The following is a 56326-nucleotide window of genomic DNA, read 5'->3' on the forward strand; positions in this document are numbered from 1 at the left end:
GGACCCTCGACAAGTCCCATCGTTGCAGGTCAGCAGCACTCTCCACTTATTTGATCAAGACCCGGACAGGGCCGCTCGCGAAAGCGCGAGGTTAGTAGTTGGTGTGTCAGTAATGTCGACTTTCGCCCGAGGGCGGCACCGGACGGCGCACGCGGCGGGCCGCTGTGAATGCCAGTTGAGGTCATCCACAGAGCACCGAGTCTTCTTGCCCCGGCCAGGCAAGCGTCACACCGACTCGTCGGCAGAGGTCAACCCACCTTCGTTCAGACGGCTCGCGTTCGACCCACAGCACCGCCGACACCTGCGGTGCTCGGGCCGTGAGTTGATCCTGATAATCGAGGATCTGGCCGAGCCCCGTACGCAGTTGGCGAGTCTCATTGGCCGATGTCAACGACTTAACCTCACAGACAGTGACACGCCCATCAGCGCTGAGTAACGCAAGGTCGAAGTCAGGATCGAGAGTGCCGGGCGAGAGCGCGATGTATCCGTGTGCCCGTGCCGCCTCTGCAAGCCGGTTTTGCAGCCGCCGGTGTGCCGACAGATTGCGGCCCACTAGATCGGGGTCTGGCACACTCGGTGCCCCTGACGTTGGTGTCATGCCCTCATCGGGCGCTACATAGGTCTGCCCGATGGCCCCACGCACCGTGCGGATCGTCTCAACCGAGACAGGGGCGGCTGCCGCACGGATGAGGCTGTCCGTTGCCTGGGAAGGGCTGCCACCGCCAGGCATGCGGTCCCGTCCTACATCCCCGCCCTGCACGAGGCCGATGGCTTCGCTGATGGCCTCCCATTGCACATCAGTCAGCTTGTGAGGATTGCGCCCTCCAGGCATGGTGAGGATGGTCGCGCCAGCCATTCGCGGATCAGCGGCGAGCTGACTCTTGAGGACTGGCCGTTCAAGCCACTGATCGACTTCCAGCGGAACGTAATCCTTCTCGCCTGGTTCGTCTGCCCAGTAAGCCGCGTCTGCCGTGCCGTGACTTGCTCCGTCAGTGAAGTGACCGTAAGCGACGATGCCAGCGTTGGTCCCAGATACCCACAGCACGAACTGATCATCAGCAGCCACGTTTCTCTTGTACTGAGAGATGGTCCACGAAGTGAGGGCGTGTCCGTCGTCCCGAAAGCGCGGAAGATCGAAGACGCGAGGGTTACAGGTCAGAAGCCACGTAGCCAAGGCCCCCCCCAGTTCACGGTGCGGTTGCTTAGGTTGCTGTACTGCTGTAAGCGGCGCGCTTCTCTAGCCGCCGGAGGGTGTTGGAGCCTCCCGCTGACCAGTGTTCTGCTGCGGAGGTAGGTACATGCCCTCGGTCAGAGTGGGCAACTCGGCTCCTGCCAACTTCATGATCAATCCCGCTTGAAGCCGTGCCTTCACCTCAGGATCGACGACGTCCGCTAGGAGCCTGATCGCTTGCTCGGTTGATCGCTCGGTTCGCATGTCGTCGCGAAGCGCATCCGTCTGGTCTGACATGTGGCGCAGAGCGATGTCGGCGCGACGATGGAACAACTGACCAATGACCGCGATGACCGCGCCTACCGAACTGGTGACGATTCCAAGGTATAGGTCGCCTGTCGTCTCAGATCGCCAGATCGCAAGTGCGATTCCAAAAAGGAGGATCAGAGTCCCTAGACCAGCGAACCGCTGGCTCGTGTGGAAACTACTTCGCGCTTGTGTGAGACCGTAGGCGTAATAGTCAGTGAGCAACTCGGCAAAGCGGTCATCATCAGCGCGTTGCAGAATGTCGCGGATGTCGGCCAGTTGGCTGCCGTCTTGACCACCCGTGTCACTAGAGGTTGAAGCGCTATGGAACAGCTCGCCGCCTACTCGCCACTCCCGGGCACTCAACTGTTCTCGTAGACGCTCGCGCTCCTCCTTTAGCTCCTGGTCGAAGTCCTTGGGGAACTGCCTTAAGTGCCGAAAAGTTACGACCGCTGCGAGGGCTGTCGCCACCCCGGTGATCACCGTCTGCCAGACGTCAGTTGTCATAACCCACCCCCCTAGCTGAGTGTAGCGATGCTAGTCGATCAGCTACTCAGTCGCCGCAAAGATGGCGCCGTCGGTGTTCTAGCGGACTCCGGTCGGCGGAGTCTCAATGATCGTGTCGATCGCCGTGGGGGTGCGATCAGTGCCCGGAGAAGTGAAGAGTCGGGCGTAGGGCGGTACGCCCTCCTTCACCTCCGTACATGGCCGTGCTGCGTCGCTCTGCGGCGTGGGCATCTACGCTGTGCTCATGACACATTTACGTGCTCTGCCTGGACTTCTCCTCGCTGCAACTCTGCTGGTCGGGTGCGAGTCAGGTACCTCTTCTCCGGAGTCCTCCGAGACGTTCTCCGGTCCGGCGTGGGACGCGTACAAGGACGGCAGGACGTTCGGGGGGAAGCACCAGGCTGAGGGGCTGCCCACCCTGAATGTCGACCCAAGCGAAGGCGTCACCTCGGACACCTACATGGCCAACAGCGATGAAGCGGAGAAGTGGTGCAAGGGCAACCTGCCCGATGAGTTGTGGGTTGAGCACGAAGGACATGAGGAAGCTCTGACAGACGGTTGCGTCGGTGGCGTTTACCCGCTGGCCGATCACCCAGGAGAACTCCTACCGTTCGATGACTAGACCGCCCCTGGCGTGCTGATCACCCGCACGCGTCTGTCGCTGTGACGGCATATCTCAGCCGACCACTCACCCCAGCTCCCATCCCGTACGCCGTCGACCCACACACCGTGGAGCGGGCGTGGTTCCTGGCGTCCAGGTGGAGCGCGCCACTGTACGAACGACCTGGACGCCAGGGGCCGCGTCTGCTCGGCTTTGCCTGGGTCGATGGTGTGCGGGATGGGAGCTCCCTGCGCACGCCACTACGGGCCCGCGGTCGGCGATGGCGCCCTCTCCATCCCGGTGTCGGCCGATCCCCCGCCGGAGGCATTGCCTTGACCGAGGGTCGCTCGATGAGGTGATCGACTCATGACCACCGGTCCTATCCACGTGTGGGCGCGCGTCGGCGCAGCGCGGGCGGAGCGGGCCGGAGGCAGGAGCGGCGCCCGTAGCGGAGCCGGAAAGCGCGCCCGGCGGAGCGGAGCGCAGCCGGGGCTTGATGAAGTAGGGAAAGTTTGGCCGCACAGCCTTGCTGGGCTACTGGCCTATCAGGAAGTCGGCGACACGAAGCAGACGGCGTCGATCTCCTGCCCTGCGCCATAGGTGTGCTTGGCGGTTCCGATGCGTTGCATCCCCATGCGTTCGTAGAGCCGGATGGCTGCCTTGTCCTTGGCCATCACGTCGAGGACGACCCGTAGCCCGTGGTCCTGGGCGTAATCGAACGCAGCTCGGATCAGCCGCTCACCGAGCCCTTCGCTGCGTGCCTCGGGTGCGACGAACAGGCGGGCGCCGACAGCTACGTGGTCTGCGGTGTCGTGGCTCTGCTCGAGCCACATCTTGACGGCGTCCTCGCCCTGAGGCCGGCTGATCATGGCATGCCCGACGATCTTGCCGCCCTTGTCCGCGACCCAAGCTTGAAGGATTCCCGCCGGACTCAGCCATTCCTGTGGGGCGTCGACCCCTTCCACCGGGTATCCGTCGGCGGCGTGAACGGCGACGAGTGCCGCCGCCGCTCCTGGCAGGTCTGCTTCGGTGCGTGGGCGGATGGCCGTGACCTGGCCCACCGTGTCGGGGTGCATGCTGCTCCTCGCCTTGCTTCTACTCGACAGGAACGTTGTAGCTGAGCCCGTTCATGTCGGCTCGCATCACGAACTTGGTCAGCTCGTACGGCTCGCCGTCCTGGTCAAGGCTCGTATGGGCTACCTCGATAACAGGAACTCCGGACGGGAGGCTGAGGTATCGAACCTCTTCAGGGCTGGGCATACGTGCCGTGACCTCATCGTTTATCCGGGTCATCACGTGGCCCTTCTCTTCGAGGACGCCGTGAATGCCGTACTGGTGGGGCACTTCCTCCTGAAGTAGTCCGGTGCCCTGCGCGATGCTCCACGGGATCCATGTCGTGACCCGGTACACGGGATCTTCGTCCGCGTAGAACACGTTCTCCCGGCGCAGCACCGACTTCGTCTTTTCGGGCACCTTGAGCTGCTTGGCGACCTCGGCGTCCGGCTTCACTCGCTCGATGCTGAGCACTTCGAACCGGCCGGTCTTCCCCTGCTTCGCGCACTCGATCAGGAACGGAGAGAGGCCGGTCTCTCGGTACTTCGGCGAGTACCTGTCGCTCCCCAAGCGAATGAGTGCCTGCTTCTCGCGGACAAACACGCCACGCCCCCACTCCGAGGTGACGAGGCCTTCGCGTCCGAGGATCTTGAGCGCTTCGTCCACGGTGTTCCGCGCTACGCCGTACTGCTCGGCAAGCGCGCGCTGGGACGGCAGCTTCTGTCCGGTCGGGTACTGCCCGCCCTGGATCGCGTCGCGCAGTTCGTCGGCAATCCGCTGGCTGGGCGGCTTGCTGCCGCCGCTCTGGTCGGTCATCGGGTCTCCTAGGTGGCCGACGTCAGTCTAGCTCCTGGCTCAAGCCAGTTGGGGTAAAGGGGTTGACGCGACTGGCCTGAGCCAGTTCTACTGGTGCAAGCCACTTCAACTGGCTTGAGCCAGTTGATCCGTGACGTCAAGTCAACTTCGTTCAAGGAGTACGCACGATGCGTCAGATCCCCGTGAACACCTCCGACGCCTCCGTGATGGTGGCGCAGCCCCCGCAGCCCAAGGTCCGTGACCGGCGTACCGGTGAGGTCGCCACGGATGCCGAAACCGGTGCCAGCCTGATGACCTTGGACGTGATGTTCGTCCTGGACGGCAACGCCGAGATCCTGAGCATCACCGTGCCGGAGACCGGTGTCTCCGGTGAGCTGACCATGGGCACCCCGGTGGCGCTGACCGGTCTGATTGCCCGGCCGTGGGAGAACGAGTTCAACGGTCAGAAGCGGCACGGGATCGCCTTCCGCGCGGTCGCGGTCACCTCGCTGGCGGCCAGTGCCTCGAAGCCGGAGGCGGCCTGAGCATGGAGCGGTTAACGTTCGCGCTCGCGCTCGTTGTCGGTCTGGCGCTGCTGTTGAAGTGGTGGCGCCCTGCTTGGTACTGGATGAGCTTCGGTGTCGTCCTCGCCGCGCTGCGGGTCCGCATCCGCTACCACTCGGTGATGGACGCGTGCGGGCTGACCGTTCCGCCCTCACGCTGGCGCCTGGCCCTGGCCCGGGCGACTAACCGGCCGGTGCCGGAGCCTCGCGCCCCGCGCATCTGCCGTATCCGCCCGACCCGTACCGGCCTGGTCCTGCGGCTCAAGCTCCGGGCCGGACAGGATGCCTTCGACTTCGCCGCCGCTACAGACCGGCTGCGTCACTCGTTCGCAATGTACGGCGTGACCTCCCGTGAGCTGCGCGCGGGTGTCGTTGAGCTGCGAATGACCGGCTACGACGTGCTCAAGCGGGTGCAGATGCCCGCCGCCAAGACCGCCACGGGTGCCTTTAGGGTGCCTGTTGCCCTGAGGGAAGACGGCTCGGTCCACTACCGCGACTATCGGGCCGTGCCGCATGCGCTCACGCTCGGTGCGACGGAGTCGGGTAAGTCGGTCTACCAGCGCAATCTGGTGGCCGCACTCGCTCCGCTGGATGTCGCCGTGGTCGGGATCGACTGCAAGCAGGGTGTGGAGCTGTTCCCGCTCGCGCGCCGCTTCTCCGCCCTGGCCGACAACCCCGACACCGCCGCCGAACTCCTCGATGCCCTGGTCGACCATATGGAAGGCGTCTACCGCACCATTCGCACACATCAGGGCATCGTCTCCGCCGTGCGTGATGCGGAAATCGCCGCTGACATCTGGGACCTGCCCGCTGGCCTGCGCCCGACTCCGATTGTCGTCTTGATCGACGAGGTTGCCGAACTCGCGCTCTTCGCGAACAAGGAGCAGGAGAGGCGGCGGGACCGCATCGTCACTGCCCTGGTCCGCCTGGCTCAGCTGGGCCGTGCGGCTGGGATCTATCTGGAGGTGTGTGGGCAGCGCTTCGGCTCCGAGTTGGGTAAGGGCATCACGATGCTGCGCGCTCAGCTCACCGGGCGCACTGCGCACCGGGTCAACGACGAGACGTCGGCGAACATGGCCTTCGGTGACATCGCCCCGGATGCCGTCCTCGCAGCGATTCAGATTCCCTCCGACATGCCCGGTGTGGCCATCGCTGGTGACTCCACGGGCGGTTGGAGTCGCATCCGTGCCCCGCACACCTCGCTGCGGCAGGCCGTGAACATCTGCAACCGGCACGCCGACCGCGCCCCGGACCTGCCCGCCCTGGAACCGTTCCGACCCGCTCACTCGCACCTGGCCACGGTCAAGGACCCGGCTCCCGTCGCTGCCTGATCGCTCGAACTCGACGGCTGGCGTGACCGCTCTCGCGCCGTGTCCCTACCCGAGCCATGCCTGAAAGGAGGCAGAGATCCATGTGTGAGCACTGCGAGGACTTCCACCGCACCGTGATCCTGCTCGGCTCCCTGGCCCTGTACGCCGACACCCTGGGCGCTGACACCACCTTCGTGGACGCCATCGGTCCCAGCCTGGCCGCGTCCCTGCCCGAACCGCCCCCCGGCCTCTTCCCGCCCGGCTACGACCCCAACGCGGGTCCCGACTACCCCGGCGGGTGGTGACCATGGCCACCACCAAGCGCCCGTCCCGCCGGAAGACCGCTCCGGCAGCACCGCCGAAGTGCCCGGACTGCCAGGGCAGCGGCGACATTGCCGAAACCGTCCAGGTCGGCTCCCGCAAGAAGCGCACGACTGAGGACCGGCAGACCGCCGTGTGCCTTACCTGCCTCGGCACCGGCAACGTCCCGACCACCTGACCGCCGGGGCGGGACGGCCGGACACGCTCCCCGCCCGCTCCGCCCTGGCCCAATCTCCGTCAAGGAGGTGACCACCATGTCCCGCTCGATCCGCTTCGACGCCGTGCTCGTGCAAGCTGTGATCGCCGGTGCGCTGTCCTTCTCCCACCTGCATGACCTGGCCGACGCTGCCGGACAGGGCGGTTGGAAGGCGTGGGCCTACCCGATCAGCGTGGACCTGCTCCTCGTCGCTGCGTGGCGACGCCTGCGCTCGCACGGCCCCTCGCGTCCGGTGTGGTGCTGGTTCCTGACTGCCCTTATCGCCTCGCTCGGCGCCAACATCGCCACCGCCGGACTCCTCGACCTTGATCATGTGCCGGCCTGGCTGCGCATCCTGGTCGCTGGCTGGCCCGCCCTCGCCTTCCTGGGCGGCACCCTCCTGGCTCACGGACCGCACACCAGCAATGCCACCGAGCAGGAGGCCCCGGCGACTGTCGACGCTCCGGCGGACTCCGTCCGCGCCGAGGTCGACCGCACGCCAACACCGGCAGCCGAAGCGCCTGCTGCTGTCGATACCGCCTCTGCCCGCCCGGCTGTCGAGCCCGCCCGTGCTCCTGAACCGGCCCCCGCCGGTCCTGCCCCGGCCTCGGCTTCCCTGCCGAGTGTTCCGGCCGCGCTGGTCGACCACGCCCGCAAAGTCGCCGACGCCCACCGTGCCCGAACAGGTTCCCCGATCGACACCGACACCCTGCGCGCCCGCCTCAGCGTCCCCGCACCCCTGGCCGACGCCATCGCAGCCCAGCTCACCTGACCGACAAGGAGAACAGCTCATGCCTGCCCGTGACCTCTTCCACTCCGTGATGCGGATCGGCCCCGTGCAGATCGGCACCCACCGCGACCGGCGGGGCCGCACCAAACACGCCGCGGTGTGCACCTCCGACCGGTGCGGCTGGTCTGCGGACTACTCCAGCCAGTCCGCCGCACAGCTCGCCGCCCGTACCCACCGCTGTCGCATCCCCGACTAACCAAAGGAACCTCCGCCATGGACGTCCCGCTCTGGCTCGCCCTGATCGTCGTCGGATGGCTCGGCGTCAAGCTCTGGCGCCCGCCCTGGTGGCTCGTGGCCGTGCTCCTGATCGGCGGCTATCTCCTCGCCGACAGCATCCTCGCCCCCGCCATCGACACCGCCATCACGAAGTAACCCGCCCCCGGAAGGGAGAACACCGTCATGCTCCGCCCGAAGATCCCCACCAACCCTGCCCCGACCGGTGCAGTGGTCCGCCCGACCGTCGTCGAGCCGACCGCGATCGTCCCCAGCAACCAGACCCCGCCCCCGGCCTCGGTGGCTCCTGCCCCAGCCCGGTCGGCTGTGCAGCTCACCCCCGGTGCGGTCCTCGCCCTGGTTGGCGGCGGCACGGCTGTGGTCCTGGTCGTCGGGGCCGTCCTGGTCTCGATGCTCCTGGCCGTCGCCATCACTGGCGCCTCGGTCGCCGTGTGCGCGGTCGTCCTGCGCTCGCTACTCAACGCGGAGCGCAAGCAGCGCTGACCGGCCCCGGAGCGGCCTCAACCGCCAAGTTTCCGCCGCTCCGGGCGCCTTCCCACCTTCCAGATCCGATGGACCCGAAAGGGAAGACTCATCATGCCCCAGCGCGACTCAGACACCCGCGTCTGCCCGGACTGCGACGGCTTCGCCTCCGTCGCTGTGTCTCTCGGCACCGGTCGGGATGCACACGGTCACCTGCGCATTCTTACCGTGCACTGCCCCGCCTGCCAGGGACTCGGCCTGGTCCCTGCTCGTCGACTCACCTCCATTTCGGCGGGGAGGTGACTTCGTGGGCCAGCTCCGAGCCTTCAGCTTCGGCGGCGGTGTCCAATCCGTTGCCTGCCTCGTCCTTGCCTCTCAGGGACGTATCGAGTTCGACACGTTCATATTCGCCAACGTTGGGGAGGACTCCGAAGACCCCCGCACCCTCGCCTACTTCCGCGAGTACGCCCTTCCCTTCGCGCAGGCTCAGGGGTTGCGGCTGGAAGAGGTGCACCGCGTCCGGCGCGATGGCAGCACCGAAACCCTGTGGGGCCGCCTTAACAAGGACGGCTCACGCTCCCTTCCGATCCCGGTTCGGATGTCCAACGGGGCGCCTGGTACCCGCAGCTGCACCGCTGACTTCAAGATCCGAGTCATCGGCAAACGCCTTAAGGAACTGGGCGCGACGAAAGAGCACCCTGCGACAGTGGGCGTCGGCATCAGCGTGGATGAGATCCAGCGTGCCAACAGCCGTCGCAGCGAGTCCTACGAGCGGATCACGTATCCGCTGCTGGACCTCGGGCTGCGGCGCACCGACTGCTACCGCGTCATCCGTGGGGCCGGTCTGCCCGTCCCGCCCAAGTCGGCGTGCTTCTTCTGCCCCTTCCACCGGCCGGAGACCTGGCGAGAGATGCGCCGCACCGCCCCCGATCTGTTCGCCAAGTCATGCCAGCTGGAGGACACCCTCAACGAGCGACGCGCCCTGCTCGGCAAAGACCCGGTCTACCTGACCCGGTTCGGGAAATCGCTCGCCGAGGCCATCCCGGACGGTTGGGACACGCTCCCGTTCGACGAGTGGGACGAAACCGCTCTGTGCGACTCCGGGCGGTGCTTCACATGACCACCCCCGCTAGCGCTGCGGGCCTCGATGCCGCCACCCTTGCCGACGCGCTGAGGGTGGCTGCCTCGCCTCGCTTCCGCCGCTGGGAAGAGCAAATCCGCCGCACCGGTGGCTGCTCCAACCCCGTCCACATCACCGGATGGACCTTGACCAAGGACAAGACCACCGGTGAGACCCTGCACCGTTACTCCACCGAGCAGGAACCCGGCGGGCGGCTGCGGATCGCCTGCGGTAACCGACGTGCCTCACGCTGCCCCGCCTGCGCCTGGCTGTATGCCGGGGACACCTATCACCTGATCCGGGCCGGGCTTGCCGGGGACGATGCCCGGGCCATTCCTGCCCGCGTCCGCGAGCACCCCCGAGTGTTCGCCACCTTCACCGCCCCCTCGTTCGGCCCGGTCCACAACCGCCCCGACACTGGCCGCTGCCGCTGCGGTACCCACCACGTCCCGGATGACCCTGCCCTGGGCACCGCCCTCGATCCTGAGTCGTACGACTACGTGGGCGCCGTGCTCTTCAACAACCACGCCGGAGAGCTCTGGCACCGCTTCATCAAGCGGCTGCACCGCGAGATCGCTGCCCGCGCGGGCCTGACCCAACGGGTGCTGAAAGAGGTCTGCCGTGTCTCTTACGGCAAGGTTGCGGAGTTCCAGAAACGCGGCGCCGTCCACTTCCATGCCGTGATCCGCCTCGACGGTCCGGATGGTCCGGAAGATCCACCACCTTCCTGGGCCAGTACGGAACTGCTCACCGATGCGATTCGGGCCGCCGTGGTGCACCGGTATGCCACGGTGACGGTGCCTGCCGCGGGGGACCAACCCGAACGCACCTTCCAGTGGGGCCGACAGTTCGATATCCGCCCCGTCCGCGCCTTCGGCGACGGCTCTGCCATTACCGAGCAGGCAGTCGCCTCCTACGTGGCCAAGTACGCCACCAAAGCCGCCGAGACGACGGGGACCCTGGATCGCCCGGTTGGTAACCGTGAGGCCGCCGTCCTCCTCGGCGTCCCCGACCACACCCGGCGCCTGCTCGATGCCTGCTTCGATCTCGACCCGCTCTACCCCGACCGCCGACTCAGGGCCTGGGCGCACATGCTCGGCTTCCGGGGCCACTTCTCGACCAAGTCGCGCCGCTACTCCACCACCCTCAGCGCCTTGCGCGAGGCACGCGCCGACTACCGCGCCCGCCAGGAACACGAGGCACTCGGCCTGGACGACACCGAACCGGACACCGTCCTCGTCCTCGCCTCCTGGCAGTACGCCGGACACGGCCACACCCCCGGCGAGTCGGCCCTCGCCGCTTCCATCGCCCGTGATCTCCAGCTCAACCGCCAAACCGCCCGTGAAGAACTGGCCGCCTTGGGAGGAGCCGACCATGCATGAACGCTTGCGGCGAGTGCCGGGCTCGGACTGCCCGGTCTGCCACGAACTGCATTGTGCCGACGGTGCCGCCTGCCGGGCCGCCTTCGCAGCCGACGAGTGGACGGCCTGCCTTGAGTGCGGCGGCTCCGGGCGTCACTCAACCGAACCGCGCTTCCCGTGCCCCGTCTGCGCTGGATCCACGCTTGTGCCGGCTCGCCCCGTTTCGATCTTGCTCGGCCTGGATCTCAAGGAGGAGAAGTGACCACAGCCGTAGCCACCCCCGCCCCGACGACCGGTGATCCGACGCTCCTGCTCCTCACAGTCGAAGAGGCTGCCCGTCGCCTCGGTATCGGCCGCACCGTGTGCTACCAGCTCATCGGCTCCGGCGAGCTGGAATCCGTGACCGTGGGCAGGCTGCGCAAGGTCCCCGCCGACGCCGTCGCCGAGTACGTCACGCGCCTGCGCCAGTCCCACCGAACCGCCGCCTAAGAAGGGGAATCCAGTGGCAGAGGAGAACGAGAAGCGGCGTAACCGGCAGCCGAACGGCCGATCTTCGATTTACCAGGGCAAGGACGGCCGGTGGCATGGACGGGTAACTGTGGGCATTCGCCCGGACGGTACGCCGGACCGGCGGCATGTCGGACGCAAGACACGGACCGAGGTCGTCAAAGCGGTCAAGGCGCTGGAGAAGGAGCGGGAAGCCGGGACCGTCCGGAAGGTCGGCCAGGCCTGGACAGTCGAGAGCTGGCTGACGCACTGGGTCGAGAAGATCGCCCCACTCGGGGTGAACGAGAACACGATGGTGGGGTACGGCGTCGCGGTCCGGAAGCACCTGATCCCCGGCCTCGGTGCTCACCGCCTGGACAGGCTCCGTCCCGAGCACGTCGAGCACCTCTACGGAAAGATGCGGGCCGCTGGTCGCAAGCCCGCCACGATTCACCAGATCCATCGCACCTTCCGTGTGGCGCTGAATGAGGCCGTGCGGCGCGGAGAGCTCACGCAGAACCCTGTACGTCTGGCCAAGGCCCCCCGGCTCCGGGAGGAGGAGGTGGAGCCGTACACCGTTGAGGAGGTGAGGCGGCTCCTCAAGGCTGCCGAGAGGCAGCGGAACTCGGCGCGCTGGGCGGTGGCCCTTGCCCTCGGCCTGCGTCAGGGGGAGGCCCTGGGACTGAAGTGGTCGGATCTCGACCTGGAGGCGCGGTTCCTCGTGGTCCGCCGCAGTCGGCACCGGCCGCAGTACGCGCACGGCTGTGGCGGAACATGTGAGCGTAAGGCTGGGTACTGCCCCATGCGGACGCGTACGAATCCTGAGACTGCTGACACCAAGTCGCGTGCCGGTCGCCGGGCTGTTGGCCTGCCTCCGCAGCTCGTGGATCTCCTCCGGACTCACCGGAAGCGACAGGACGAAGAACGGGCAGCCGCCGGTGATCGCTGGAAGGATGAGGGCTGGCTGTTCGCCACCGAAAATGGGCGAGGGATTTCCCCCCGAACGGACTACGACGATTGGAAGGAACTCCTTCGGGTCGCCGGGGTCCGAGACGGACGGCTGCACGACGCCCGGCATACTGCGGCGACTGTGCTCCTGATCCTCGGCGTCTCGGAGCGGGCCGTCATGGGTCTCATGGGGTGGTCCACGACCGCGATGGCGGCGCGCTATCAGCACATGGTCGACAGCGTTCGGACCGCCGTGGCGGACCAGGTCGACGGACTCATTTGGAAGCGGACCGATGACAACGGCGATGACGGCTCCGCCGGGGTGCCTGTCCCAGCCAACTGAGACCAAAACTGAGACCACGCATGACGAAGGGGCGGCCCACTCGGGACCGCCCCTTCGTCTACCTGCGGTAGCGGAGGGATTTGAACCCTCGGTGACTTGCGCCACACTCGCTTTCGAGGCGAGCTCCTTCGGCCGCTCGGACACGCTACCGAGGGAGACCTTACAGCACGGGGGGCCGTGGTTTGAAATCCGTTTGCCTGCGCCTTCCCGGCGACCCGGGCGCCGCGCTCCGGGACGGCTCGGGGGTCGCCGGCCGCGAGGGCCGGGGACCGCTCAGCGGGCGCGGAAGAAGTCGGTGAGCAACTGGGCGCACTCGCCCGCGAGCACGCCCTCGATCACCTCGGGGCGGTGGTTGAGACGCCGGTCCCGTACGACGTCCCACAGGGAGCCGGCGGCCCCCGCCTTCTCGTCGCGGGCGCCGTACACCACCCGGTCCACCCGGGACTGCACGAGCGCGCCCGCGCACATCGTGCACGGCTCCAGTGTCACCACGAGCGTGCAGCCGGACAGCCGCCACTCCCCGGCCGCCGCGGCGGCGCGCCGAAGAGCGAGGACCTCCGCGTGCGCGGTCGGATCGCCGGTGGCCTCCCGCTCGTTGTGACCCGCGCCGAGCACGGTCGTGCCGTCGGCGGCCAGCACGACGGCGCCGACGGGGACGTCCCCGCCCCGGGCGGCCTGTTCGGCCTCGCCCAGGGCAAGCCGCATCGCGGCCCGCCAGCGGTCGCGTACCGGGTCCGGGGGCCCGTGGGTCCGCGGCGCGGTCAGCGGACGGTCTCCAGCACTTCCGAGGCACCGAGGGCCTCGGCGATCGCGTTCAGCGCGTCGTCCGCGTCCAGGGCGCGCAGCTCCTTCTCGCCGACCCCGAGGTCGTCGAGGATCTCGGCGTCACCGAGGGGGCCGTGCGTGATGGCGTCGGCGGCACCGCCCTCCTCCTCCCCGTCGTCCTCGGCGGAGGCGGGCTCGCCGTCCTCCGTGCCGTCGAGGTCGAGGGAGTCCAGGTCGGTGCCGTCGTCGCCGGGCTCCCGTCCGAGCAGTTCGTCGGTGAGCAGGATCTCGCCGTACGAACTGCGGGCGGCGGCCGCGGCGTCGGAGACGTAGATGCGAGGGTCGTCCTCGCCGTCCACGCGGACGACGCCGAACCACGCGTCCTCCTGCTCGATCAGGACGAGCACCGTGTCGTCGTCGGCCGAGGCTTCCCGGGCCAGATCGGCCAGGTCGGACAGCGTCTCCACATCATCGAGCTCTGTGTCGCTCGCTTCCCACCCGTCTTCGGTGCGCGCGAGCAGTGCGGCGAAGTACACCGTGACTCTCCCACTGGTCATAGGCGTGCCGGTTGGGGGTCCCCCCGGCGGAGGTTCTGGGTGGGGAGAGCTGGGCTCCGAGCCCCACCCACTCGGAATCGTGGCAGAAACAAGGCGTTCAGGGGACGTCTTCGGCTCCCTGTGTCCGGCAGTTTTGACCGCACGTCCGTCAAGGACTCACCGGCGCACTCGTTGCCGCCACCTGCGGATCGTACGCGGCTTTGCCCGGCGTGCAGCACGCCCACCGCCCGAAACGCCCGCCCGGGGTGTCGCCGCGCCCCCGCGACCGCCCGTCGTCCCTGCCTGCCGAACGTGGGACCGCCTGTCGGAGCAACGTCGAAGTGCCGGGCGCTCGGAGTGTCGGGCCATCGGTGTGCCGGGTCGGAGTGTCGGGTGGCGGCCGGGGGGCCCGGGCGGTCGTCACGGGCGGCAGCCGGGATGCCCGGGCGGTGGCGGCGCGGCAGCCGGAGAGGTGCCTACCAGCGGAACGTGCGCATGCGCATCGCGTGACGCAGCCGGGCGGCCTTGGCGCGGCGGGGCTGGACGCGGTCGCGCAGCGCCCTGGCCTCGGCGAGTTCGCGCAGGAACCGGGCCCGGCGCCGCCGCCGCTCGGCCTCGGCCTCCGGTGTGTCCGGCGTCCGGCGCTCCTCGCGCGGCGCCGCTTCGTCACGGGATTCCCGCTCGGGCATCGGCTCACCACCCCACTTCGTCCTCCCGCATTCCCCCGGCCGGGGGGTTGCATGCCGGGGGAATGTGCCGTGACGTGGGCGGCGGCCGTTCGGACGGGGCCTTGGAGGGAGGCGGGCGGGCGGCCGAGGCGCCCGGTTACTGTTGGCACATGCGTCTCCACGTCGTCGACCACCCCCTGGTCGCCCACAAGCTCACCACGCTGCGCGACCGGCGCACGGATTCCGCGACGTTCCGCCGGCTCGCCGACGAACTCGTCACCCTGCTCGCCTACGAGGCCACGCGGGACGTGCGCACCGAACAGGTCGACGTCCACACGCCTGTCGCGCAGACCACCGGCGTCAAGCTCGCCCGCCCGCGTCCGCTGGTGGTGCCGATCCTGCGCGCCGGCCTCGGCATGCTGGACGGCATGGTGCGGCTGCTGCCCACCGCCGAGGTCGGCTTCCTCGGCATGATCCGCAACGAGGAGACGCTGCAGGCCTCCACGTACGCCACCCGTATGCCGGAGGACCTCTCCGGCCGTCAGGTGTACGTCCTCGACCCGATGCTCGCCACCGGCGGCACGCTGGTCGCCGCGATCCGGGAGCTGATCAAGCGCGGCGCCGACGACGTGACCGCGGTCGTGCTGCTCGCCGCCCCCGAGGGCGTCGAGGTCATGGAGCGGGACCTCGCGGGCACCCCGGTGACGGTCGTGACGGCCTCGGTCGACGAGCGCCTCAACGAGCACGGCTACATCGTCCCGGGCCTCGGCGACGCGGGCGACCGGATGTACGGCGCGGCCGAGTAGCGCTTCGTTCCTGCCGCTGGGCCCCCGGGCTCCCGGGCCGCCGTTCGCCGCAAGGCGTGCGGCGGCCTCGGTCTTTCCACGGGGCGTACGGTCTTTCCCCAGGGCGTACGGCTTTGTCGCCGCGTCCCGCTCAGCAGCCCTTCTTCGCCGCGTCGGCGGCCGGCCGCGGTGCGCTGAGGGCGGCCAGCGCCTTGGTGGCGTCCGGCTGCTTCGCCAGTTCCTTGAAGCCGTCGCCGATGACGAGGTCGACGTCGGCGCCCTTGCGGGTGTCGGCGCGGGTCTCGGCGCCGGTGAGCTGGGTGGCGAGCACCGGCAGCGAGGTGTTCATGGCCGAGGTCGCGCCGAGCAGCAGTCCGGTGCCCTTGACCTTCTTGTCGAACTCCTTGGTGGCGTTGCCCACCTGGCCGATGTGGAAGCCGCGCTTCTTCAGCTCGTCCGCGGTCTGCTTGGCCAGGCCCTTGCGGGCTGTGGCGTTGAGGACGTTGACGGTGATCCGGCCCGGCTTGGGCAGCGCCCGCTCCGCACGGACCGGGGAGGGGCTCGCCTTGGGCTCGGCCGCGGTCGCGCAGCCCGCCCTGACGCCGGCGGCCGACGCTTTTCCGCCACCCCCGGTGAAGACGTCGATGAGCTGCAGCGTGCCCCAGCCGATCACGCCGAGCACGGTGGCGGAGGCGACGGCCAGGAACGCGAGCCTGCCGCGCCGCCGGGGCCGGCGCATCCGCGGATACTTGTTGCCCTTGATCCGGTACTGCCCACCCATGCCGGGGGGAGTCAGCATGCTCATGGGCGCAGCGTAGTGCTCCGGGGCGGTGATTCCTACTAGATGATCATCGGATCCGTCCAGCAGAACCCGAAAGGTCCAAGCCGTCCCCTGACGGATACGGCCGGAAGGCTGTCGGGCCGGCTCCGCGGCTCTCGCGCCGGACTCGTCGGATCCGGGTTCGCCGGTCTCGTGTCGGCCCGCGCGGCTCCCGGATCGGACCGGCGGACCGGATCGGTGGCTCCCGGATCGGACCGGAGGTGCTCAGTCCAGTTCGAGTACGCGCGCGTGCAGCACCTGGCGCTGCTGGAGCGCCGCCCGCACCGCGCGGTGGAGCCCGTCCTCCAGGTACAGGTCGCCCTGCCACTTCACCACGTGCGCGAAGAGGTCGCCGTAGAAGGTCGAGTCCTCGGCGAGCAGGGTCTCCAGGTCGAGCTGCTGCTTGGTGGTGACGAGCTGATCGAGGCGGACCGGGCGCGGCGCGACGTCGGCCCACTGCCGGGTGCTTTCCCGGCCGTGGTCGGGGTACGGCCGGCCGTTTCCGATGCGCTTGAAGATCACACGGAAAGCCTACCGGCCAAGACGTTCCGGGCGCAGCCATGACGACGGAGTGCGACGCGGGAAATGCCGCAGCAAAGCGGGGCGAATCCGGAACGGGGGCCTGAGACGGGCGACGGCGAGACCGCGTCGTCCGCCCGCTCGCCGGGCACCGCCGTGCGCCGCCGGTCTCGCGGGCCTCGCCGGGCCCGGCCGGGCATCCGGACCGGCAGGGAGATGTCGGCTCCCTCCTGGGCACGGCCCGCGGGCGGTGGTCGGCCGGGCGCCCGTGCCGGCGCCCGGCCACGGTTCAGCCGCGCTTCCCCTCCTCCGCCCTGGCCGGCCGCCGGTCGCGTGACGCCGGCCGACCGGGGGCCTTCGGGTGCGTCTTGCTCGTCTCGGGTGTTGCGGACGGCCTCGGCGCGCGGCGCGGCGGGCGTGCGGTGCGGTGCTCACGCCGGGTCATGTCTCCACGGGACGTACGCCGTTCAACGCGGCGCGCCCGAGAATCGCCCGCTCGGCGTACGGCCACGCCCCGGACCGCCCGGCCGGGTCGGGTCCGGGGCGGCCCGCCCCGGACCGCGAGGGGCCGGTTCAGTCGGCGGAGGGCTTCGTGCCCTTCGCCGACTTGGCCGCCGCCTTCGCCTCCTGCTTGTACGCCCGTACCCGCTCCAGCGACTCCGGCCCGGTGATGTCGGCGACGGAACGGAAGGACTCCGCCTCCCCGTACGGCCCCGCGGCCTCCCGCCACCCCTCGGGCCGGACGCCGAGCTGCTTGCCGAGCAGCGCGAGGAAGATCTGCGCCTTCTGCTTGCCGAACCCGGGCAGGTCCTCCAGCCGCCGCAGCAGCTCGCGTCCGTCGCCGGCGTCCCGCCAGATCGCCTCGGGATCGCCGTCGTAGTGCTCCACGATGTACTGGCACAGCTGCTGGATCCGCTTGGCCATCGACCCCGGGTAGCGGTGCACGGCGGGCTTGTCCGACAGGAGCGTGCCGAAGGTCTCCGGCTCGAACGTCACGATCTCGTGCGCGTCCAGGTCGTCGGTGCCCATGCGCCGGGCGATCGTCGCCGGTCCCTTGAACGCCCACTCCATCGGGATCTGCTGGTCCAGCAGCATCCCGATCAGCGCGGCGAGCGGACTGCGCCCGAGGAGCGCGTCGGCCTCGGGATCCTGGGCGAGGTGAAGAGTGACGTCCATGCCCCGATGATCGCCCGCCGGGCGGCGGAACGCAGCATGGCACGCCTCCGCCGGACTCGCCGGGCGACGCCTCGGGCCGCGCGGCGCGGTCCGCCTGCGGCTGTCGTGGTGAGGGGGCCGCGGGTCCGGACGCCGCCGGATGTGTGAAGGTGCGGGGATGGTCCGCGAGGGGGGTGAGTGATGCGCGGCGCGCGTCCGTACGTATCCGGAAGCCGGCAAGTCCCACCACGGAGAGGCGACGTGACCCGACGGCGGAGCGAAGGCCATGACGACGGCGCGTCCCCCGGACGGCCGGGGCGGGGCGACCGGGAGGCGCGCGGCTTGAGAAGGCAGGGGCTGGAAGCGCGGGTCCGGGAGGGGCGGCGACGGCTTCCGGTGGTGGCGCTGCTGGGCGCCGTAGTGGTCCTGCTGCTCCTCGGGGGCGCCGGGCCCGCCGCGGCGCACGCCGCCCTGCGCGGCGCCGACCCGGCCGACGGCTCCGTCCTCAAGTCGCCTCCGCACGCGATCACGCTGACCTTCACCGAGTCCGTCGGCCTGCTCGACGGCTCCTTCCGCCTCCTCGGCCCCGACGGGCGCCGGGTGCGCACGGGCGAGGCCCGGCACGCTCCGGGCCGGTCCGACACCGTCCGGGCGACCGTGCCGCGCAAGCTGGACCAGGGCACCTTCGTCCTCGCCTGGCGGGTGGTGTCGGCGGACAGCCACCCGGTGTCGGGCGCCTACACCTTCTCCGTGGGCCGCCCGTCCCCGGCGGCCGCCACGGTCGGCTCAGGCCCGGCGGAGGACCCCGTCACCGGCAGCCTCTACGACCTCGCCCGCTGGGCCGCCTACGCCGCCGCGGCCCTGGTCATCGGCACGGCGGTCTTCGCCGCGGCCTGCCGTCCGCCGGACCCCGGCCCGCTGCGCAGGCCGCTCGTGGCGGGCTGGTGGGCGCTGCTGGCGTCCACGGTGGTCCTGCTGGTGCTGCGCGCCCCGTACGAGACGGGCGCGGGCCCGGCGGCGGCGTTCGACCCCTCGGCCCTGTCCCGCACCCTGACCAGCCGCCCGGGCGTGGTCCTGCTGGCCCGCCTGGCCCTGCTCCTGCCGGCCGCGGCCTTCCTCGTCCGGCTGTCCCGGCGCGGCAGGGACGGGAGCCCGGCGCGCCCGACCCCGGCGGCGAGCGCGGTGGGCGCTGCCCTGGCCCTCGCCCTGGCCCTGACCTGGGCCGCGGCCGAGCACGCGTCGGCGGGCCTCCAGGTGCCCGTCGCGATGGCCTCCTCGATCCTGCACCTGCTGGCGATGTCGGTCTGGCTGGGCGGCCTGACGGCCCTGCTCATGACGCTCCGCCGGACGCGGCCCGCCGATCCGGAGCCGAACCCGGACCCGGACCCGGCCCCGGGGGAGGGTGAGACGGGCGAGACGTACCGGACGGGTGGTGACACCCCCTCACCGGCGCCGGCGACGGCGGCCGGCACGGCGACGAAGACCGTACCGGCAGCGACGGCGACCACGTCCCGCGGCCCCGAGCCCGCCCGCGTCCCCCACCCCGCCCTGGCCGCCACCGTCGCCCGCTTCTCCCGCATCGCCTTCGCCGCCGTCGGCGTGCTGGTGGCCACCGGCGTCTACCAGTCCTGGCGCGGCCTCGGCTCCTGGACCGCGTTCACGGACACCTCGTACGGGCGGCTCCTGCTGCTGAAGCTCGCGGCCGTGACCCTGCTGCTGACGGCGGCCGGCCAGTCCCGGAACTGGACGGCACGCCTGCTGACGGCGGACGCGGACGTCGCCGCCGACGACGCCTCCGCGACCGCAGGTGCCACCGCGGCCGACGACGCCTCCGCCGCCTCCGCCGGCGCCTCGCCGACCCACGACTCCGTGGCCGACGCCCCGGCGTCCGACACGTACCGTCGCGGCCTGCGTCGCGCGGTTCTGGCCGAAGTCGGCTTGGGGGCGGCGGTGTTGGTGATCAGCACCGTGCTGACCGGAACCGTGCCGGGGCGCGCGGCGGCCGAGGCCTCGCCCGCCGCCGCGGGGCCGAGCGCAAGCGTCACGTGGATCCCGTTCGACCTCGGCACCTCGGGCGCCCGCGGCAAGGTGCAGATCACCCTGCTGCCGGGCCGCGTGGGCGAGAACACGGTCGAGGCCGTGGTCCTCGGTCCCGACGGCGGAGTGTCCACCGTGCCCGAACTCCGGCTCTCCCTCTCCCTCCCGGCCCGGGACATCGGCCCGATCGACGCCGGGCTCACCGACAAGGGCGGCTACTGGGGCACCGACCACCTCACCCTGCCGATCGCCGGCACCTGGACGATGAAGGCGACGGTGCGGGTCTCGGAACTGGACCAGGTGAGCGAGTCCCGGAAGGTCCGGATCTCCGGCTAGCCCCATGGCCGTGCATATGCGTTTCTATTCCGTAACTTCGCATATGCGTCCGCGTTATGCCGGTGTCGTGCGACACAGCCGACAGGACTTACCGGAGAAAGTCATGTGGAATGTCACCCTATGGATGCTGATCGTGTGTGCTTCCGCGTGCACCGCCGGCTCCATTTTCGTACCGCCCTACCAATGTCGAATGTGGCGGATCGATTCAATGGAATTGAATCGGCGGCGGCGTATGGTCGACGTGCTGCAGAGCAACGCCCGCCCGTTCGGCGCCGATCCGATGTCCGACGAGGTCTCCACCGGTGCCGAGTAGGGTGGCTCCGCGCCCCGCGCCGCCGTCCATCTCTTCGGCTGGACGGACGAGACATCCCATCGCACATATACGTCTTGTCGTGGGAATCCGTTCACCCAAATGCCCCGCATCCGGTGGAGTGGGGCGGCGTTAGTCGGGATATGACTAAGGCAACCAGGGAAGGGCAGTACCTGCGTCTGTTCGTGGGACGCGAGCGGGAGGGGACGGCTGCCGGACGTGCGGTCGCCCTGGGCCCTTACACCTACGATCCCGCCCCGGTGCACGAGGCGGGGCCCGCCAACGGCACGCTGAGCAGAGGCGGTTTCCCGGTGGCGCTGCAGGTGACCGAGCCCCTGCTGCGGGATTTCCTGGACGCGATGAGTGCGCTGGAAGCCGATCTCGCCCGCCGATGGGTGGGCCCGGAGGGCAGATTCCCCTTTTCGGTGGTGGAATAACCAAGGTCGCGCGATGTACGACGAACGAATCGACGGTCATCCCGGACGCTCGGCAGATTATCCGGATTATCTTGACGGATATCAGCAGACCGGCACCGGCCGGCACCGCGCTCCGACTCCGCCTCCGACTCCGGATCCGGCGCCGGAGGCGTATTTCTCGACTCCCCTGGTGCCGCCGGACTCGGCCTGGGACCCGGCCGAGGAATTGGCCTTCATGCTCCAGGACGCGATGTTGGAGCAGAATCGGCCGAGAATTCCGACCGCTCGGACTGAGATGCCGGACCCGGTCACTCCGACCGGGTCCGGCACCCCTTTGGAGAATCTCCAGGAAATCACCGCGGAACTGCCTCCGCTGAGAAGGGTGTCCCGCGGGCATCGCAAGGTCCGCAAGCGCAAGTGGCCGCCCGGCCTGCGGGCCGTCAGTCAGTTCATCGCCGCGCTGGCCGCGGTGACCGCCTCCGCGGTGAGTCTCTTCGGTGGAATGGTTGCCTACGACCCCCTCCGCATCGTGGCCGTGTCCCGTATGCAGGCGGGCATCGCGTCCTGGTGGCCGCTGCTCGTCTTCGGCCCCTGGCTGGTGGCGTCGCTGTCCGTCCTGCGCGCCGCCCTGCACCGGCGCCGCGCCGTCCACTCCTGGTGCGCGGTGCTGCTCTTCTCGGCCATCGCGATGTTCCTGTGCGTCGTCCAGGCGCCCAGGACGCTCGTCGACGTCGCGGCGGCCGCGCTGCCGGGCCTGGCGTCCCTGACCTGCTTCCAGCAGCTCGTCCGCCAGATCACCTTGACCCGCCCGCCCCGGCGCGTCGCCCCCCGCCACCGGCAGCGGCGCGCCCCCCAGTCCGAACTCCCCGCGGACGGCCCGACGTCGGCCCCCGCCTCGGGCCGGACAGCTCCCGCCGCGGGCAGGACCAGGCCGGCCACGGCCAGGACCAGTCCCGCCCGCGGCAAGGCCGGTCCCGCCGCGGGCCGGTCGCAGCCGTCCAACGGGAAGGCCAGGGGCCCGGGCACCCGCTGGTGACGACGAAGGCCCCGGGCGGCGAAGCGCTCGGGGCCTCGCCCGTTCATGGAGTGGGATGCGCCGACTCAGGCGCGCGCGGGGAATCCGTACCGCTTCCCTCAGGAATCGAGAAGCGCCGGGCCCCGCTTCCCGCCTAGCGTGTCTGCCGTGGACATCACCGGCGGCGCCACGGGCCGGGCGGACGGAGCGGACGGAGCGGACGGAGACACGATGAGCATGGCCACGAGGACCGACCCGCGGTCGCCCGCGTCGCACGTGGCAGACAGCCACGATCTGATCCGCGTGCACGGCGCCCGCGAGAACAATCTCAAGGACGTCAGCATCGAGATCCCGAAGCGCCGGCTGACGGTGTTCACCGGCGTCTCCGGATCGGGCAAGAGCTCGCTGGTGTTCGACACCATCGCCGCGGAGTCGCAACGGCTGATCAACGAGACGTACAGCGCCTTCGTCCAGGGCTTCATGCCGAACCTGGCGCGGCCCGAGGTCGACGTGCTCGACGGGCTGACGACCGCGATCATCGTCGACCAGCAGCGTATGGGGGGCGACCCCCGTTCCACGGTCGGCACCGCCACCGACGCCAACGCGATGCTGCGCATCCTCTTCAGCCGGCTCGGCACCCCGCACATCGGCCCGCCCAGCGCGTACGCGTTCAACGTGGCCTCGGTCCGGGCGAGCGGGGCGATCACGGTCGAGCGCGGTGCGAAGAAGGCGGTGAAGGCGACCTACTCCCGCACCGGCGGCATGTGCCCGACCTGCGAGGGCCGGGGCTCGGTCTCCGACATCGACCTCACCCAGCTCTACGACGACTCCAAGTCCCTCAGCGAGGGCGCGCTCACGATCCCCGGCTACAGCATGGACGGCTGGTACGGCCGCATCTTCACCGGCTGCGGCTTCTTCGACCCCGACAAGCCGATCCGCGAGTACACGGAGAAGGAGCTGCACGACCTCCTCCACAAGGAACCGACCAAGATCAAGGTCGAGGGCGTCAACCTGACGTACGAAGGGCTGATCCCGAAGATCCAGAAGTCGATGCTGTCCAAGGACGTCGACGCGCTCCAGCCGCACGTGCGCGCGTTCGTGGAGCGGGCGATGACGTTCACCGCCTGCCCCGAGTGCGACGGCACCCGGCTCAGCGCGGGCGCCCGGTCGTCGAAGATCAGGGGGAGCAGCATCGCCGACGCCTGCGCGATGCAGATCAGCGACCTGGCCGAGTGGGTCCGAGGGCTCGACGAACCGTCCGTGGCGCCGCTGCTCGCCAAACTGCGGCACGCTCTCGACTCGTTCGTGGAGATCGGGCTCGGCTACCTCTCGCTCGACCGGCCGTCGGGCACGCTGTCGGGCGGCGAGGCGCAGCGCGTGAAGATGGTCCGCCACCTCGGCTCCTCGCTCACCGACGTCACCTACGTCTTCGACGAGCCCACCACGGGCCTGCACCCCCACGACATCCAGCGGATGAACTCCCTGCTGCTGCGGCTGCGGGACAAGGGCAACACGGTGCTCGTCGTGGAGCACAAGCCGGAGGTCATCGCGATCGCCGACCACGTCGTCGACCTCGGCCCCGGCGCCGGCACGGCGGGCGGCAGCGTCTGCTTCGAGGGCACCGTCGAGGGGCTGCGGGCCGCCGACACCGTCACCGGCCGCCATCTCGACGACCGGGCCGCCCTCAAGGAGACGGTGCGCAAGCCCAGCGGCACGCTGGAGATCCGCGGCGCGACGGCGCACAACCTGCGCGACGTCGACGTCGACATCCCGCTCGGAGTACTGACCGTCGTCACCGGGGTCGCCGGTTCCGGCAAGAGCTCGCTGGTGCACGGGTCGATCCCGGCCGGCGAGGGCGTGGTGGCGGTCGGCCAGGGCGCGATCCGCGGCTCCAGGCGGAGCAACCCGGCGACGTACACCGGGCTGCTCGACCCGATCCGCAAGGCCTTCGCCAAGGCCAACGGCGTGAAGCCGTCCCTGTTCAGCGCCAACTCCGAGGGCGCCTGCCCCACCTGCAACGGCGCCGGCGTCGTCTACACCGACCTGGCGATGATGGCCGGCGTCGCCACCACCTGCGAGGACTGCGAGGGGAAGCGGTTCGAGGCGTCGGTGCTCGACCACCACCTCGGCGGCCGCGACATCAGCGAGGTGCTGGCCATGTCGGTGGCCGAGGCCGAGGAGTTCTTCGGCGCGGGCGAGGCGCACACGCCGGCCGCGCACCGCGTCCTCGTGCGGCTCGCCGACGTCGGACTCGGCTACCTCACCCTCGGCCAGCCGCTCACCACGCTGTCCGGCGGCGAGCGGCAGCGGCTCAAGCTGGCCACGCACATGGCCGAGAAGGGCGGCGTCTACGTCCTCGACGAGCCGACCGCCGGGCTCCACCTCGCCGACGTGGAGCAACTCCTCGGCCTGCTGGACCGCATCGTCGACTCCGGCAAGTCGGTCGTCGTGGTCGAGCACCACCAGGCGGTCATGGCGCACGCCGACTGGATCATCGACCTCGGCCCCGGCGCCGGCCACGACGGCGGCCGCGTCGTCTTCGAGGGCACCCCCGCCGACCTGGTCGCCGCCCGCTCCACCCTCACCGGCGAGCACCTGGCGGCCTACGTCGGCGCCTGACCCGGAAACCCGGCCGGGTCCCGGCCGCTCGGCGGTCGGCGCCCCGGTGGCGCGCGCCGCGCGCCCGGAGCCCCGCCGGGGAGCCGCGGCCGGCGGCGGGACGGGTTCCGGACGAAGCGCCGCGCCCCCCGGGCCGGATGGGCGAGGGGGGCGCGGCGGGCGTTCACCAGTGCGGGGTACGGCCTACAGCGCGCTCCAGTCCAGCGTGGTGCGGGCCAAACGTGCCACGTCCTCCAGCAGGGCCAGCCGGGCCGCACGGACCGCGAGGTCGGGGTCCATCACCAGGACCTCGTCGAAGAAGGCGTTGACGGCGGCGACCAGCGGGGCGGAGACCTCGACCAGCGCGGTGAGGTCGTCCTCGCGACCGCGCAGGGCCTGGCGGACGGCCTCGGCGCTCTCGGCGAGGCGCAGCTCGGCGGGAGCGGTCAGCCGGGTGCGGTCCACCGCCTCGGCGCCGCCTTCCGCACCGTCCCCGGGGAGAATGCGCAGCACGCGCTGGAGCGCGGCGGTGAGCCCCTCGAACGCCTCGGTGCCGACGTGGCGCTCCAGCGCTGCCAGGGTGCGGTCGCCGTGCGCGGGGCGGTCGGCCCACACCAGGACGGCCTGCACGAGCCGGTGCTCGTGCCCCGCCTCGGTGAGCTGCTGCTCGTAGCGGCGGGTGATCAGTTCGGCGGCCTCCGGGAGCCGCTCGGCGGGCACGTCGACGCCCTGGGCGGCGTAGCGCTCGGCCGCCGCACGCAGCCCGTCCGCCACGCGGAGCCCGGCCAGCCCGGGCACGCTCCGCAGGACGTTGAGGAGACCGATGGCGGCCCGGCGCACCCCGTACGGGTCGGAGCTTCCGGTCGGCACGGCGCCGATCACGAACATGCCCGTCACCAGGTCGAACCGGTCGGCGAGCGACAGCACGGCGCCCGCTTCGCCGGCGGGCAGGGCGCCACCGGAGGAGCGCGGCAACTCCATCTCGGCCAGGGCCCGCGCGACCTCCGCGGACTCACCGGCGCGGCGTGCGTACTCCTCGGCCATCACTCCGGCCAGGCTGGAGAACTCGACCACCATCTGCGACGCCAGATCGAACTTGGCGAGCTCACCCGCGCGACGCACCGTGGCGGCGGCGTCCTGCGGGAGCCCCGCACGTTCGGCCAGGTCGCGGGCGAGCGCGGCGATGCGGTCGGCGCGGTCGGCGACCGTGCCGAGCCGGTCCTCGAAGGTCAGCTTGTCGAGTCGGCCGCGGAAGTCCTGCGGGGACACCTTCAGGTCGGTGCGCCAGAAGAAGGCGGCGTCCTCGTAACGGGCCCGCAGCACCCCCTCGTTGCCCGACCGCACCACGTCGTCGTCGCAGGTGCCGTTGGCGAACGTGATGAAGTACGGCATGAGGCGCCCCTCGCCGTCCAGCACCGGCAGATAGCGCTGGTGCTTGCGCATCACGGTGGTCAGAACGCTCGAGGGCAGGTCGAGATAGCCCTCGTCGAAGGACCCCCGCACCGGGTGCGGGTACTCCACGATGTCGGTGATCTCGTCGATCAGTCCGGCCTCGCCGGCCACGTCGATGAATCCGCCGACCTCCGCCGCCGCCTCGTGGGCGCCGCGCACCACCGCGTCGCGCCGGGACTGCCGGTCCAGCATGATGCCGTGCATCTGGAGGAAGTGGGCGTAGCCGACGGCGGAGGTCACCTGGACGGCCGGGTCGGGGGCCGTGCGGTGGACGCGTGTGGTGGTGCCCGAGGCGAGCGCGGAGACGGCGATCGGCAGGGGCGTGCTGCCGAGCAGGGCGAGCAGCCAGCGGACTGGCCGGGAGAACGACAGGGACGGATCGTTCCACCGCATGTTGCGGCTGGAGCGCAGTTCGCTCACGACCTCGGCCAGCAGCTCGCTGAGCACCTCGACCGCCGTGCGGCCGGGCGCCTCGCGGGTGAGCGCGACGTAGTCGACGCCGTTGACGTCGAGGACCCGCACGTCCGACGGGTCGGCCCCCTGGCTGCGGGCGAAGCCCAGCAGGGCGGGCGTGGGGGCGCCGTCCCGGTAGGCGGCGGCGGCCTTGGGGCCGCGCACGGTCTTGACGGTGTCCGGCTCCCGCGGCTCCACCTTCTCGACCGTGATGACCATGCGGCGCGGGGTGGCCATCGCGGTGATCGCGCCGTGGCCCAGCCGGGTGGCGGCCAGCTTGCTCGTGATCGCCTCGCGCACCGCGTCGGAGGCGGCGCGGACGTCGGCGTACGGCAGCTCCTCCACACCGATCTCGAAGAGCAGCGTCTCGGTATTGAGCACCGTGGGCAGCGCGGCCCGCACGGCGGGGGCCGGCGCGGCGGCCGTTCCGAGCGGGTACTCCAGGGCGGCGCGGCGCTGCCCCCACAGCTTGGCCGACTCGTGCGTGAGGCCGCGCATCAGGGAGAACGCCTTGGCACGCTCGGTGGTGCTGAGGGCGCCGCGCGCGTCGAGCACGTTGAAGGTGTGGCTGCACTTGAGCACGTACGTGTAGGCCGGGATGGGCAGCTCCAGGTCGAGCATGCGCCGCGCCTCGGACGCGTACGACTCGAAGAGCCGGTGGTTGGTCTCGACGTCGGCGTCGTCGAGGTAGTGGCGGCTCATCTCGTACTCGTTCTGGCCGAACACCTCGCCGTAGGTGATGCCCGGCGCGTAGGCGATGTCCTTGAAGTGGGACACGCCCTGAAGGTTCATCAGGATGCGTTCGAGACCGTAGGTGATCTCCACCGACACGGGGGACAGAGTGACCCCGCCGACCTGCTGGAAGTAGGTGAACTGGGTGATCTCCATGCCGTCCAGCCAGACCTCCCAGCCCAGCCCCCAGGCGCCCAGTGCCGGGGAGGCCCAGTTGTCCTCCACGAACCGCACGTCGTGCGCGCCGAGGTCGATGCCGAGTGCCTGGAGGCTGCCCAGGTACAGCTCCTGCGGGTTGCCCGGGTCGGGCTTGAGGATCACCTGGAACTGCGTGTGGGTCTGGAGCCGGTTCGGGTTCTCGCCGTAGCGCGAGTCGTCCGGCCGCACGCTCGGCTCCACGTAGGCGACGCTCCAGGGCTCGGGGCCGATCACCCGCAGCGCCGTGGACGGGTTGGCCGTACCGGCTCCCACCTCTGTGTTCAACGGCTGCGTGATCATGCAGCCGTTGTCGCTCCAGTATTTCTGCAGGGTGAGGATGGCATCCTGCATGGTCAGCGCTGTCTGGCCGTTCTTCATGGTGATCGAATCGCCTGTTTCCCGAGTTGGTGCGGCAAGGTGGTCACGCCCGCGGGCGCCGTCCAGGCGCCGCCGTCTGGACCAAAATACTCAGCGGGTTTGACAGTTCGCCGACATCGTCGGCCGTACTCCGCCCTGCGCCGCCGGGCCCGACTCCACCGTCGTCTCCCACGCGCCCGGACACGGCAGGGGCACGCTTCTCATCGCCTCGTGCTCGCGATGCGCTGCACGCTGCCGGCGGGGTGTACCAGCTCGATCCGACACCGTGGAGCGGGCGTGTTCATGGCATCTTGACCGCCAGGCCGTCAGGCGCGGTGTCGACGACGCTCGCGACACCGCCGCGACCGTCCTCCTGATCCGCGGGGTACACGGACGTCGTGATCGACTTCATGGGCTGGGAGCCCGGGGGAGCGGCCCGCATGCGCGCGCGGTACATGCATGTGACGGGAGTCATGCTCCGCAAGGTCGCCCAGCAGGTCGGCGACGCGCTTTGGACGCCTCCTGGCTCCGAGGAAAAAACGAACTGAGACGGAAACTGAGACGGACAACGTCGAAGGGCCCCACCGCGAACGGTGGGGCCCTTCGACATCGTGCCCGGTGAGGCACTGGCGGAGGATACGAGATTCGAACTCGTGAGGGGTTGCCCCCAACACGCTTTCCAAGCGTGCGCCCTAGGCCTCTAGGCGAATCCTCCGCCGGAAACATTACATGACCGAGAGGAGTGCTCGCGAACTCGTTCCGCCCCCTCCGCATCGGGTAGTCTGTGCGCAGCCCCTCACGCGGCGCTAACTGACTGAACTCCCCCAGGGCCGGAAGGCAGCAAGGGTAGGTCGGCTCTGGCGGGTGCGTGGGGGGCGCTTGCGTTCCGTGGGCCGGGACCATTGTCGGTGGGCGCCTATAACCTCGTAAGCGTGTCGTCTCTCGCGCTCTACCGCCGCTACCGCCCGGAGTCCTTTGCCGAGGTCATCGGGCAGGAGCATGTCACCGACCCGCTGCAGCAGGCGCTGCGGAACAACCGGGTCAACCACGCGTACCTGTTCAGCGGTCCGCGCGGCTGCGGCAAGACGACCAGCGCCCGCATCCTGGCCCGCTGTCTGAACTGCGAGCAGGGGCCGACGCCGACGCCGTGCGGTGAGTGCCAGTCCTGCCGGGACCTGGCGAGGAACGGGCCGGGCTCCATCGACGTCATCGAGATCGACGCCGCTTCGCACGGTGGTGTGGACGACGCCCGCGAGCTGCGCGAGAAGGCGTTCTTCGGGCCCGCGAGCAGCCGCTACAAGATCTACATCATCGACGAGGCCCACATGGTCTCCCCGCAGGGCTTCAACGCCCTGCTGAAGGTCGTCGAGGAGCCGCCGGAGCATCTGAAGTTCATCTTCGCGACCACCGAGCCCGAGAAGGTCATCGGCACCATCCGCTCGCGGACCCACCACTACCCGTTCCGGCTCGTGCCCCCGGGGACCCTGCGGGACTACCTCGGCGAGGTGTGCGGCAAGGAGCGGATCCCGGTCGAGGACGGCGTCCTGCCGCTCGTCGTGCGCGCGGGCGCGGGTTCGGTGCGTGACTCCATGTCCGTCATGGACCAGTTGCTCGCCGGCGCGGGCGACGAGGGTGTGACGTACGCCACGGCCACCGCTCTGCTCGGCTACACGGAGGGCTCGCTGCTCGACTCCGTCGTCGAGTCGTTCGCCACCGGGGACGGCGCAGCGGCCTTCGAGGTCGTGGACCGGGTGATCGAGGGCGGCAACGACCCGCGGCGGTTCGTAGCCGACCTGCTGGAGCGGCTGCGGGACCTCGTGATCCTCGCCGCCGTCCCGGACGCGGCGGAGAAGGGGCTCATCGACGCCCCGGCCGACGTCATCGAGCGCATGCGGGCCCAGGCCGGGGTCTTCGGCGCGGCCGAGCTGAGCCGTGCGGCCGACCTGGTCAACGAGGGACTGACCGAGATGCGCGGCGCCACCTCGCCGCGCCTCCAGCTCGAACTGATCTGCGCGCGCGTGCTGCTGCCGGCCGCGTACGGCGACGAGCGGTCGGTGATGGCCCGGATCGACCGGCTGGAGCGGGGTGTGAGCTTCGCCGCGGGCCCGGGTGCGGGTGCGGGCACGGGCGCGCCCGCCATGGGTTACGTGCCGGGACCGGAGGCGCACGGCGGCGCGGGGGGTCCTCAGGGCGCTCCGGTGTCGCCGGGGGGCGGCCCGGCGGCGGCACGCGCGGCCGTACGGGGGTCGGGTGCGCCGGGGGCTCCCGCGGCGGCGCCGGGCGCTCCGGCGACCCCTCACGCTCCGGCGGCTTCTCAGGTGCCGGGTGCTCCGGGTGCTCCGGGTGGTCCAGGTGCCTTTGCCGGGCCCGCGGGGGCCGCGCAGGGCCATGGAGCGGCCGCATCGGGCCACCCCGGGGGCGGTCCCGGCGCGGGCTCCGGTGGACCGGCGCCCACCGGACCGGCGCCCTCCGGGCCCGCCGCCGGTGACCGTCACGAGGAGCCGCACACGCCTGCCGCGGCGGCGGCCCCGTCCGCCCCCGCTCCCGCGTCCCCGCAGGCTCCGCCCTCGGGGCCCGCCGCGCCCGGCGCCTGGCCCACCGCGGCCCCCGCGGGCGGCGGCCGGCGGCCCGGCGGCTGGCCCACGGCGACGGCCCCGGGCGGCGGCGGACGGCCCCCCGCCGGTCCGGGCGCGCCGGCCCAGGGGCAGCAGCCGCCGGCCCATGCCGCACCCGCGCAACCGGCGCCCCCGCACCAGGCGCCGCCCGCCTCCGCACCCGCATCGTCTCCGCCGGGCGGCGGGATCGACCCCCGCTCGCTCTGGCCGAACATCCTCGAGGCGGTGAAGAACCGCCGCCGCTTCACATGGATCCTGCTCAGCCAGAACGCCCAGGTCACCGGCTTCGACGGCACCACCCTCCAGATCGGCTTCGTCAACGCCGGAGCCCGGGACAACTTCGCCGGCAGTGGCAGCGAGGACGTGCTCCGGCAGGCGCTGGCCGAGCAGTTCAACGTCCACTGGAAGATCGAGGCGATCGTCGACCCGACGGGCGGCGGCTCCGCACCCCCCGCGCCCGGCGGCTTCGGTGGGGGCGGCGGCTCCGGCTTCGGGGGCTCCGGACCGGGCTTCGGCGGTCCCGGTGGCGGCTACGGCGGCGGGGGCGGTGTGGCGGCGGCGTCGCGCACGGCGGCTCCCCAGGCCCCGCCTCACGCTCCCGCGTCCGGCCGTCCGTCCGCCTCGGCGGGTGCGTCCACGGGACGGGCGGAGCGGTCGCCCTCCGCGTCCCCGTCGGCCCCGGCCGCCCCCCGGCCCTCCGCTCCCGAGCCCACCCCGGTCGCCCCCGAGGACGACATCCCCGAGGACGACGACCCCGACCTCGACGAGTCCGCCCTCTCCGGACACGACCTGATCGTGCGCGAACTGGGCGCGACCGTGGTCGAGGAGTACTCGACGGAGTGACGCGGCGACGAAGCGGCGGCACAGGGCAGTGACACGAGCGGCGGCACGAGCGGCGGTGCCTGGCAGCGGCCGCGGGCAGGGAACACGGGACCGGGCCTTCGTAGGAACGTACGAAGGCCCGGTCGCCCGCTCCTCGGCGGCCCGCACAACCGGTGCCCGCCGCCTCCCGTTAGGCTGACCCCGTGAAGGTCCTCGTCATCGGTAGCGGCGCCCGCGAGCACGCCCTGTGCCGTTCTCTGTCCCTCGACCCCGACGTCACGGCGCTGCACTGCGCCCCCGGCAATGCCGGCATCGCCGAGGTCGCCGAGCTGCACCAGGTCGACGCCCTGGACGGCGCCGCCGTCGCCGCGCTGGCCTCGCGGCTGGGCGCCGACCTCGTGGTCGTCGGCCCGGAGGCCCCGCTGGTCGCGGGGGTCGCCGACGCCGTGCGCGCGGCGGGCATCCCGGTCTTCGGACCGTCCAAGGAGGCCGCGCAGCTCGAGGGCTCCAAGGCCTTCGCCAAGGACGTGATGGCCGCGGCGGGCGTCCCCACGGCCCGTTCGTACGTCTGCGCCACGCCGGAGGAGGCCGCCGCGGCCCTCGACGCCTTCGGCGCCCCGTACGTCGTCAAGGACGACGGGCTCGCCGCGGGCAAGGGCGTCGTCGTCACCGGTGACCTCGACGACGCCAAGGCGCACGCGGCAGCCTGCATGGGAACGGCCTCCGGGACCCCCGGACAGCCGGCCGGGCAGCGGGGAAGCGTCGTCGTCGAGGAGTACCTCGACGGCCCGGAGGTGTCCCTGTTCGCCGTCACCGACGGCGAGACGGTGGTGCCGCTGCAGCCCGCGCAGGACTTCAAGCGCGCCCTGAACGGCGACGAGGGCCCGAACACCGGCGGCATGGGCGCGTACTCCCCGCTGCCCTGGGCCGACCCCAAGCTCGTGGACGACGTGCTGCACAGCGTGCTGCAGCCCACCGTCGACGAGATGCGCCGCCGGGGCACGCCGTTCTCCGGCCTGCTCTACGCCGGACTGGCGATCACCGCCCGCGGGATCCGCGTGATCGAGTTCAACGCCCGTTTCGGCGACCCCGAGACCCAGGTCGTCCTGGCCCGCCTGCGGACCCCGCTCGCCGGTGTCCTGATGGCCGCCGCCACCGGCACCCTCGCGCACCTGGAGCCGCTGCGCTGGAGCGACGACGCGGCCGTCACCGTGGTCGTCGCCTCGCACAACTACCCCGGCACCCCGCGCACCGGCGACCCGATCACCGGGCTGGACGAGGTGGCCGCCCAGGACGCCCCGCACGCGTACGTCCTGCACGCCGGCACCCGGCGCGACGGCGACACCGTCGTGAGCGCGGGCGGCCGCGTGCTGTCCGTCACCGCGACCGGCGAGGACCTGACCCAGGCCCGCGACCGCGCGTACACCGCCGTGGCCCGCATCGGCCTCGACGGTTCCCAGCACCGTACCGACATCGCGGCGAAGGCGGCGGCGGGCGCGTAGCGCCACCGCACCCCGGCGCCCCACCCGGCACCGCACCAGCAACCGGCACCACATACGCACACCGCACGCGCCCTCAGGCCCCGGACGAGATCCGGGGCCTGACCGTTGCTTTCGGTCGCCCAGCTCTGACCAAAGCCATTCCATCGAGTGACCGATGTTCTATCCGGCTGACGTGGGCCGCAGCCCCAACTAGGGTGCGGCGCAAGCGTTCCGGCACTTGGCCCACCGGCATTGCGATGTCGGTGGCGGGTGCCACAGTGGGGGAGTGAGCAACACCAGGACAGTCGGGAGGGGGTGACGTCCGGCCGTGACCGGTACGGGTGTGGAGATCGGTGCGCAGGCCGCGCGCTCGCGTGCCCTGGCCGTGCTGCGCGTCCGCAGCCGGGCGCTGGCCGTCGCCCTGCTGCCCGCCGCGGTCGCCGTGGTGCTGCTCGCGGGCGACTCCACCGGCCATTTCGTGGGCCGGGGCTGGGACGTGGCCCGCTGGATCGTGGGCGCGGTGGCGGTCGTCGTCCTGCTCGCCGCCGCCGGCGTCGGCCTGGTGGTCGCCCGGGCCCGCCCGGCCACCACTCCGACGGTCCCGATCCCCGAGGAGGCCGCCCCGGACCTGTACCGGCTGGTGCGCGACCTCGCCGACCGCCTCGACGTCCCCGCCCCCTCCGCCATAGCGCTCACGCCGGACTGCGACAGCTGGTTGGAGGACCGCACCCACCCGGCCCACGGCCCTCCCCCGCGCGAGGTCCACGACGAGCCGGACGGCATACGCGGTCTGTCCCTGGCCCGGCCGCGCCGTACCGCCGCGCCGGTCCTGGTGATCGGCTCCCCGTTCCTGTGGTGGATGCGGGTCGGCGAGCTGCGGGCCGTCCTCGCCCCGGTCGTCGCCGGTACGGGACCCTCGGCGCACCCGGACATAGCCGCCGCCCGGCGCTTCGTCCGCGGTCTGGACGCCGCGGTGGCCGTCGCCGCCACGCCCGGCCGCTGTCGGCTGTCCCGCGGGGTGTGCGCGGCGCTCGGCCGCGTCGCCCGGCTGCTGCTGCGCGGCTGCCGGGAGCACGCCACCGAGATGGAGCGCGGGGTGGCCTCCGCCGCCGCCGAGCGCGCCCAGACCGTCGACTACGGGCTGCGGATCGTCGCGCAGGAACAGGTGGGCCTTGCGTACGCGGGCTGGGACCGGCTGCTGACCCGGGTCGCGCTGCCCGCCTGGCGCATGGGCCGCTGGCCCGCGCGGCTGGACGCGGGCGTGGTCGCGGCCCTCACCGAACTGTCCCGCCGGGACCGCCTGGCCGAGGGCTTCGCCTCCCGGCTCGGCGAGCGCCCCGCCTGCGACCTGCTCGAGGAGCCCGGGACGGTGGACGAGGCCGCCTCGCTGCTGGCCGCCCGCCTCTTCCACGGCGGCCCGGCCGAGCGCGGGCCGGACTGGTCGCCGGTCGACTGGGAGGCGTACCCGGAGGAGGTCGTCGACCGCAAGTGGCGCGCCGACGCGGCCCGGCTGCACCGGGTGCTGGACAGCCTGGGCGTACGCCGTGCCCCGGTGCCCCCGGCCGCGAATCCGCACGGCCCGACCCTGGACCGCGTCCTGGACCATCTGGCGGCCGCCCCGCACGGCCCCGACGACCACGGACTCGGCCCCGACGTTCACGGGCCCGGCCCCCGTGACCACGGGCTCGCGACAGAGGCCCCCGCTCACCGTCCCGGCCGCGACGCCCGCGCTCTCGCGGCCGGCGCTCACGGGCTCGGGCCCGCCGCCCCGTCCGACGCGGAGGCGCGCCGGCCCGGCGCCGCCGCTCCGGGGCCCGTTGCCACGCCGGGCGCCGCCCCCGCCGTCCAGCCGGGCGCCGCGTCGGGCACCGCGCCCGCGGCGGGGACGCGCGGGACCGAGGAGGAGGACACGGCGGAGTTCGGCAGCGAGCGGAGCGCGGCGCTCGCGGCGGGGCTCAGCGCCGAGCTGGCCCGCGAGGAGGCGGCCGCTCCGCCCCGCGCGGCGGCCTCGCCCCAAGGCGCGGGCCAAAGCCCGGCTCCCGACCTCACGCCCTGGGACGACGGAGCCCTGCCGCTGTTCCCGCTCCAGCCCCCGCGCACCGGCCGCGACCTGCTCGCCGACCACGTCACCGCGATGGTGTGCTGTGCCGCGATGGACACCGCCGGCGCGACTCCGGGCCTCGACTGGCTGGACGGCCCCGCCCTGATGCTGGGCGGCGAGCGGGCCGCCGACCTCGGCTCCAAGGTCCTCGCCCTGGTCGAGGACGGCGATCCGGGCCCGTTGCGGACCTGGCTGAGCGATCTCGGCATACGCCCGGAGAAGCCCGTCCGGCTCGGCTGAGCTGGGACGACGGCGGAGCCGACGCCCCGCCTACCGGACCCCCCGCTTCCACTTTCGGCCAATACGCAACGAATAGTGACAACATGCGTGCGTCATGTGATGTGCTGGAACCGAACACGCGCCTGGCAAACGCGCGCGACATACGACACGCGGCATCCGCCGACAGACAGACAGTGGCAGACGCCGACACGAACCGACAGACGACGTCCCGTGCCGTCGGACGGCGACCACCGACGGCCACGGACGACGGACGACGGCGAGCACCGACGACGGACGAGCGGGGGCGCGCCGCCGGACGCCGACAGAACCGCAGGCAAGAGCCGGCGGAACCGCAGGGCACGAGCGGACACCCGCAGGCACCGACGGGTACCCACCGGTACACGACGACTGACCACGGGGGCACGAGGGAGGGGACGCCATGGGGTCGGAGCACATCCGCCGCTGGGAGTCGGGAGCACTCGCGCACGCCGTGACGGACCCCTTCGGCCAGGGGCCGGTCCCCTGGCTGCGCGGCAGCGAGACCTACTTCGACGACACCGGCCACGTCGTCCCCTGGTACGTCGACCCGGCGCCGCAGTCCGCGGCCGGCGCCCCGCGCGTTCCGGCCCCCCGGGCCTCCGGCGACCCCCGCTCGGCCGACGACGTGCACCGCCAGATCAAAGGTTTCACCTCCACCGGCGCCGTCGCGCCCGGCGAGGCGATCGACTTCCACGTCACGGTCGACCCGCCCCAGCAGTTCGGCGTGGACGTCTACCGCATCGGCCACTACGGCGGCGACGGCGCGGCCAAGATCACCACCAGCCCGCGTCTGTCCGGCATCGTCCAGCCCCCGCCGCTGGCCGCCGACCGCACGGTCTCCTGCCACCACTGGTGGCTGTCCTGGCGCCTACAGGTCCCCTCGTACTGGAGCATCGGCGCGTACGTCGCCGTCCTGACCACGGCCGACGGATACCGCTCGCACGTGCCCTTCACCGTCCGGGACGAGCGCCCGGCGGACCTGCTCCTGCTCCTGCCCGACATCACCTGGCAGGCCTACAACCTCTACCCGGAGGACGGCCGCACCGGCGCCAGCCTCTACCACGCCTGGGACGGCAAGGGCCGGCTGCTCGGCGAGGCCGACGCCGCGACCACGGTCTCCTTCGACCGCCCGTACGCGGGCGCGGGCCTGCCGCTGCACGTGGGCCACGCCTACGACTTCATCCGCTGGGCCGAGCGCTACGGCTACGACCTCGCCTACGCCGACGCCCGCGACCTGCACTCCGGCCGGATCGACCCCGCCCGCTACCGAGGCCTCGTCTTCCCCGGGCACGACGAGTACTGGTCGGTCGCCATGCGCCGTACCGTCGAGCGCGCCCGCGACCACGGCACGTCCCTGGTGTTCCTCTCCGCCAACACCATGTACTGGCAGGTGGAGCTGGGCCCCTCCCCGTCCGGGGTCCTGGACCGCCTGCTCACCTGCCGCAAGCGCAAGGGACCCGGCCGGCCCGTGCTGTGGCGGGAGATCGACCGGCCCGAGCAGCAGCTCGTCGGCATCCAGTACGCCGGCCGCGTCCCCGAGCCGCGCCCCCTGATCGTGCGGAACGCGGACCACTGGCTGTGGGAGTCGACCGGAGCGCACGAGGGCGACGGCATCGAGGGCCTGGTCGCGGGCGAGGCCGACCGCTACTTCCCGCGCACCCCGCTCCCCGCGCACCAGGACCGCATCCTGCTCGCCCACTCCCCGTACACCGACGGCGAGGGCGTCCTGCGCCACCAGGAGACGTCCCTCTACCGGGCCCCCTCCGGCGCCCTGGTCTTCGCCTCCGGGACGTTCGCCTGGTCGCCGTCGCTGGACCGTCCCGGGCACGTCGACGCGCGGATCCAGCGGGCCACCGCCAATCTGCTGGACCGCATCTGCAAACGGGACTGAGCGAGCCCTCCGGGTCTCGTCCGCCCCCGTCCGACCCACCCCAGCCCGAGTCCGATCCTCCCCATACGGGAGAATCGAGCCACTTGGACAGAACCACGGGGAGGAACCGTGTCCGGATTCGTCGAAAAGCCCGAGCCGATCCAGGTTCCGGGCCTGGTGCATCTGCACACCGGCAAGGTGCGCGAGCTGTACCGGAACGAGGCGGGCGACCTCGTGATGGTCGCCAGCGACCGCATGTCCGCCTACGACTGGGTGCTGCCCACCGAGATCCCCGACAAGGGCCGCATCCTCACGCAGCTCTCCCTGTGGTGGTTCGAACGGCTCACCGACCTGGTCCCGCACCACGTCCTGAGCTCGGAGCTGCCCGAGGGCGCCCCGGCCGACTGGGCGGGCCGCACCCTGGTCTGCAAGTCGCTGCGGATGGTCCCCGTGGAGTGCGTGGCCCGCGGCTACCTCACCGGCTCGGGCCTGGCCGAGTACGCCGAGTCCCGCACGGTCTGCGGCCTCGCCCTGCCCGAGGGCCTGGAGGACGGGTCCGAGCTTCCCGCGCCGATCTTCACCCCGGCCACCAAGGCCGCGGTCGGCGAGCACGACGAGAACGTCTCCTACGAGGAGGTGGCCCGCCGGGTCGGCGCGGAGACCGCCGCCCAGCTGCGCCAGACGACCCTCGCCGTCTACAGCCGGGCCCGGGACATCGCCCGCGACCGCGGGATCATCCTCGCGGACACCAAGTTCGAGTTCGGCTTCGACGGGGACACCCTCGTCCTCGCCGACGAGGTGCTCACCCCGGACTCCTCCCGTTTCTGGCCGGCCGACCAGTGGCAGCCGGGCCGTGCGCAGCCGTCGTACGACAAGCAGTTCGTCCGCGACTGGCTCACCTCGCCCGAGTCCGGCTGGGACCGCGCGAGCGAGCAGCCCCCGCCGCCGCTCCCGCGGGACGTCGTCGAGGCGACGCGCGCGAAGTACGTGGAGGCGTACGAGCGGCTGACGGGGATGAGCTGGTCCTAGCGGCCTCCGCGTGACCGGGCCCGTGGGCGGCCCGGTCACCGCCGGGCCCGGGAACGCCGAAGGCCCCGGTCGGGATGACCGGGGCCTTCGCTGTGGAGCGGACGACGAGGCTCGAACTCGCGACCTCAACCTTGGCAAGGTTGCGCTCTACCAACTGAGCTACGTCCGCAGTGCGCCGTGGCGCGAGGCCAACTATACCCAACCTCAGGCACGTGCGAGCCGCATCGCCGTGCGCCGCTTCCCGGCCCTCGGTCCGGTCGCGGCAGGCGGCCGGTCGTCCGGCGCGGTCCGCGGTGGCGCGCGGTCGGCGCGGCGGGTTCCGAGGACGGGGGGCGGCCGGCCAACTCCCGAACGAGGCGGCGCTTTTCCCGGGAGTCCGCGCGGACGATCCCGGCGAGCTGACGGAGGATGAGGGGCGCCGGCGGGTGCCTCAGCCCGTCGCCCCGCGGGCGGGGATGTGGCGACGTTCACATCGCGCGCGTCGCCTTCGTGGGTACTCACTCGGTGGCAGGGAAATGCCCCCGGCTCGAAAACGAAAAAGACCCCGATCCCATGGACCGGGGTCTTCATCCCGAGCGGACGACGAGGCTCGAACTCGCGACCTCAACCTTGGCAAGGTTGCGCTCTACCAACTGAGCTACGTCCGCATTGCCTCCGACCGGCTCCCACCGATCGGCGCGAGCACCAGCCTACCTGATCCACATCAGTGGTCGGGACCGGCGGTGCAGAGCGGGTGACAGGAATCGCACACTGCGCCTTCCCCCTGGAAGGGGGATGTTCTACTACTGAACTACACCCGCATGTACTCCGTGGGTTCCGGCCTTTCGGCCTCGCCCCTCGGCGTGCTCCAGACATTAGCTGATCAGCAGGGGGGTAGCGCAAGTCGGTTGACGCCAGGGCCCGCTGACGGGCCCTGAGCACGCGCCGTGAGGGGCTCCCGGCGCTCCGGGAGGGCGGGCGCGAGGGGCGGCTCCGTCACCGGGCCGCGGAGAACGCCTCGTAGACCCGCTTGGGGATCCGGCCGCGCGCCGGCACCTCCATCTTGTTGGCCTGGGCCCAGGCCCGGACGGCCGCGGGGTCCGGGGCGACCTCCGTCTGCCGGTAGGCCTTGCCCGACTTCGACCGCTTGCGGCCGGCCTCCACGTACGGCTCGAGCGCCTTACGCAGTTTCTTGGCATTGGTTTGGTTCAGGTCGATCTCGTAGAACTTGCCGTCGAGTCCGAAGGCGATCGTTTCCGCCGCTTCCGAGCCGTCGATGTCGTCAAAGAGAGTGACCACGACACGCTGCGCCACGAATATCGGTCCCTTCGTGCGACACCTCTGCTGCCACGCGCTCCGCGATGACGTGCGAAGACGTTCGGAGATGTCGGCTGTCCGCCTGTTATCGGGAAAAGTATCGGCTGTTGCCAATTCATTTGTACAGTGCCGGGCATTGCAAAGTGAAGTCCGACTAAATCTGTCCGCGTGTCCGGGGGCAATACGGCGTCCCGCACCGAACGCTGAACTTTCCCAGAACTTTTCACGAAGTCCGCGCTCCGATGCCGGATCGTGATGGCCATCACGTAGATTCCTACGAATCTACCCGCGTAGAAATTTTGTGCGGGTAGTCTGAAGGGACCTGCTCAGCACCACACACCGGGAGTGCCAGTGGCACGCGTCGTAGTCGACGTCATGCTCAAGCCGGAGATCCTCGACCCCCAGGGCCAGGCGGTGCAGCGCGCACTGCCGCGCCTGGGTTTCGAAGGCATCTCCGACGTCCGCCAGGGAAAGCGATTCGAACTGGAAGTTGACGGGCCGGTCGACGAGGCCGTGCTCGCCCGCATTCACGATCTTGCCGAATCCTTCCTCGCCAACACCGTGATCGAGGACTTCACCGTCAAGGTGGAGGAAGTCGCGGAGGCCGCGAAGTGACCGCTCGTATCGGCGTCGTCACTTTCCCGGGCAGCCTCGACGACCGGGACACCCAGCGCGCTATCCGTCTCGCGGGAGCCGAACCGGTCGCTCTCTGGCACAAGGACAAGGACCTCAAGCAGGTCGACGCCGTGGTCCTGCCCGGCGGTTTCTCCTACGGCGACTATCTGCGGGCCGGCGCCATCTCCCGCTTCTCGCCGGTGATGGAGACGGTCATCGAGCAGGCGAGGGCCGGACTGCCGGTCCTCGGCATCTGCAACGGGTTCCAGGTCCTCACCGAGGCCCACCTCCTCCCGGGCGCGATGCTCGGCAACGACCACCTCCACTTCGTCTGCCGCGACCAGAAGCTTCGGGTGGAGAACGCGGAGACCGCCTGGACCAGCGACTACACCGCCGGCCAGGAGATCCGCATCCCGCTGAAGAACATGGACGGCCGGTACGTCGCCGACGCGTACACGCTGGACAAGCTGGAGGCCGAGGGGCGGGTGGCCTTCCGGTACATGGTCCACGGCGACGCCGCCGACGGATACGGCAACCCCAACGGCAGCCTCCGGGACATCGCCGGCATCACCAACGAGGCCGGCAACGTCGTCGGCCTGATGCCGCACCCCGAGCACGCCGTCGAGCCGCTGATCGGTACGGGTCGTACCGACGGTCTCCCCTTCTTCACCTCGATCCTCAAGAAGCTGGTCAACGCATGAGCCGGACGCCTCTGGACACGGTCGAGCACGCGGCCGCGACCCCCGACGTCGAGCTGCCCTGGGCCGAACTCGGCCTGAAGAAGGACGAGTACGAGCGGGTCGTGGAGATCCTGGGCCGCCGCCCGACCGGCGCCGAGCTCGCCATGTACTCGGTGATGTGGTCCGAGCACTGCTCGTACAAGTCCTCCAAGGTCCACCTGCGCCAGTTCGGCGAGAAGGCCCCGGAGAACGACGCCCTCCTCGTCGGCATCGGCGAGAACGCCGGCGTCGTCGACGTCGGCCAGGGCTACGCGGTCACCTTCAAGGTGGAGTCGCACAACCACCCCTCCTACGTCGAGCCCTACCAGGGCGCGGCCACCGGAGTCGGCGGCATCGTCCGCGACATCATCGCGATGGGCGCCCGCCCGGTCGCGGTCGTGGACCCGCTGCGCTTCGGCGCCGCCGACCACCCCGACACCAAGCGCGTCCTGCCGGGCGTGGTCGCGGGCATCGGTGGCTACGGCAACTGCCTCGGCCTGCCGAACATCGGCGGCGAGGTCGTCTTCGACGCCTGCTACCAGGGCAACCCGCTGGTCAACGCGGGCTGCGTCGGGGTGATGCGGCACGAGGACATCCACCTCGCCAAGGCCTCCGGCGCGGGCAACAAGGTCATCCTGTACGGCGCCCGGACCGGCGGCGACGGCATCGGCGGCGCGTCGATCCTGGCGAGCGAGACCTTCGACGACGCCAAGCCCTCCAAGCGCCCGGCCGTCCAGGTCGGCGACCCCTTCCAGGAGAAGCTCCTCATCGAGTGCACCCTGGAGGCCTTCAAGGAGAAGCTGGTCGTCGGCATCCAGGACCTCGGCGCGGCCGGTCTGTCCTGCGCCACCTCGGAGCTGGCCTCCAACGGCTCAGGCGGCATGCGCGTCACCCTGGACGACGTACCGCTGCGCGACTCCACGCTCTCGCCGGAGGAGATCCTCATGAGCGAGTCGCAGGAACGCATGTGCGCGGTCGTCGAGCCGGGCAAGGTCGACCGCTTCCTGGAGATCTGCGAGAAGTGGGACGTCATCGCCACCGTCATCGGTGAGGTGACCGACGGCGACCGCCTGGAGATCTACTGGCACGGCGGCAAGATCGTCGACGTCGACCCGCGCACGGTGGCGCACGAGGGCCCGGTCTACGAGCGCCCCTACGCCCGCCCGTCCTGGCAGGACGCGCTCCAGGCCGACGACGCGAACAAGCTGCCCCGGCCGGCCTCGGGCGAGGAGCTCAGGGACCAGGTCCTGAAGCTGGTGGCCTCCCCCAACCAGGCCTCCAAGAAGTGGATCACCTCGCAGTACGACCACTTCGTGCAGGGCAACACCGTCCTCGCCCAGCCCGAGGACTCCGGCATGATCCGCATCGACGAGGAGACCGGCCTCGGTGTCGCCCTCGCCACCGACGGCAACGGCCGGTACGCCAAGCTCGACCCGTACACGGGCGCGCAGCTGGCCCTCGCCGAGGCCTACCGGAACGTGGCGACGACCGGCGCCAAGCCGCTCGCCGTCTCCGACTGCCTGAACTTCGGCTCGCCCGAGGACCCGGCGGTGATGTGGCAGTTCGCGGAGGCCGTGCGCGGCCTGGCCGACGGCTGTCTGCAGCTGGGCACCCCGGTGACCGGCGGCAACGTCTCGCTCTACAACCAGACCGGCGAGGCCGCCATCCACCCGACCCCCGTGGTCGCCGTCCTCGGCGTCATCGACGACGTGGCACGGCGCACCCCGGTCGCCTTCCAGGAGGAGGGGCAGCTGCTCTACCTCCTCGGCGACACCCGCGAGGAGTTCGGCGGCTCGGCCTGGTCGCAGGTGATCCACGACCACCTCGGCGGTCTGCCGCCCAAGGTCGACCTGGAACGGGAGCGGCTGCTCGCCGAGATCCTGATCTCCGCCTCCCGCGACGGCATGATCGACTCGGCGCACGACCTGTCCGACGGCGGGCTGGTCCAGGCCGTGGTCGAGTCGGCGCTGCTCGGCGGCAAGGGCGCGCGCCTGGTCGTGCCCGACGGGCTGGACGCCTTCACCTTCCTCTTCTCCGAGTCGGCGGGGCGCGCCATCGTCGCCGTGCCGCGCTCGGAGGAGGTCCGCTTCAACGACATGTGCGGCGCGCGCGGTCTGCCCGCCACCCGTGTCGGTGTCGTGGACGGTGACGCGGTGGAGGTCCAGGGCGAGTTCGCGCTCCCCCTGGCCGCGCTGCGCGAGGCCCACGAGAACACCATCCCGGCGCTGCTCAAGTAGGCGGTCGTACGACGGGCAGGGCCCCACCCGGCGCACGGGCAGGGCCCCACCCGGCGCACGGGCGGGGCCCTGCCCGTCGTGCCGTCCGGCCACCGCCGTGGCCGGCTCCCCGTGACCGGCACCCCGGCCCCGCGCAGAGCACGGAGCGGCCGGCGCGCCGACTAGGCTCACCGCCATGCCCCCGGCCAAGAAGCGCACCAGGACGTACGACCCCGTCAGGACGCGGGAGGCGGTGTGCGCCCAGTTCGCGCGGGTGCGGGAGGCGGTCGGCGGGCTGACGGCCGAGCAGCTCGCCCTGCCCACCCGGCTCGGCGACTGGACCGTACGGGAGCTGGTCGCGCACATCGGGGCCGCGCTCTCGGCGGTCGACCGGGCCCTCGGCCGTCCGGAGCCCCTCCGGCAGGACGTGACGCTGCTGGACTGGCCCTCCACCACCGGCGCGGCCTCCGCGGCCCTCGCCGAGCACGCCCACCGGCTCGCCGAGGAGAACCCGGACCTCGACGCCTACCTCGGCGCGGTCGAGGAGCGGTTGCGGACCCGCCTCGACGAGCACCCCGGCACCCGGCTGCTCGCCACCCCCGCGGGCGCCCTTCCGCTCACGGACTACCTGGTCACCCGCGCCGTCGAGCTCGTCGTCCACACCGACGACCTGAACGCCGCCGTGCCGGGGCTCGCCGTGCCCCACGACCGCCAGGCCCTCGCCGCCTGCACCCGGCTGCTGGCCGACACGCTCGCCGCCCGGGCACCCGGCGGGTCGACCGAGGTGCGCATTCCGCCGTACGCCGTCGTCCAGTGCGTCGAGGGCCCCCGGCACACCCGCGGCACCCCGCCCAGCGTCGTCGAGACCGACCCGCTGACCTGGGTCCGGCTGGCGACCGGGCGCACGGCGTGGCGGGACGCGGTGGAGGCGGCCGAGGTCAGGGCCAGCGGGGAGCGGTCCGACCTCGCGGGACTGCTGCCGCTGATGCGCTGAGCGGCTCTGGCCGAAGCGGCCGTACGCCGAAAGGGACAGATCGGGTGGAACCGGTCGCACCTCCCTCCCGTCCCATCCGTATGGACACTCAGCGACTGACCCTCGCCGTCCTGACCGTGCTGCCCCTCGCGGTGGCCTGCGGCAGCGGGACGGGCGGCGCCGGGCCCGGCGGCGACTCCGCGGCCCCGGACGTGAAGGCCGTGACCGGCGTGCACCTGAGCGCCGACGACCTCACCGGTGAACGGCTCACGCGCACCACCGCGGACGGTGACCGGGCGTCCCACGCCCGGGAGCAGGACGCCCCCCTCCGCAGCACCCGCTGGAACGTCACGGCACTGGGCGCCGGCCACGCGGTGGTCTCCCCGCCCCAGGGCGCCCGGGCGTACCTCGTCCTCGGCCGCGCCTCCGGCAAGGTCACCGGCAGCCTCGGCTGCAACCGCGTCACCGCCGGGGCCACGGTCCGCGGCGGACGTATCGCCCTGGGGCGCGCGTCCACCACCCGAATGATGTGCGACGCCTCACTCATGGACGTCGAGAAGCGGCTGCTGCGGCTCTTCGACTCCACCGTGAGCTGGCGCATCGATCACCGCACCCTGACGCTGACCAGCGAAAACGGCGTGCGCGTCACGGCCGTGGCGGCCCAGTGATCCACAACGGCCGCGCATCCCCAATTCGGACCAGTGGTCGACCTCGCCTACACTCGGTGCCGTGCCACGTGGTGACGGTCGACTCAATCACGATCTGCTCCCCGGCGAGAAAGGCCCCCAGGACGCGTGTGGCGTCTTCGGTGTCTGGGCTCCGGGCGAAGAGGTCGCAAAGCTCACGTACTTCGGGCTCTACGCCCTCCAGCATCGGGGCCAGGAATCCGCGGGAATCGCGGTCAGCAACGGCTCCCAGATCCTCGTCTTCAAGGACATGGGCCTCGTCTCCCAGGTCTTCGACGAGACCTCGCTCGGTTCGCTCCAGGGTCACATCGCGGTCGGACACGCCCGCTACTCGACCACCGGCGCCTCCGTGTGGGAGAACGCCCAGCCGACGTTCCGCGCCACCGCGCACGGTTCGATCGCGCTCGGCCACAACGGCAACCTGGTCAACACCGCCCAGCTCGCCGAGATGGTCGCCGGCCTGCCGAAGGACACCAACGGGCGTTCCACCCGCGTCGCCGCGACCAACGACACCGATCTGCTGACGGCGCTGCTCGCGGCCCAGGTGGACGAGGACGGCAAGCCGCTGACCATCGAGGAGGCCGCGCACACCGTCCTCCCGCAGGTCAAGGGTGCCTTCAGCCTCGTCTTCATGGACGAGCACACCCTCTACGCCGCCCGTGACCCGCAGGGCATCCGCCCGCTGGTCCTCGGCCGCCTGGAGCGCGGCTGGGTCGTCGCCTCCGAGTCCGCCGCCCTCGACATCTGCGGCGCGAGCTTCGTCCGCGAGATCGAGCCGGGCGAGTTCGTGGCGATCGACGAGAACGGTCTGCGCACCTCCCGGTTCGCGGAAGCGAAGCCCAAGGGCTGCGTCTTCGAGTACGTGTACCTGGCCCGCCCGGACACCGACATCGCCGGCCGCAACGTCTACCTCTCCCGCGTCGAGATGGGCCGCCGCCTCGCCAAGGAGGCCCCCGCCGAGGCCGACCTGGTGATAGCGACCCCGGAGTCCGGCACCCCGGCCGCCATCGGCTACGCGGAGGCCAGCGGCATCCCCTTCGGCTCCGGCCTGGTGAAGAACGCCTACGTCGGGCGCACCTTCATCCAGCCCTCGCAGACCATCCGCCAGCTCGGCATCCGCCTGAAGCTGAACCCGCTGCGGGAGGTCATCAAGGGCAAGCGCCTGGTGGTCGTGGACGACTCGATCGTCCGCGGCAACACCCAGCGCGCCCTGGTCCGGATGCTCCGTGAGGCGGGCGCCGCCGAGGTCCACATCCGGATCTCCTCGCCGCCGGTGAAGTGGCCCTGCTTCTTCGGCATCGACTTCGCCACCCGCGCCGAGCTCATCGCCAACGGCATGACCATCGACGAGATCGGCACCTCGCTGGGCGCCGACTCCCTGGCGTACATCTCCATCGACGGCATGATCGAGGCGACCACCATCGCCAAGCCGAACCTGTGCCGCGCCTGCTTCGACGGCGAGTACCCGATGGAGCTCCCGGACCCCGAACTGCTGGGCAAGCAGCTGCTGGAGACCGAGCTGGCCGCCGGGCCCGCCGCCACGGCCGCCGCCGACGCGATCCGTCGCCCGTAACACCTGCCGTACGACACGAAAGTTCTCATCGTCATGTCTGAGACAACCGGTGCCAGCTACGCAGCCGCGGGCGTCGACATCGAGGCGGGCGACCGCGCCGTCGAGCTGATGAAGGAGTGGGTGAAGAAGACGCAGCGCCCCGAGGTCCTCGGCGGCCTCGGCGGCTTCGCCGGCCTCTTCGACGCCTCCGCCCTCAAGCGCTACGAGCGTCCCCTGCTCGCCTCCGCCACGGACGGCGTCGGCACCAAGGTCGACATCGCGCGGCAGATGGGCGTCTACGACACCATCGGCCACGACCTGGTCGCCATGGTCATGGACGACATCGTGGTGTGCGGTGCCGAGCCGCTGTTCATGACCGACTACATCTGCGTCGGCAAGGTCCACCCCGAGCGGGTCGCCGCCATCGTCAAGGGCATCGCGGAGGGCTGTGTGCTGGCCGGCTGCGCCCTCGTGGGCGGCGAGACGGCCGAGCACCCGGGCCTGCTCGGTGCGGACGACTTCGACGTCGCCGGCGCCGGTACGGGCGTCGTGGAGGCCGACCGGCTGCTCGGCGCCGATCGCATCCGTACGGGTGACGCGGTGATCGCCATGGCGGCCTCCGGTCTTCACTCCAACGGGTACTCCCTGGTCCGGCACGTCCTGCTGGACCGCGCCGGGCTGGCGCTCGACGCGCGGATCGAGGAGTTCGGCCGCACGCTCGGCGAGGAGCTCCTGGAGCCCACCAAGATCTACTCGCTGGACTGCCTGGCGCTGACCCGCACCACCGACGTGCACGCCTTCAGCCACATCACCGGCGGAGGACTCGCCGCCAACCTGGCCCGGGTGATCCCGGACGGGCTGCACGCCGTGGTCGACCGCTCCACCTGGACCCCGGCCCCCGTCTTCGACCTGGTCGGCAGGACCGGCGACGTCGAGCGGCTGGAGCTGGAGAAGACCCTGAACATGGGCGTCGGCATGATCGCGATCGTGCCCGAGGAGTCGGTGGACGTGGCGCTCGCCACCCTGGCCGACCGCGGGGTCGACGCCTGGGTGGCCGGTGAGATCACGGACCGGGGCGAGCACACCACCGGGGCGGACCTGGTCGGGGACTACGCCGGCTGACCGGCCGCGGACAGCACAGAACCCGGTCCGTGGAATCCCACGGACCGGGCAATGGTCAGTGCAAGGTCAAGCGCCGCGGCGACGCTGGTGCGGGGACTGCTCGTCCTCGTCCTCATCGTCGTCGTCGTACAGGTCGGCGTACCGGCTGTACAGCTCGTCGTCCTGCTCATCGTCCTCGAACGGTTCGCCGTTCGGCGATGCGTTCGATGTCGATGCGCCCAGCTCCTCGGCCAGGCGTGAGAGATCCGTCCCACCGCTGTTGTACTTCAGCTGGCGGGCGACCTTCGTCTGCTTGGCCTTGGCCCGGCCGCGCCCCATGGCTCGACCCCCTCAACGACGGGGCTCGACGGCCCCAGAGTCTTGACACGCGTTCATGATCCGGAACGGGCTCTCCGTGGAGAGACCGGTCCGTAGGGCTTCCACGGTACCTGAGCCCGCGGCCATACGGTACGTCGCCCGCAGGACGCGCGTGTGCGCAGAACCATTGAGGCGCCCCGTCCTCGCTGGTCAGTGGCGATTTTAACCACTTATCGGCGGGCGACCCGCCGGGGGAAGTGAGAGTTCTCTCCAACTGCCCACCGGCAGGTACCGCTCAAACGTCGGACGTCCGGGACTTCAGGGTGTGTGTCCCGGGTGTCAGCGGGCGCCCGCGGCCCGTGCCTCCGCCATCCGCTGCTCGGCGATCCGGTCGGCCGCGGCAGCCGGCGGAATCCCGTCTTCCTTCGCACGAGCGAATATGGCCAGCGTGGTGTCGAAGATGCGCGCGGCCTTCGCCCGGCACCGCTCGAAGTCGAAGCCGTGCAGCTCGTCGGCGACCTGGATGACGCCGCCCGCGTTCACCACGTAGTCCGGCGCGTAGAGGATGCCGCGGTCGGCGAGGTCCTTCTCCACGCCCGGGTGGGCGAGCTGGTTGTTGGCCGCGCCGCACACCACCCGCGCGGTCAGCACCGGCACGGAGTCGTCGTTCAGGGCGCCGCCCAGCGCGCAGGGGGCGTAGATGTCGAGCCCCTCCAACCGGATCAGCGCCTCGGTGTCCGCGACCACGCGGACGGACGGGTGCTCGGCCACGATGCGCGCGACGGCCTCCTCGCGCACGTCCGTGACCACGACCTCGGCGCCCTCGTCCAGCAGGTGCCGCACGAGGTGGTGCCCGACCTTGCCGACGCCGGCGACGCCGACCGTGCGGCCGCGCAGCGAGGGGTCGCCCCACAGGTGCTGGGCGGACGCCCGCATGCCCTGGTAGACGCCGAAGGCGGTGAGCACGGAGGAGTCGCCCGCGCCGCCGTTCTCCGGGGAACGCCCGGTGGTCCAGCGGCACTCGCGCGCCACGACGTCCATGTCGGCGACGTAGGTGCCGACGTCGCAGGCGGTGACGTAGCGCCCGCCGAGCGAGGCCACCATGCGCCCGTAGGCGAGCAGCAGCTCCTCGGTCTTGTCCCGCTCCGGGTCCCCGATGATCACGGCCTTGCCGCCGCCGTGGTCGAGCCCGGCCATGGCGTTCTTGTACGACATGCCGCGGGCGAGGTTCAGCGCGTCGGCGACGGCCTCCGCCTCGGACGCGTAGGGGTAGAAGCGCGTACCGCCGAGCGCGGGGCCCAGGGCGGTGGAGTGGATGGCGATGACGGCCTTCAGACCGCTGGCACGGTCCTGGCAGAGCACGACTTGCTCATGACCCCCCTGCTCCGAGCGGAACAGGGTGTGCAGTACATCAGCAGGCGCGCCGGTTACGTCGGTCACGGTGGTGACTCCCGGGTACATAGCGGCGAGTGGGGAGGGCCTCCGTAAGGGTGGCGGGGGCCGTGGCATGAGCGTAGAGCCTGACCCCGCCCGCCATGGGCGCAGTGGTCCGGATCACCCTCCCCCGGAGTACGTTCCCGTCCGGACGTGGGACGATTTGCAGTGGTTTTCCGTGTGGCCCGGTGCCGGGCCGCGACGGGTTTCGGGTCTGGTCCGATGGGGAGGGAGCAGGCGTGCCCAAGGTGTCCTCGGTGGTCGTCCCCTACGCGACCTATCTGCGCGTCTACGAGCCGCTGGCCGCCTTCCCGGAGCCGGAGCGCAGCCACTGGGCCCGCTACGCGCGCCGCCCGGACCGCCCCTCCTACCAGGACGAACTGCGCCGCTCGCTGGCGGACCTGCTGCCCACCCCGCCGGTCCCGGTGCCGGTGCACGAGAGCCCGGACGCGTTCGTGGCCGACGTCGACGGCGTGGTCCGCGTCTGCCCCTGGCGCACCCGGCTGCGCGGCTGGCAGGCGCTGGGCGAGCTCGCCGAGGAGCTCCCGGCGGTGGTCCAGGACGCGGTGCTCCCCCCGGTCGTCCGGCGCCAGGCCGCCCAGGACTACGAGCGCTGGCTGGCCGGCAACCCCGACGCCCGGCCGTGGATCCGCACGGCGACCTGGCAGGTGCCGCTGAACTGGTTCGTGCTGGTCTCCGACGAGGAGCGGGAGTACGTCAAGGGCACAGGCGACTCCGGGGACGAGACGCCGGCGCTGCGCTACCGGACGCCCATGGTGCAGGCCCGGCGCCGGGTCGCGCGGGCACTGCGGACACTCAAGGAGACCGTCGACGAGGGACCGCTGATCGACGGCCTGGTGGACGTCGGGCGATGGCTGGAGGAATTCCATCCGCGCTCGCTGGTCGAGCTCGACTACGGCGGGCTGGTGCACGTGCTGCCGGCCGGCGAGCTGGAGGGTGATCACTCGGCGGCGGACGTGGCCGAGGGCATCGAGGCGCTGCGCCGGGGCGACGGGGCCGCCGCGGGGGAGGCGTACGCGCGGCTGGTGGAGCGGTGGCGGTCGGTGCGCGACCGGCGCTCCGCGAACTGACATCACAGCAGGTGTGACGTGGATCACGGACTAAACCGTTTCGAACAGCGTACGGTCATGGGCATTTCGGGGAACTGACGGGATGTAGACCCCGATCCGGGCTTTTGTCCCCAAGGGTGACGGACGGCACTTACCCGGCCCTTGCGCCGCTTGCCTCTCCTCATGCCAAAATAGGACAAGGAGTCCGGGGAGGACTCCGTCCGCCCTGATGTGCTCCACTATGGGCGGAATCTCAGCATTGCACGCTTTGGGGGGTCTGGTGACTCCTGATCGCCCTGTGACTGATCGTCACAGCGGCGTGACTGTCCGCTATGGCATGGTCCATCGGCTTCCGTCGGTGATGAACACCTGGGAGGGCAATTCCATCGGTTTGGCCGACGCGGCTGGACAGATGGTGTAGTTGTAGTGCCGAGGACAAGCCGTTCGTCCTATAACCGACTCGACTCGCGTCCGCCATTTCGGGCAACGCGGGTCAAGGTGCAGAATTTAGAGGAAAGAACCGAGAAGGTTCGGTTCTCCCGAGGAGGCCGCTCATGACCGCTCGCACCCCTGATGCCGAGCCGCTGCTGACCCCGGCTGAGGTCGCCACCATGTTCCGCGTCGACCCCAAGACGGTCACGCGCTGGGCGAAGGCCGGCAAGCTCACGTCGATCCGCACGCTCGGCGGGCACCGCCGCTACCGCGAAGCCGAGGTCCGCGCTCTGCTCGCGGGCATCCCGCAGCAGCGCAGCGAGGCCTGAACAACCGAATAACCCCGGGTCGTCCGGCTGGCCCCCATCCCGCCGAACCGCCCGGAACCCACAGCTCCAAGCGACGCGGGTCCTGCCCCAACAGGCCCCACGCCCAAGCCGATCAGAGCTCCACAGGCATGTGAACAAGGGTGCGTCGTCGATCGCGCTGGACTCCGCCGGGTCCAGCGCGATCTTTTTTGTGCGCTGTCCGACGGTCCGTGACCGCTCGGTGAGCGGGCTTGTCGGAGTCTGGGGAGCGGTGTGGGGTCACCTGCGGAGCGGGTCGGCGGCCAGTGCAATTGCACATATTAAATTGACCCGTTGTAGGAGAGGGGTAAGTACCGCGGTTTCAGAAACTCATGCGGTGACTCCCGTCACACCTCGGGCGGCTTGTTGCTCCCGCCCCGCGTGCGCTAAAGAGGGTCGCCGTTCCCATCGCCCCATCGTGCGGCGGGAGTTCGGGACCGGACGCGCTCACGCGGTGGACGAGGTCTCGTTCTGGACCGCCTCGTTCTGGACCGTCGCGGCCGGGACCGTCGCGGCCGGTACCGCCTCGGCCGGCGGGGCGCCGTCCCACGCCTGGCGCAGCAACAGGTGGCAGACCGGGCAGTGGCGGGTGAGGTGGCGGTGCGACGAGGCGGCTGCGAGGTGCGCACGGAGCAGCGCCCGTGTCCTGTGCCTGGCCGATGCCGCCATACGCCACCTCCGGCGGGCCGTAAGGGAACGGGGCCCTGTCCTCTGGGTACCGGCGGAATGTGACGCCGTCAAGACGGCGTGAGGGCGCCAGGGGGAGTCGGGAGGGTGTCGGAGCGGCGGGAGGACGCCGACAGGCGCCGGGGGGAGCGGCAGGGGGCGCCGGTGGGCGTCGGCAGGGTGCCGCGGACGCGAGGAAGGCCCGCGTCCCCCCGAGGGATGCGGGCCTTCCTTACTGCGGTCCTGACGGGATTTGAACCCGCGGCCTCCACCTTGACAGGGTGGCGAGCACTCCAAACTGCTCCACAGGACCAGGTTTCGCTGCGCTTTCCTTGCGGTGCGCTGCGAGAAGGACTGTACAGGACGGCGGCCCGCCTGGTCGAACTCACCCTCCGTGCGCCAACGGTCACGGTGCGGCGGCGTCGATCGCCTTCACGATGCGCTTGTCGGAGACGGGGTACGCCGTGCCCAGCGCGTGGGCGAAGTAGCTGACCCGCAGCTCCTCGATCATCCAGCGGATGTCCCGCACCGACGACGGCACCGGGCGGCCCTGCGGCATCTGCTCCAGCAGCCAGGCGTACTCGTCCTGCATCTCCTGGACCTTCTCCATGCGGGTGGTGTCCCGCTGGACGTTCGTCGGCATCTGCTGGAGCCGGCGGTCCGCGGCGATCAGATAGCGCATCAGGTCCGGCAGCCGGCGCAGGCCCGCCGCGGTCACGAAGCCCGGTCCCACGAGCCGGTCCAGCTGTGCCCGTACGTCCGCCAGGTTCGGCAGCAGCGCGGGGCTCCGTACGGCCTTCAGGCGGCGCTCGCAGGCCTGCCAGGCGGCCAGCACCTGCTGCACCTGCCCGACCGTCCGCACGGTCACGTCGACGATCTCGGCCCGCACCTTGTCGTACAGCTTCCGGTACGACTCCTCGTCCCACACCGGTCCCCCGAAGTCCGCGATCAGCCTGTCGGCCGCGGCCGTCGCGCAGTCGTCGAACAGGGCCTGCATGGAGCCGTGGGGGTTCGCCGAGAGGGCGAGCTTCTGCTGGTTGGTGAGCTTTTCGGACGCGAACTTCGCGGGGTTCACCGGGATGTTGCGCAGGATCAGCCGCCGGGTGCCCTTCCACATGGCCTCGGCCTGTTCCGCCTCGGTGTCGAAGAGGCGTACGGAGACCGTGTCGCCGTCGTCGACGAGAGCGGGGTACGCCTTCACCGGCTGGCCGGCCCGGCGGGTCTCGAAGACGCGGGTGAGCGTGCCGATGCTCCAGTCGGTCAGGCCCCTGCGTTCCAGCGACTCGCCGCCCTGCCGGACGGCCGTCGCGGCGGCGGCCTGGGACAGGGCCTGGCGCGCCTTCGGCTTCAGGCGGAGCTTGAGGGACTCCAGGTCCTTGTCCTCGGCCAGCTTGCGCCGCCGCTCGTCGACGATCCTGAAAGTGATCTTCAGATGGTCGGGGACCTTCGCCCAGTCGAAGTCGTCGGCCTCGAAGGGGACGCCGACCATGCGCTTCAGCTCGCGGGCCATGGTCGTGACGAGCGGTTCCTGGAGCGGCTCCGCCTTGTCCAGGAACGCCTTCGCGTAGTTCGGCGCGGGCACGTAGTTGCGGCGGATCGGCTTGGGCAGGGAGCGGATCAGCTCGGTGACCAGCTCCTCGCGCAGGCCGGGGATCTGCCAGTCGAAGCCCTCGCCGGTGACCTGGTTGAGCACCTGGAGCGGGATGTGGACGGTGACGCCGTCGGCGTCCGCGCCCGGCTCGAACTGGTACGTGACCCGGAACTTCAGGCCGCCCTGGCGCCAGGAGTCCGGGTAGTCGGCCTTGGTGACCGCCTCCGCCGACTCCCGGATGAGCATCTCCCGCTCGAAGTCCAGGAAGTCGGGCTGCTCGTGCCGCTTCCGCTTCCACCAGGAGTCGAAGTGCGCGCCGGAGACGACGTGTTCGGGAACCCGCTGGTCGTAGAAGTCGAAGAGGGTCTCGTCGTCGACCAGGATGTTCCGGCGCCGGGCGCGGTGCTCCAGCTCCTCGACCTCGGTCAGCAGCCTGCGGTTGTCGGCGAAGAACTTGTGGTGCGTGCGCCAGTCGCCCTCGACCAGGGCGTTGCGGATGAACAGCTCCCGGCTGACCTCCGGGTCGATCCGCCCGTAGTTGATCTTGCGCTGGGCGACGATCGGGACGCCGTACAGCGTGACCTTCTCGTACGCCATCACCGCGGCCTGGTCCTTCTCCCAGTGCGGCTCGCTGTAGATCCGCTTCACCAGGTGGCCGGCGAGCGGCTCGACCCACTCGGGCTCGATCTTCGCGTTGACCCGGGCCCACAGGCGGGAGGTCTCGACGAGTTCGGCGGACATCACGAAGCGCGGGGGCTTCTTGAACAGGGCCGAGCCCGGGAAGATCGCGAACTTGGCGTTGCGGGCGCCCACGTACTCGTTGCGGCCGCCGTCCCTGCGGGCGCCCGGGCCGGAGTCCTTGGACTCCTTCACGTCCTTCATGCCGATGTGCGAGAGCAGACCGGCGAGGAGGGAGACGTGGACGCGGTCGTCGGGGGCGTCCTCGTCGTTGAGGTGGATGCCCATCTGCTTGGCGACCGTGCGCAGCTGCGTGTAGATGTCCTGCCACTCGCGGATGCGCAGGAAGTTGAGGAACTCCTGCTTGCACATCCGGCGGAAGGAGGAGGAGCCGCGCTCCTTCTGCTGCTCGCGGACGTACCGCCAGAGGTTGAGGAAGGCGAGGAAGTCGCTGGTCTCGTCCCGGAAGCGGGCGTGCTGCTGGTCCGCCTGGGCCTGCTTGTCGGCGGGGCGCTCGCGCGGGTCCTGGATGGACAGCGCGGCGGCGATGACCATGACCTCGCGCACGCAGCCGTTCCGGTCCGCCTCCAGGACCATGCGGGCCAGACGCGGGTCGACGGGCAGCTGGGCGAGCTTGCGGCCGGTCTGCGTCAGCCGCTTGCGCGGGTCCTTCTGGGCCGGGTCGAGGGCGCCCAGTTCCTGGAGCAGCTGGACGCCGTCGCGGATGTTGCGGTGGTCCGGCGGGTCGATGAAGGGGAACTTCTCGATGTCGCCGAGGCCGGCCGCGGTCATCTGCAGGATGACGGAGGCGAGGTTGGTGCGCAGGATCTCGGCGTCGGTGAACTCCGGCCGCGCGACGAAGTCGTCCTCGCTGTACAGGCGGATGCAGATGCCGTCGGACGTGCGGCCGCAGCGACCCTTGCGCTGGTTGGCGCTGGCCTGCGAGATCGGCTCGATGGGCAGCCGCTGGACCTTGGTGCGGTGGCTGTAGCGGGAGATGCGGGCGAAGCCGGGGTCGACGACGTACTTGATGCCGGGGACCGTGAGGGAGGTCTCGGCGACGTTGGTGGCCAGCACGATCCGGCGTCCGGTGTGCGGCTGGAAGACGCGGTGCTGCTCGGCGTGCGAGAGCCGCGCGTACAGCGGCAGGACCTCGGTGAACCGGTACTTCTTCTTCAGCAGCGCGTCCGCCGTGTCCCGGATCTCGCGCTCACCGGAGAGGAAGACCAGGATGTCGCCCTGCCCCTCGGCCATCAGCTCCTCGACGGCGTCGGTGATCGCGGTGATCTGATCGCGGTCGGCGTCGTCGGAGTCCTCCTCGAGCAACGGCCGGTAGCGGACCTCCACGGGGTACGTCCGCCCGCTGACCTCGATGATCGGCGCGTCGTCGAAATGGCGGGAGAACCGCTCGGGGTCGATGGTGGCCGAGGTGATGACGACCTTGAGGTCGGGGCGCCGGGGCAGGAGCTGGGCGAGGTAGCCGAGCAGGAAGTCGATGTTGAGGGACCGCTCGTGGGCCTCGTCGATGATGATCGTGTCGTAGGCGCGCAGCTCGCGGTCGGTCTGGATCTCCGCGAGGAGGATGCCGTCCGTCATCAGCTTCACGAAGGTGCCGTCCGGGTCCACCTGGTCGGTGAAGCGGACCTTCCAGCCGACGGCCTCGCCGAGGGGAGTGGCCAGCTCCTCGGCCACGCGCTCGGCGACGGTGCGGGCGGCGATGCGGCGCGGCTGGGTGTGCCCGATCATGCCGCGGACGCCCCGGCCGAGTTCGAGGCAGATCTTGGGGATCTGGGTCGTCTTGCCGGAGCCTGTCTCGCCCGCCACGATCACGACCTGGTGGTCGCGGATGGCGTCGGCGATGACGTCCTTGCGCCGGCTGACCGGGAGCTGCTCGGGGTAGGTGACGGCGGGCACGCGGGCCCGCCGCTTGTCCATCCGCGCCTCGGCCGTGGTGATCTCGGCGTCGATCTCGGCGAGGACGGCGGCGTGGGCGTCCGGCTTGCGGATCTTGCGCGCGCCTTCGAGCCTGCGGCCGATCCGGTGCGCGTCGCGCAGCGAGAGCTCGGTCAGGCGGGGGGCGAGAGTGCCGAAGGCGGGGGCGGGATGCGTAGACATACGCCCCCCAGGATCTCATCCCGGGGAAATCGCGCGCCAACGATTTGACGCGGGCCCGTGACCAGGGCCGTCACGGGCGCACCCGCCGCCGGGCCCCGTCCGGGCCGGAGCCGCGTCCGCGGTGTGATCGGCCGGGCGGCCGGAGAGCTCCTAGGGAGCCGTCGGCGGCTGCTCGTGGCGTGCCGCCGGGCGGTCGCCCAGGGCGATGGAGCGCGCGGTGTTGGAGACGGCCTTGATGCCGAGGTAGGCGGTGGTCATGCTGCTCACCGCGGTGAAGGCGGCGGTCAGCACGCCGACGATCACCGCGCGGTCCCCGTCGAGGCGCCACACCCCGAAGACGGCGACGCCCGCGATCGCGAGATTGCTGAGGACCACGGCCAGCAGCCCGTACCTGGCCCGGTCCTTCTCCAGCTCGACGTCCCGAATGGCTCGTGCTTCGTCTCTGCTCATGGTGCCCCCCGGCTCTCTCGGCGCCACGCCGACCAGGCAGAACGTAGCGCCGTCCGGGAACACTGCCAAGCAGGGCGAAGGCCCCGTCCTGCCGGACGGGGCCTTCGGGCGTCGACCGCGACGCGAGGAGTCGGCGAGGGGGGTCAGCAGTGCCGCTGCCCCTGGCGGAACC

General features: G+C 71.2%; 52 protein-coding genes, 6 tRNA genes and 1 other RNA gene (1 of these 59 cut by a window edge). 35 read left to right on the top strand and 24 right to left on the bottom strand.

From position 1 onward, the window contains the following. Positions 1-181: 181 nt before the first annotated feature. Positions 182-1066 carry a hypothetical protein gene (locus ACIPM1_RS30860; protein WP_402440254.1) on the bottom strand — a complete coding sequence of 295 codons (885 nt, stop codon included), beginning with the start codon at positions 1064-1066 and terminating at the stop codon, positions 182-184. A gap of 171 nt (positions 1067-1237) precedes the next feature. Continuing rightward, positions 1238-1984, bottom strand: a complete 747-nt coding sequence (locus tag ACIPM1_RS30865; RefSeq protein WP_402440256.1) for a hypothetical protein — start codon at positions 1982-1984, stop codon at positions 1238-1240. Positions 1985-2228: 244 nt separating this feature from the next. Here ACIPM1_RS30865 and ACIPM1_RS30870 point away from each other — a divergent pair, with 244 nt between their 5' ends. Continuing rightward, positions 2229-2606, top strand: coding sequence for a hypothetical protein (locus ACIPM1_RS30870; protein WP_402440258.1), 378 nt, complete (start codon positions 2229-2231; stop codon positions 2604-2606). A gap of 524 nt (positions 2607-3130) precedes the next feature. Here the strand turns inward: ACIPM1_RS30870 and ACIPM1_RS30875 are convergent. After that, positions 3131-3661, bottom strand: coding sequence for a GNAT family N-acetyltransferase (locus ACIPM1_RS30875; protein ID WP_402440260.1), 531 nt, complete (start codon positions 3659-3661; stop codon positions 3131-3133). A 19-nt stretch (positions 3662-3680) separates the two neighbouring features. Next, positions 3681-4454, bottom strand: a complete 774-nt coding sequence (locus ACIPM1_RS30880) for a GntR family transcriptional regulator (protein WP_402440262.1) — start codon at positions 4452-4454, stop codon at positions 3681-3683. Positions 4455-4621: 167 nt separating this feature from the next. On the opposite strand from ACIPM1_RS30880, the gene ACIPM1_RS30885 reads away from it, so the two are divergent. The 12 genes from ACIPM1_RS30885 to ACIPM1_RS30940 all read left to right on the top strand — a co-directional run bounded on the left by ACIPM1_RS30885 (position 4622) and on the right by ACIPM1_RS30940 (position 12567). Beyond that, complete coding sequence (locus ACIPM1_RS30885) at positions 4622-4978, top strand: hypothetical protein (protein WP_402440264.1); 357 nt, start codon at positions 4622-4624, stop codon at positions 4976-4978. 2 nt (positions 4979-4980) lie between these two features. Beyond that, on the top strand, positions 4981-6327 hold the full coding sequence (locus tag ACIPM1_RS30890) for an FtsK/SpoIIIE domain-containing protein (protein ID WP_402440266.1): 1347 nt from the start codon (positions 4981-4983) through the stop codon (positions 6325-6327). An 80-nt stretch (positions 6328-6407) separates the two neighbouring features. Beyond that, positions 6408-6611 carry a hypothetical protein gene (locus tag ACIPM1_RS30895; RefSeq protein WP_402440268.1) on the top strand — a complete coding sequence of 68 codons (204 nt, stop codon included), beginning with the start codon at positions 6408-6410 and terminating at the stop codon, positions 6609-6611. Positions 6612-6613: 2 nt separating this feature from the next. Continuing rightward, the gene (locus ACIPM1_RS30900; RefSeq protein WP_402440269.1) at positions 6614-6805 is read left to right on the top strand and encodes a hypothetical protein; all 192 of its coding nucleotides are present in this window, start codon (positions 6614-6616) and stop codon (positions 6803-6805) included. A gap of 76 nt (positions 6806-6881) precedes the next feature. Continuing rightward, positions 6882-7595: a DUF2637 domain-containing protein gene (locus tag ACIPM1_RS30905; protein WP_402440270.1), complete on the top strand. Its 714-nt coding sequence runs from the start codon at positions 6882-6884 to the stop codon at positions 7593-7595. A 19-nt stretch (positions 7596-7614) separates the two neighbouring features. After that, positions 7615-7809 carry a mobile element transfer protein gene (locus ACIPM1_RS30910; RefSeq protein WP_402440272.1) on the top strand — a complete coding sequence of 65 codons (195 nt, stop codon included), beginning with the start codon at positions 7615-7617 and terminating at the stop codon, positions 7807-7809. 17 nt (positions 7810-7826) lie between these two features. Next, positions 7827-7985 (top strand): hypothetical protein, encoded by a 159-nt coding sequence (locus ACIPM1_RS30915; RefSeq protein WP_402440274.1) that lies wholly within the window; start codon positions 7827-7829, stop codon positions 7983-7985. A 27-nt stretch (positions 7986-8012) separates the two neighbouring features. After that, positions 8013-8330 (top strand): SpdD-like protein, encoded by a 318-nt coding sequence (locus ACIPM1_RS30920; RefSeq protein ID WP_402440276.1) that lies wholly within the window; start codon positions 8013-8015, stop codon positions 8328-8330. 286 nt (positions 8331-8616) lie between these two features. Next, positions 8617-9429: a phosphoadenosine phosphosulfate reductase gene (locus ACIPM1_RS30925; protein WP_402440278.1), complete on the top strand. Its 813-nt coding sequence runs from the start codon at positions 8617-8619 to the stop codon at positions 9427-9429. After that, positions 9426-10811 (top strand): replication initiator protein RepSA, encoded by a 1386-nt coding sequence (repSA, locus tag ACIPM1_RS30930; RefSeq protein ID WP_402440280.1) that lies wholly within the window; start codon positions 9426-9428, stop codon positions 10809-10811. Before ACIPM1_RS30925 ends, repSA begins: the two co-directional genes overlap by 4 nt. A gap of 237 nt (positions 10812-11048) precedes the next feature. Then, the gene (locus ACIPM1_RS30935; RefSeq protein ID WP_402440282.1) at positions 11049-11279 is read left to right on the top strand and encodes an excisionase family DNA-binding protein; all 231 of its coding nucleotides are present in this window, start codon (positions 11049-11051) and stop codon (positions 11277-11279) included. A 13-nt stretch (positions 11280-11292) separates the two neighbouring features. Next, positions 11293-12567 (top strand): tyrosine-type recombinase/integrase, encoded by a 1275-nt coding sequence (locus ACIPM1_RS30940; RefSeq protein WP_402440284.1) that lies wholly within the window; start codon positions 11293-11295, stop codon positions 12565-12567. 65 nt (positions 12568-12632) lie between these two features. Here ACIPM1_RS30940 and ACIPM1_RS30945 read toward each other — a convergent pair. The 4 genes from ACIPM1_RS30945 to ACIPM1_RS30960 all read right to left on the bottom strand — a co-directional run bounded on the left by ACIPM1_RS30945 (position 12633) and on the right by ACIPM1_RS30960 (position 14557). Next, positions 12633-12717, bottom strand: a tRNA-Ser gene (locus tag ACIPM1_RS30945). Between the two features lie 123 nt (positions 12718-12840). Further along, on the bottom strand, positions 12841-13272 hold the full coding sequence (gene tadA / locus ACIPM1_RS30950) for a tRNA adenosine(34) deaminase TadA (protein ID WP_356181111.1): 432 nt from the start codon (positions 13270-13272) through the stop codon (positions 12841-12843). A gap of 56 nt (positions 13273-13328) precedes the next feature. Then, positions 13329-13868, bottom strand: a complete 540-nt coding sequence (locus ACIPM1_RS30955) for a hypothetical protein (RefSeq protein ID WP_356181660.1) — start codon at positions 13866-13868, stop codon at positions 13329-13331. A gap of 476 nt (positions 13869-14344) precedes the next feature. Then, positions 14345-14557 (bottom strand): hypothetical protein, encoded by a 213-nt coding sequence (locus ACIPM1_RS30960; protein WP_356181108.1) that lies wholly within the window; start codon positions 14555-14557, stop codon positions 14345-14347. 149 nt (positions 14558-14706) lie between these two features. Here ACIPM1_RS30960 and upp point away from each other — a divergent pair, with 149 nt between their 5' ends. Continuing rightward, positions 14707-15342, top strand: a complete 636-nt coding sequence (upp, locus tag ACIPM1_RS30965; protein WP_402440287.1) for a uracil phosphoribosyltransferase — start codon at positions 14707-14709, stop codon at positions 15340-15342. Between the two features lie 130 nt (positions 15343-15472). On the opposite strand, the gene ACIPM1_RS30970 is transcribed toward upp, so the two are convergent. The 3 genes from ACIPM1_RS30970 to ACIPM1_RS30980 form a co-directional block, all read right to left on the bottom strand. Next, entirely contained in the window at positions 15473-16126 is a 654-nt protein-coding gene (locus tag ACIPM1_RS30970; RefSeq protein WP_402440288.1) for a LytR C-terminal domain-containing protein, read from the bottom strand. A 240-nt stretch (positions 16127-16366) separates the two neighbouring features. Then, positions 16367-16663, bottom strand: coding sequence for a type II toxin-antitoxin system VapB family antitoxin (locus tag ACIPM1_RS30975; RefSeq protein ID WP_004943146.1), 297 nt, complete (start codon positions 16661-16663; stop codon positions 16367-16369). 570 nt (positions 16664-17233) lie between these two features. Then, the gene (locus ACIPM1_RS30980; protein ID WP_402440290.1) at positions 17234-17836 is read right to left on the bottom strand and encodes an HhH-GPD-type base excision DNA repair protein; all 603 of its coding nucleotides are present in this window, start codon (positions 17834-17836) and stop codon (positions 17234-17236) included. Positions 17837-18214: 378 nt separating this feature from the next. Here ACIPM1_RS30980 and ACIPM1_RS30985 point away from each other — a divergent pair, with 378 nt between their 5' ends. The 5 genes from ACIPM1_RS30985 (at position 18215) to ACIPM1_RS31005 (ending at position 24548) form a co-directional block, all read left to right on the top strand. After that, positions 18215-20188: a copper resistance CopC/CopD family protein gene (locus ACIPM1_RS30985; RefSeq protein WP_402440334.1), complete on the top strand. Its 1974-nt coding sequence runs from the start codon at positions 18215-18217 to the stop codon at positions 20186-20188. Positions 20189-20291: 103 nt separating this feature from the next. Next, the gene (locus ACIPM1_RS30990; protein WP_402440292.1) at positions 20292-20501 is read left to right on the top strand and encodes a hypothetical protein; all 210 of its coding nucleotides are present in this window, start codon (positions 20292-20294) and stop codon (positions 20499-20501) included. A 140-nt stretch (positions 20502-20641) separates the two neighbouring features. Continuing rightward, positions 20642-20935 (top strand): hypothetical protein, encoded by a 294-nt coding sequence (locus ACIPM1_RS30995; RefSeq protein ID WP_402440294.1) that lies wholly within the window; start codon positions 20642-20644, stop codon positions 20933-20935. Positions 20936-20948: 13 nt separating this feature from the next. After that, complete coding sequence (locus ACIPM1_RS31000) at positions 20949-21950, top strand: DUF2637 domain-containing protein (protein ID WP_402440296.1); 1002 nt, start codon at positions 20949-20951, stop codon at positions 21948-21950. Positions 21951-22160: 210 nt separating this feature from the next. Further along, entirely contained in the window at positions 22161-24548 is a 2388-nt protein-coding gene (locus ACIPM1_RS31005) for an ATP-binding cassette domain-containing protein (RefSeq protein WP_402440336.1), read from the top strand. 183 nt (positions 24549-24731) lie between these two features. Here the strand turns inward: ACIPM1_RS31005 and ACIPM1_RS31010 are convergent, their stop codons facing one another. Beyond that, positions 24732-27740, bottom strand: a complete 3009-nt coding sequence (locus ACIPM1_RS31010; RefSeq protein ID WP_402440297.1) for a glycine--tRNA ligase — start codon at positions 27738-27740, stop codon at positions 24732-24734. Between the two features lie 377 nt (positions 27741-28117). On the opposite strand from ACIPM1_RS31010, the gene ACIPM1_RS31015 reads away from it, so the two are divergent. Continuing rightward, positions 28118-28267, top strand: coding sequence for a hypothetical protein (locus ACIPM1_RS31015; RefSeq protein ID WP_402440299.1), 150 nt, complete (start codon positions 28118-28120; stop codon positions 28265-28267). Between the two features lie 79 nt (positions 28268-28346). Here ACIPM1_RS31015 and ACIPM1_RS31020 read toward each other — a convergent pair. Continuing rightward, positions 28347-28434 (bottom strand) — tRNA-Ser (locus ACIPM1_RS31020). Positions 28435-28506: 72 nt separating this feature from the next. On the opposite strand from ACIPM1_RS31020, the gene ffs reads away from it, so the two are divergent. From ffs to ACIPM1_RS31050, 6 genes are all read left to right on the top strand, one after another. After that, an RNA gene (gene ffs / locus ACIPM1_RS31025) (signal recognition particle sRNA small type) lies at positions 28507-28605 on the top strand. A gap of 46 nt (positions 28606-28651) precedes the next feature. Further along, complete coding sequence (locus ACIPM1_RS31030; RefSeq protein WP_402440301.1) at positions 28652-31177, top strand: DNA polymerase III subunit gamma and tau; 2526 nt, start codon at positions 28652-28654, stop codon at positions 31175-31177. Between the two features lie 182 nt (positions 31178-31359). After that, positions 31360-32658 carry a phosphoribosylamine--glycine ligase gene (purD, locus tag ACIPM1_RS31035; RefSeq protein WP_402440303.1) on the top strand — a complete coding sequence of 433 codons (1299 nt, stop codon included), beginning with the start codon at positions 31360-31362 and terminating at the stop codon, positions 32656-32658. A gap of 307 nt (positions 32659-32965) precedes the next feature. Further along, positions 32966-34978 carry a hypothetical protein gene (locus ACIPM1_RS31040; protein WP_402440305.1) on the top strand — a complete coding sequence of 671 codons (2013 nt, stop codon included), beginning with the start codon at positions 32966-32968 and terminating at the stop codon, positions 34976-34978. 418 nt (positions 34979-35396) lie between these two features. After that, complete coding sequence (locus ACIPM1_RS31045; RefSeq protein ID WP_402440307.1) at positions 35397-36887, top strand: N,N-dimethylformamidase beta subunit family domain-containing protein; 1491 nt, start codon at positions 35397-35399, stop codon at positions 36885-36887. Between the two features lie 108 nt (positions 36888-36995). Then, positions 36996-37895, top strand: coding sequence for a phosphoribosylaminoimidazolesuccinocarboxamide synthase (locus ACIPM1_RS31050; RefSeq protein WP_402440309.1), 900 nt, complete (start codon positions 36996-36998; stop codon positions 37893-37895). Between the two features lie 93 nt (positions 37896-37988). Here the strand turns inward: ACIPM1_RS31050 and ACIPM1_RS31055 are convergent. The 4 genes from ACIPM1_RS31055 to ACIPM1_RS31070 form a co-directional block, all read right to left on the bottom strand. Next, positions 37989-38064 (bottom strand) — tRNA-Gly (locus tag ACIPM1_RS31055). Positions 38065-38469: 405 nt separating this feature from the next. After that, a tRNA-Gly gene (locus tag ACIPM1_RS31060) sits at positions 38470-38542 on the bottom strand. An 81-nt stretch (positions 38543-38623) separates the two neighbouring features. Next, positions 38624-38695: transfer RNA gene (locus ACIPM1_RS31065), tRNA-Gly, on the bottom strand. Positions 38696-38870: 175 nt separating this feature from the next. Continuing rightward, positions 38871-39188 (bottom strand): Lsr2 family protein, encoded by a 318-nt coding sequence (locus ACIPM1_RS31070; RefSeq protein ID WP_356192220.1) that lies wholly within the window; start codon positions 39186-39188, stop codon positions 38871-38873. 354 nt (positions 39189-39542) lie between these two features. On the opposite strand from ACIPM1_RS31070, the gene purS reads away from it, so the two are divergent. The 7 genes from purS to purM all read left to right on the top strand — a co-directional run bounded on the left by purS (position 39543) and on the right by purM (position 47074). Then, the gene (gene purS / locus ACIPM1_RS31075; protein WP_020124274.1) at positions 39543-39806 is read left to right on the top strand and encodes a phosphoribosylformylglycinamidine synthase subunit PurS; all 264 of its coding nucleotides are present in this window, start codon (positions 39543-39545) and stop codon (positions 39804-39806) included. Continuing rightward, a complete protein-coding gene (gene purQ, locus ACIPM1_RS31080; RefSeq protein ID WP_356192223.1) occupies positions 39803-40507 on the top strand; it encodes a phosphoribosylformylglycinamidine synthase subunit PurQ in 705 nt (234 codons plus the stop codon). The genes purS and purQ overlap by 4 nt, the downstream gene beginning before the upstream one ends. Beyond that, the gene (purL, locus tag ACIPM1_RS31085; RefSeq protein WP_356192226.1) at positions 40504-42762 is read left to right on the top strand and encodes a phosphoribosylformylglycinamidine synthase subunit PurL; all 2259 of its coding nucleotides are present in this window, start codon (positions 40504-40506) and stop codon (positions 42760-42762) included. The genes purQ and purL overlap by 4 nt, the downstream gene beginning before the upstream one ends. Before the next feature lie 175 nt (positions 42763-42937). Next, positions 42938-43735: a sterol carrier family protein gene (locus tag ACIPM1_RS31090; RefSeq protein ID WP_402440312.1), complete on the top strand. Its 798-nt coding sequence runs from the start codon at positions 42938-42940 to the stop codon at positions 43733-43735. A gap of 80 nt (positions 43736-43815) precedes the next feature. Further along, positions 43816-44382 (top strand): META domain-containing protein, encoded by a 567-nt coding sequence (locus tag ACIPM1_RS31095; RefSeq protein ID WP_402440314.1) that lies wholly within the window; start codon positions 43816-43818, stop codon positions 44380-44382. Positions 44383-44443: 61 nt separating this feature from the next. Next, complete coding sequence (gene purF / locus ACIPM1_RS31100) at positions 44444-45973, top strand: amidophosphoribosyltransferase (protein ID WP_402440316.1); 1530 nt, start codon at positions 44444-44446, stop codon at positions 45971-45973. A gap of 33 nt (positions 45974-46006) precedes the next feature. Further along, positions 46007-47074 carry a phosphoribosylformylglycinamidine cyclo-ligase gene (gene purM, locus ACIPM1_RS31105; RefSeq protein WP_402440318.1) on the top strand — a complete coding sequence of 356 codons (1068 nt, stop codon included), beginning with the start codon at positions 46007-46009 and terminating at the stop codon, positions 47072-47074. A 66-nt stretch (positions 47075-47140) separates the two neighbouring features. On the opposite strand, the gene ACIPM1_RS31110 is transcribed toward purM, so the two are convergent. Both ACIPM1_RS31110 and ACIPM1_RS31115 read right to left on the bottom strand, forming a co-directional pair. Beyond that, positions 47141-47392, bottom strand: coding sequence for a DUF3073 domain-containing protein (locus ACIPM1_RS31110; protein WP_356192239.1), 252 nt, complete (start codon positions 47390-47392; stop codon positions 47141-47143). Between the two features lie 318 nt (positions 47393-47710). Beyond that, the gene (locus ACIPM1_RS31115; RefSeq protein ID WP_356192241.1) at positions 47711-48811 is read right to left on the bottom strand and encodes a Glu/Leu/Phe/Val dehydrogenase dimerization domain-containing protein; all 1101 of its coding nucleotides are present in this window, start codon (positions 48809-48811) and stop codon (positions 47711-47713) included. Positions 48812-49044: 233 nt separating this feature from the next. Here ACIPM1_RS31115 and ACIPM1_RS31120 point away from each other — a divergent pair, with 233 nt between their 5' ends. Both ACIPM1_RS31120 and bldC read left to right on the top strand, forming a co-directional pair. Next, positions 49045-49896: a hypothetical protein gene (locus ACIPM1_RS31120; protein ID WP_402440321.1), complete on the top strand. Its 852-nt coding sequence runs from the start codon at positions 49045-49047 to the stop codon at positions 49894-49896. A 533-nt stretch (positions 49897-50429) separates the two neighbouring features. Continuing rightward, the gene (gene bldC / locus ACIPM1_RS31125; RefSeq protein WP_003949541.1) at positions 50430-50636 is read left to right on the top strand and encodes a developmental transcriptional regulator BldC; all 207 of its coding nucleotides are present in this window, start codon (positions 50430-50432) and stop codon (positions 50634-50636) included. 465 nt (positions 50637-51101) lie between these two features. Here bldC and ACIPM1_RS31130 read toward each other — a convergent pair whose 3' ends face one another. The 5 genes from ACIPM1_RS31130 to ACIPM1_RS31150 form a co-directional block, all read right to left on the bottom strand. Then, on the bottom strand, positions 51102-51323 hold the full coding sequence (locus tag ACIPM1_RS31130) for a DUF6274 family protein (RefSeq protein WP_402440322.1): 222 nt from the start codon (positions 51321-51323) through the stop codon (positions 51102-51104). Between the two features lie 235 nt (positions 51324-51558). Then, positions 51559-51633, bottom strand: a tRNA-Asp gene (locus ACIPM1_RS31135). Positions 51634-51726: 93 nt separating this feature from the next. Then, positions 51727-55704 (bottom strand): ATP-dependent RNA helicase HrpA, encoded by a 3978-nt coding sequence (gene hrpA, locus ACIPM1_RS31140; protein ID WP_402440324.1) that lies wholly within the window; start codon positions 55702-55704, stop codon positions 51727-51729. A gap of 150 nt (positions 55705-55854) precedes the next feature. After that, positions 55855-56154: a hypothetical protein gene (locus tag ACIPM1_RS31145; protein WP_402440326.1), complete on the bottom strand. Its 300-nt coding sequence runs from the start codon at positions 56152-56154 to the stop codon at positions 55855-55857. Positions 56155-56297: 143 nt separating this feature from the next. Next, on the bottom strand, positions 56298-56326 hold the end of the coding sequence (locus ACIPM1_RS31150; protein ID WP_402440328.1) for a hypothetical protein. It continues 352 nt past the right edge of the window; the window shows 29 of its 381 coding nt (coding positions 353-381); the start codon falls outside the window, past its right edge — the gene reads right to left on this strand; its stop codon occupies positions 56298-56300.

Source organism: Streptomyces sp. NPDC086766, assembly GCF_044746005.1.
In the GTDB taxonomy this organism is placed as follows: Bacteria; Actinomycetota; Actinomycetes; order Streptomycetales; family Streptomycetaceae; genus Streptomyces.

Excerpts from the sequence above, each read along its gene's own strand:
- purM (WP_402440318.1), top strand. The coding sequence starts at position 46,007 with ATGTCTGAGACAACCGGTGCCAGCTACGCAGCCGCGGGCGTCGACATC.
- purL (WP_356192226.1), top strand. The coding sequence starts at position 40,504 with ATGAGCCGGACGCCTCTGGACACGGTCGAGCACGCGGCCGCGACCCCC.
- ACIPM1_RS30960 (WP_356181108.1), bottom strand. The coding sequence starts at position 14,557 with ATGCCCGAGCGGGAATCCCGTGACGAAGCGGCGCCGCGCGAGGAGCGC.
- ACIPM1_RS30915 (WP_402440274.1), top strand. The coding sequence starts at position 7,827 with ATGGACGTCCCGCTCTGGCTCGCCCTGATCGTCGTCGGATGGCTCGGC.
- upp (WP_402440287.1), top strand. The coding sequence starts at position 14,707 with ATGCGTCTCCACGTCGTCGACCACCCCCTGGTCGCCCACAAGCTCACC.
- ACIPM1_RS31090 (WP_402440312.1), top strand. The coding sequence starts at position 42,938 with ATGCCCCCGGCCAAGAAGCGCACCAGGACGTACGACCCCGTCAGGACG.
- ACIPM1_RS30890 (WP_402440266.1), top strand. The coding sequence starts at position 4,981 with ATGGAGCGGTTAACGTTCGCGCTCGCGCTCGTTGTCGGTCTGGCGCTG.
- ACIPM1_RS30970 (WP_402440288.1), bottom strand. The coding sequence starts at position 16,126 with ATGAGCATGCTGACTCCCCCCGGCATGGGTGGGCAGTACCGGATCAAG.
- hrpA (WP_402440324.1), bottom strand. The coding sequence starts at position 55,704 with ATGTCTACGCATCCCGCCCCCGCCTTCGGCACTCTCGCCCCCCGCCTG.
- ACIPM1_RS30865 (WP_402440256.1), bottom strand. The coding sequence starts at position 1,984 with ATGACAACTGACGTCTGGCAGACGGTGATCACCGGGGTGGCGACAGCC.
- ACIPM1_RS30910 (WP_402440272.1), top strand. The coding sequence starts at position 7,615 with ATGCCTGCCCGTGACCTCTTCCACTCCGTGATGCGGATCGGCCCCGTG.
- ACIPM1_RS31045 (WP_402440307.1), top strand. The coding sequence starts at position 35,397 with ATGGGGTCGGAGCACATCCGCCGCTGGGAGTCGGGAGCACTCGCGCAC.
- ACIPM1_RS31145 (WP_402440326.1), bottom strand. The coding sequence starts at position 56,154 with ATGAGCAGAGACGAAGCACGAGCCATTCGGGACGTCGAGCTGGAGAAG.
- ACIPM1_RS30990 (WP_402440292.1), top strand. The coding sequence starts at position 20,292 with ATGTGGAATGTCACCCTATGGATGCTGATCGTGTGTGCTTCCGCGTGC.
- ACIPM1_RS30885 (WP_402440264.1), top strand. The coding sequence starts at position 4,622 with ATGCGTCAGATCCCCGTGAACACCTCCGACGCCTCCGTGATGGTGGCG.
- ACIPM1_RS30870 (WP_402440258.1), top strand. The coding sequence starts at position 2,229 with ATGACACATTTACGTGCTCTGCCTGGACTTCTCCTCGCTGCAACTCTG.
- ACIPM1_RS30880 (WP_402440262.1), bottom strand. The coding sequence starts at position 4,454 with ATGACCGACCAGAGCGGCGGCAGCAAGCCGCCCAGCCAGCGGATTGCC.
- ACIPM1_RS31010 (WP_402440297.1), bottom strand. The coding sequence starts at position 27,740 with ATGAAGAACGGCCAGACAGCGCTGACCATGCAGGATGCCATCCTCACC.
- ACIPM1_RS31000 (WP_402440296.1), top strand. The coding sequence starts at position 20,949 with ATGTACGACGAACGAATCGACGGTCATCCCGGACGCTCGGCAGATTAT.
- ACIPM1_RS31110 (WP_356192239.1), bottom strand. The coding sequence starts at position 47,392 with ATGGGGCGCGGCCGGGCCAAGGCCAAGCAGACGAAGGTCGCCCGCCAG.
- ACIPM1_RS30895 (WP_402440268.1), top strand. The coding sequence starts at position 6,408 with ATGTGTGAGCACTGCGAGGACTTCCACCGCACCGTGATCCTGCTCGGC.
- ACIPM1_RS31095 (WP_402440314.1), top strand. The coding sequence starts at position 43,816 with ATGGACACTCAGCGACTGACCCTCGCCGTCCTGACCGTGCTGCCCCTC.
- ACIPM1_RS30900 (WP_402440269.1), top strand. The coding sequence starts at position 6,614 with ATGGCCACCACCAAGCGCCCGTCCCGCCGGAAGACCGCTCCGGCAGCA.
- ACIPM1_RS30980 (WP_402440290.1), bottom strand. The coding sequence starts at position 17,836 with ATGGACGTCACTCTTCACCTCGCCCAGGATCCCGAGGCCGACGCGCTC.
- tadA (WP_356181111.1), bottom strand. The coding sequence starts at position 13,272 with ATGCGGCTTGCCCTGGGCGAGGCCGAACAGGCCGCCCGGGGCGGGGAC.
- bldC (WP_003949541.1), top strand. The coding sequence starts at position 50,430 with ATGACCGCTCGCACCCCTGATGCCGAGCCGCTGCTGACCCCGGCTGAG.
- repSA (WP_402440280.1), top strand. The coding sequence starts at position 9,426 with ATGACCACCCCCGCTAGCGCTGCGGGCCTCGATGCCGCCACCCTTGCC.
- ACIPM1_RS31005 (WP_402440336.1), top strand. The coding sequence starts at position 22,161 with ATGAGCATGGCCACGAGGACCGACCCGCGGTCGCCCGCGTCGCACGTG.
- ACIPM1_RS31130 (WP_402440322.1), bottom strand. The coding sequence starts at position 51,323 with ATGGCGGCATCGGCCAGGCACAGGACACGGGCGCTGCTCCGTGCGCAC.
- ACIPM1_RS30995 (WP_402440294.1), top strand. The coding sequence starts at position 20,642 with ATGACTAAGGCAACCAGGGAAGGGCAGTACCTGCGTCTGTTCGTGGGA.
- ACIPM1_RS30905 (WP_402440270.1), top strand. The coding sequence starts at position 6,882 with ATGTCCCGCTCGATCCGCTTCGACGCCGTGCTCGTGCAAGCTGTGATC.
- ACIPM1_RS30920 (WP_402440276.1), top strand. The coding sequence starts at position 8,013 with ATGCTCCGCCCGAAGATCCCCACCAACCCTGCCCCGACCGGTGCAGTG.
- ACIPM1_RS30875 (WP_402440260.1), bottom strand. The coding sequence starts at position 3,661 with ATGCACCCCGACACGGTGGGCCAGGTCACGGCCATCCGCCCACGCACC.